Below are 45,019 nucleotides of genomic sequence, written 5' to 3' on the forward strand. Positions count from 1 at the left end.
GCTGCCGAGGTATCTGAGCCGACATTGAATAAAAGCACAAGTATAATGGAATTATTAGAAGATAATTCTGAAGAGTTAAATCATTTGGTGAATAAACACAGAACACATTCTGGGTGTATTTTGCCGGAGTCGTTAGATAAATTGAAGCAGTCATTGATAAATGCAGACCAAGCGTCAGCAGACGCATTGCATTATATGCAGTAGGGAGTTGTAGTGTGGGAAGAAAAAGTGATTTAAGAGCAGAAATAGGTAGATTAAGAGGAAGAATCAGCGAGTATCAAAGGAATATTTCTGATTTGTTATCTAGGAGTGAACGTATAAGGAGTAAGTATAAGGAAATAGATTTCACTAATAGAAGAGAAAGCATTCATGATTCGGCTTGTTCTGGTGCATGGGCAGGATTTCTTAATGATGAAATGCAACAGAGGCAGGCGGTAATGGTTCAAAATACTTCAGGCAGATTGAATGAAGTAGACAGCCTGCAGCAAGACATACAGAATGCTGTTAATAAATTGAGGCATATGATAGATGAGTGCAATGCACAAATTTCAAATCTTGAAGCGATTATAGCAAGTCTTGATTAAATCATATTAAAATTCGAAAAATCCAATATATTTTAAACTGTATTGTGATTCTATGTTATTATATGGTCTATGGAAGAAATAACAGGTTACGTAGAAGGAATAATATTTAGAAATTCAGATAATGGTTATACTGTCATGGACTTTGTAGTAGATGAATTTCTCATTACAGTAGTAGGAATTTTTCCAACTGTTGGAGAGGGCGAGAATCTACTTCTTAGAGGACAGTATATTGATCATCCTACATATGGACGACAGTTTAAAGCTACAAGCTATGAGGCGGTGGCTCCAGCTGATGAGCTATCCATGGAGCGATATTTGGGCTCAGGTGCAATAAGAGGAATCGGACCAAAGCTTGCTGCTAGAATCGTTAAGAAATTTGGCGCGGATACATTTAGGCTGATTGAGGAAGAACCGGAGCGTCTTGCAGAGGTAAAGGGTATTTCTCTTAACAAGGCCATGGAGATTTCAGACCAGATTGTAGGAGCTAAGGACATCCGCAATGCCATGATTTTCCTTGATAAGTATGGACTGCATGGCAATACAGCTATCAAAATTTACAATAGATTTGGCAATGAAGTTTACAATATTATCCAGAGCAATCCATACAAGCTGGCTGATGAAATATCCGGAATAGGATTTAAGACGGCTGATGAGATAGCCACACAAGTCGGCATAAAGGTTGACTCTGAGTTTAGAATCAAGGGTGGTATCCAGTACATTTTAGGACAGGGAGCTGGCCTTGGGCATACATATTTACCTATAGAGCTTTTGAAGGATATGTCAGTTGACCTGTTGAAGGTGGATGAGGCATCTGTTGAGGCACAGATTATGAATCTAGCCATGGAACGAAAGCTGATTATCAAAAAGGATGGGGACAATACACAGATTTATTCTAGATCATTTTTTAGAATGGAAGAATCTATTGCTGGGATGCTTCGAGAGCTTAATGTGACTTACAAGGCAGACGAGGCAGACTTGCAAAAGGTCATTCGCCGAATAGAAAAGGATGAGGAAATAGAGCTGGATGAGTTACAGAAAAATGCTGTCATTTCAGCTGCTAAAAAGGGATTTTTCATTCTTACAGGTGGCCCAGGTACAGGAAAGACCACAACAATCACCACTATGATTCGTATGTTTGAGGAAGAGGGGTTAAACATTTTCCTTGGTGCGCCTACTGGCCGTGCTGCAAAGCGTATGAGTGAGGCTACAGGCTACGAGGCTCGCACTATTCATAGAATGCTTGAGGTTTCAGGAAGACTGGGCGATGATGACGATGTAGCATCATTTGCCAGATTTGATAGAAACGAGGAGAATCCACTGGAGTGTGACGTTATCATTATCGATGAGATGTCCATGGTGGATGTATCCCTTATGTATTCTCTTCTAAAGGCAATATCACCAGGTACTAGACTGATATTGGTAGGCGATGTAAATCAGCTTCCATCAGTGGGTCCAGGTAATGTGCTAAAAGACATATTGGCATCTGATAAATTTGAGTCTGTTAAACTGGAAAAGATTTTCCGACAGGCTCAGGAGAGCGACATTGTCATGAATGCTCACAAAATACACCAGGGCCAGCATGTTTTACTTGATAATAAATCAAAGGATTTCTTTTTCTTGAAACGAGAAGATGCTGACACCATTATCAGTGTTATGCTTACCCTTGTGAAGGAGAAGATGCCTAAATATGTTGATGCAGGAATAAGCGAAATACAGGTGCTTACCCCAACTAGAAAGGGATTGCTTGGAGTAGAGAGACTAAACAGTATTTTGCAGAGATATCTTAATCCAGAATCTCCGGATAAAAAGGAATGGAAGGGCGATACCAGAGTATTCCGTGAGGGCGATAAGGTAATGCAGATTCGAAACAACTACCAGCTAGAGTGGGAAGTTACCGGCAATTACAATATTACCATCGAAAAGGGGCTTGGAGTCTTTAACGGAGACGTGGGAATTATTAAGGATATCAATGAATGGGGCAAGACTGTAACTGTCGAATTCGAAGAGGGGCGAAAGGTTGTCTACCCATTTGCCAGTCTTGATGAGCTGGAGCTGGCATACGCAATCACAGTTCATAAATCCCAAGGTTCTGAATATCCGGCGGTAGTTATGCCAATAGTAGATGGACCAAAGATGCTCATGAATAGAAATATTCTCTACACAGCCATTACCAGGGCAAAAAAATGCGTCACCATGGTAGGCGACGCAGATGTTTTTTACTCTATGGTTGATAATACATCTCAGGCTAAGAGATATTCTGGATTGAAGGACAGAATAGCCGAGGCCTTTAGAGAATAGATTTAATAAATAATTTGTTGTTAACGCTGTCGGCGAGATTGATGATTTCGCCATTATCAAGCTGAATAACAGGTCGTGATAGGTTGCTCTTGTTGATGTAAACTACGCGGCCTGTTTTTGCGTTGTTTAAAATGACACGACTGTTATTGTATGTGTTGGCGATTCTCTCCAAGAAGGTAAGAATGTACTGAGTACGGTACTTCTGTAAGCCCTCTTTTTCGAATTCGCTGATAACCTGGAATGAGCAAAGTGGATCGCGATGAGCACGGGCAGATGTCATGGCATCGTACACATCGGCGATGGCAACAATACATGAGAAATCGTCCATCTCGTCATCAAAGAGACCTCTAGGATAACCGCTTCCGTCTGCTCTTTCGTGGTGCTGTAAGGCTGCTGCTGAGATTCTAGAATCGAATCCCTTGCCGTTTAACATCTTTTTGCCCTCAAGAGGATGAGTCTTCATAACATCAAACTCTGCATCGGTATAGCGGTCTGGCTTGTTCAAAATATCCTCTGGAATCTTAAGCTTACCGATATCGTGAAGAAGACCGGCAAGAGTGAGTGTGTTTAAATCATCCTTTGGCAATTTAAGCCATTTGCCAATTGCTCGAGAAATAAGTGCAACATTTAAAGAATGAGAATAAATAGGATCCTCCAAATTTCGCATGTTGCTGAGCATATCAAAAAGCTCTAAGGCTGTCTTAGACTTAAATAAAGCTTCGCATTTATTAAGCAAATCATCTGTGCAAGATGAATCGCCACCATCTGCTATCTTTTTAAGCGTCTCTTGTAAATATGCGATATTAATAGCATAGTCAGATTGGAATTTCTTGAAGGCAGGAGATGCTTTTAATCTCTGTGTATATGTAATCTGATCACTGACTCTAGACTCAGACTTCTGAGGCTTGGCAGGTGACTTTGCTGGCTTCTCTTCAGCAGGAGCAGGCTCAGCTGCAACTTCCTCTTCCTCAATGTCTTCTACAGAGACAGATTCTATTTTGTAAAAGGTGAGCTTGGCAATGAGCTGATTAGTTAACTCCTCGCCAGCCTTTGAAATAGTCTGACCTCTCTTGGTAAGAACTGGCTCGGCTACAACCATGCCGGCCTTTAGTTTGTCTACAGTAAGTGTTTGCATAGAACAATCCTTTCATCGGATTTTGCATTTAATACCAAAACCCATACATTATATTCTCGTCTTTTGGTATAAAGAAATATACCTAGTTAGATTATATAATTAGCAAAATTTAATTACAATCGATTAAATGTGAATATTTTAGAAAAGAAAGCGATATATACTTGTTGTATACACGAAAAGGGATTATACTATCAAAGTTAAGAAATAGTTCTTAACGTAACTTAATAGAAAGAGAGTCATATAATGGAAAAGTTACTTTTTACTTCAGAGTCAGTAACAGAAGGCCATCCAGATAAGGTATGTGATGCCGTATCGGATGCCATCCTCGATGCTTGCTTAGCTGAAGACCCAATGAGTAGAGTAGCTTGTGAGACTGCTTCATGTACAGGATTCGTTCTTGTTACAGGTGAGATCACAACAAAGGCTCAGCTCGACGTTCCAGCTATTGTTCGCAAGACTCTTCTTGAAATCGGATATGACGATGGAAAGAAAGGCATTGATGGAAACTCTTGCGCTGTTATGGTCGCTCTTGATCAACAATCCGCAGACATTGCTATGGGTGTTGACAAGGCTCTTGAGGCAAAGGAAGGCTCGCTTGCAGATGATTTAGATACAGGTGCAGGTGACCAAGGTATGATGTTCGGTTTCGCAACTAACGAAACAGAAGAGCTCATGCCATACCCAATTTCTCTTGCTCATAGACTTGCTCTACAGCTTGCTAATGTCCGCAAAGATGGTACACTTAAGTACCTCCGTCCAGATGGAAAAACACAGGTATCTGTAGAGTACGACGAGGCTGGAAAGCCAGTTAGACTAGAAGCAGTAGTTCTATCTACTCAGCATGACGAAGACGTTACTCAAGAACAGATTCACGCAGACATCAAGAAATATGTCTTCGACCCAGTCCTTCCACAGGACATGATTGATGATAAGACAAAGTTCTACATCAATCCAACAGGCCGCTTTGTTATCGGCGGACCACATGGTGATGCAGGTCTCACAGGCCGCAAGATCATCGTTGATACTTACGGTGGATATGCTCGTCACGGCGGCGGTGCATTCTCAGGTAAGGATTGCACAAAGGTTGACCGCTCAGGTGCTTATGCAGCACGTTACGTTGCAAAGAATATCGTTGCAGCAGGACTTGCTGACAAGTGTGAGATTCAGCTTTCTTACGCAATCGGTGTAGCAGAGCCTACATCAGTTATGGTAGATACATTTGGAACAGGTAAGCTTTCAGACAACAAGCTTGTAGAAATCGTTCGTGAGAACTTCGATCTTCGTCCAGCTGGTATAATCAAGATGCTTGACCTTCGTCGTCCAATCTACCGTCCAACAGCAGCATATGGTCACTTCGGCCGTACTGATGTTAAGCTTCCATGGGAGCAGACAGATAAGGTAGATGCTTTAAAGAAATATCTTTAAGAAAATCAATATGCTATAATTAAGGCAGCCTCTAATATGAGGTTGCCTTTTTATTATTTATTTGATACTAGGATATTTACCAGAATAAGGTATACAATTATGAAATTAAAAAATCGACTTATTATTTCTTTTTTTATAATTACAATTGTTCCCGTTGTGCTGTTTAATGCCTTGATGCTTGGACTTAAAGAGGTCATTAGAAAGGCCAGCGAAGAGCAGTTAGGACGCAACATAGTGATGCAGGCTCTTAAGCATTACATGGATGATGGAGGCCTTTTTGATGAATTGGTTTTCAATTTTTGTGTAGCAGAGTTTGTGATTCTTCTTTTGACGGCTATTGTTATGGTTGTCTGGATATATAAGGGAATTGCGCCACAGATTAAGATACTTAAAATCGCTGCCAATAATGTAAAGGAAGGCAATCTGGATTTTAGTGTTGCTACAGGTGGCACAGATGAGATGTCAGAGGTGTGCAATGCTTTTGAGGATATGAGGGTTCGCCTTAAGAATAATGCCAAGGACCGTCTGGAGGACGAGGCGGAGCAGCGAGCATTGATTTCAAATATTGCCCATGATTTAAAGACCCCTATAACTGCTATCAAGGGATATGCAGAGGGTATGCTTGATGGGGTGGCCGACACTCCGGAAAAGCGAGAAAAATATATTAGAACTATTTACAACAAGGCTAACGAGATGAACACACTCATCAACGAGCTGACATTGTATTCAAATATTGATACCAATAAAATTCCGTACAATTTCCAAAAGCTCAACATACATTCTTATTTTGAGGACTGCATAGAAGAACTTGGAATGGACCTTGAAAATCAGCATATTCGACTTGACTATGCCAATTATGTCGATCCAGATGTGATTATTATTGCTGACCCTGAGCAGCTTGGCCGTATTATCCACAACATAGTCAGCAATTCTGTTAAATACATGAGGGCTGATGTGGCCTCAAGAATTGCAATCACAATAAAGGACGTAGGTGATTTTGTTCAGATTGAGGTGGCTGACAACGGCAAGGGCATCGCAACTAAGGATTTGCCTTACGTTTTTGATAGATTCTATAGAGCTGACGCATCGAGAAATTCTGCTGCGGGAGGCAGTGGAATTGGTCTTTCAATAGTTAAGAAAATCGTTGAAGACCACGGCGGTAAAATTTGGGTTACTAGCAAAGAAAACGAAGGAACTACAATGTACTTTGTAATTAGAAAATACCAGGAGGTAATGTATGAGTAGGATACTAATCATTGAAGACGAAGAGTCAATTGCAGAATTGGAAAAGGATTACCTTGAGCTTTCAAACTTTGAAGTAGATATTGAAGCAGACGGAGAAAAGGGATTGCAGAAGGCGTTAGCTGGAAATTATGACATGTTTATCCTTGATTTGATGCTTCCTGGTTTAGATGGATTTGAGCTTTGCAAGCGCATCCGTGAGGTTAAAAACGTACCAATTCTTATGGTTACTGCCAAAAAAGAAGAGATAGATAAAATCAGAGGCCTTGGCCTAGGGGCAGATGATTACATTACAAAGCCATTCTCACCTAGTGAGCTTGTTGCCAGAGTAAAGGCTCATCTTGCAAGATACGAGAGACTTGTTCAGTCACCTGCTATTCAGAAAAATGAAATCAGCATCAGAGGTCTTCGAATTGACAAGGCCAGCAGACGTGTGTGGATTAATGGTGAGGAAAAAGTATTTACTGCCAAGGAATTTGATTTGCTCACATTTTTAGCAGAGAATCCAAATGTTATCTTCTCTAAGGAGCAGCTTTTCGAGACCCTTTGGGGAGAGGAATCTATCGGTGATATTTCCACCGTTACAGTTCATGTTAATAAGATTCGTGAGAAAATTGAGTTAAATACATCAAAACCTCAGTATATCGAGACAATTTGGGGTGTAGGCTACAGATTTAAGGTATAAAAAAGTATGTGGCATACACTGAAATTGTGTTAGAATATTCATATAATTTAATTTCTGAGGGGGAATTTGTATGAACATTATTTACGAGGACGATAGCATACTTGTATGCTACAAGCCTGCAGGTGTGGCTACCCAGACCAAAAACATTGGACAACAGGATATGGTGAGTCTCTTGAATAATTATTTGGCTGAAAAGGGAGAAAAACCAACAATCCGCGTCGTCCATCGTTTGGACCAGCCTGTAGAGGGAATCATGGTTTTTGCAAAGAGTCAGGAGGCTGCGAACAAGCTGACAAAGCAGATTACAGACCATGTATTCACTAAGAAATACTATGCAATTATTAGTAGGGAATCATTCCCAGATGAGGGAGAGTTGGTTGATTATCTAGTAAAGGATAATCGAACTAATCTTTCCAAAATCGTTCGAGACAATGATCCACGAGCTAAAAAGGCAGTTCTTAAATACAAGGTTGTGGACCAGTGGGACGACAGAAAGCTTTTGGATATTGATTTATTCACAGGCAGACATCATCAGATTCGCATACAGCTTGCCAGCAGAACAGCTCCTATCATAGGTGATGTGAAATATGGTGGAGCATCAACTGGCCACAGTCTTGCTCTTTGCTCACACCACATTGGATTTAAGCATCCTGTAACAGGCGAAGAGATGGGATTTGATGTGACTCCTCAAGGAGAAGACTTTAAAGATAGCCGCATAGCTGGCTAAAGAATACGGGGGAACTTTCTTGGTTAAAATATATGTGTTGGTATTTTTGCTGACTGCATTTATTATGTTGGCCTGCATAATCTATATAGGCACTCGGCACAAAATCAAAAATAACAAGCTTAATATTTCCATAGTGCAGCTTTTGAGTATAGGTATTCTTACATGCCTTGCCTATACTGCGGCCATAGCAACTCATATCGAAATACATTCTGAGATTGCCTACATAGTATATTTTTCAAGTATTGACTGGCTGCTTTTGACATTTGTCTTTTATGCAAGGCAATACACAAAGGTCTGGGCTGAGAATTATTCGGCTCCACTTATGACAGCCACAATCGCATTTATTGACAATATTAGCTTACTGGCTAATCTACGTTGGCACCATGTATTTGCTCTGAAAAAAGTACATTTTGGTCCCGATGATTGGTTCTACGGATTCAAGACAACAGGCGATTACTATATGGTGCACCTTGTTTTTTGTTACATCATAGTTGCACTGGTAGTGATAATTTTTGCGAAAAAAGCCCTTGCCACTAGTGGATTCCATAGAAACAGATATCTTGCAATTCTTGCAATGCTAGGTGGAATTGTAGTACTCAATGTTTTCTATCTGTTTTTTGATTTTCCAGTTGATATTTCCATATTCTTCTATGCTATCGCATCGATTTATGTGGCTTACTATACTCTTTTGTATAATCCAAAGGCTTTTGTGGAGTACATGCTCTCCACAATCACAGAGCGTATGGAATGTGCCCTGATAGCATTTGATGAAAATGACAGTTGTATTTTTGCCAACCAATTTGCTAAGAGAATGTTCTCGCCTAGCGGAGACCGTCGATTGCTAGAGGAGCGTTTCAGAAAATGGAAGGATGGTCGAGAGGCAAATTCCATTTCAAACTCTAGCTGGAATGACATTTACACCTTAAATGGTGATGAGTACAGATTTGATATTCACTTCAATAAAATATACGACAGGAGAGGTTACTACTGCGGATGTTACTATTCATTTTATGATGTAACAGGTGATTACCTAGCCTACGAGGAGGAGAAATATCGAAGCAGTCACGATAGCCTTACTGGAGCTCTAAATCGTGAGAGTTTCTACGAGGAAGTTCGAAATATATTGGACGAGAATCCAGACACAGAATATCTAATGGTCTGTGCCAACGTAAAGGGCTTCAAGCTCATCAATGACATGTTTGGAGTAGACGAGGCAGACAGATTACTTATCAAGGCTGCTGACACAATAAGGGAAAGACTTAAACCTGGAGCAATATTTGCTCGATTAGAAGCAGACAGATTTGCGGTGCTTATGCCAAAGAGTAGATACACTGAAGAAGTATTTATGACAGGCATGAACAAGGTAAGTCATTTCCTTAACAATGCCCAGTACCGCATGGTTATTTTGGTGGGAGTCTATGAGATATACGACAGAGAAGCATCTGTTATATCAATGGTAGACGGTGCATTTTTGGCCATTGATTCCATTAAGAGCAGCTTCAAGAATTCTATTGCGTACTATGGAGATATGCTCAGACGAGAGTATATGAGTGAGCAGAAAATCATTGGAGAATTCGAGGATGCTCTGTCTATGGGACAGTTTGCAATGTTTCTTCAGCCAGTAGTTAATATGGATGGCAAGATAGCAATGGCAGAAGCACTTGTACGTTGGATTCATCCTGACAGAGGAATCATAGCACCAGGTTCATTTATTCCACTATTAGAGAAGACGGGATACATTTACAAGCTTGACATGTTTATCTGGGAACAGGCAGTAAAGCGTCTGGCATATTGGGCATCAATAGACCGGGATGATGTTTCTATTTCCGTCAATATTTCCGTGAAGGATTTCTACTATATTGACTTGTTTGAGACGTTTACATCACTAGTTGAAAAGTACAGAGTAGATCCAAAACGACTAAAGCTTGAGATAACCGAGTCAATATTCATGACAGAAAAAGAGCGTCAAATAGACATCATTAATTCCCTTAAGGAATATGGATTCCTGATTGAGATTGATGACTTTGGAAGCGGCTACTCATCTCTTAACATGCTAAAAGAAGTTCCAGCCGACATCCTTAAAATGGATATGGCATTCCTTTCAATGGATAAAAATGCCTCAAAGGGTCGCAAGATAATCAACACAATTATCACTCTTGCAAAAGCCCTTGGCATGTTTGTAATAATCGAAGGCGTGGAAAACAAAGAACAGCTAGACTACCTGTCGGGAACCGGGGCTGATTATCTCCAAGGCTATTATTTCGACAAACCACTTCCAGTAAAAAAATTCGAAGAATACTATTTATAACATAAGGGCCCAGCAGGGCCCTTTATTTATGCCACAGGAGCGTATATTATGGTCCGCAGTGAATAGTTACTTTTAAAGTGGCAGTGGGCTTGTTTTTGGCTAGTTTATGTTATAAAATAAAACGGCTAATGTAATGAATTTATAAATATAAAGGAGAAAAAAATGGCACAGGAAAAAAAGCTGGTAGAAGCGATTACCTCTATGTCAGAGGATTTCGCACAGTGGTATACCGACGTAGTCGTTAAGGCTGATTTGATTGCATATTCATCAGTAAAAGGATGCATGATTATCAAGCCCGATGGGTATGCTATTTGGGAAAATATCCAGCACGAGTTAGACAGAAGATTCAAGGCGACAGGAGTACAGAATGTGTACATGCCGATGTTTATTCCTGAGAGTCTTCTTCAGGTTGAGAAGGATCATGTTGAGGGATTTGCACCAGAGGTAGCTTGGGTTACACATGGTGGTCTTAACCCGCTTCAGGAGCGTCTTTGCGTTCGTCCTACATCTGAGACTCTTTTCTGTGATTTCTATAAGGATATTATTCACTCTCATAGAGATTTGCCAAAGGTTTACAACCAGTGGTGCTCAGTAGTTCGTTGGGAGAAGGAGACACGTCCATTCCTTCGTTCACGTGAGTTCTTATGGCAGGAAGGCCACACAGCTCACGCTACAGCAGAAGAGGCAGAGGCACGTACAGTACAGATGCTTAACCTTTACGCAGACTTCTGTGAGGAAGTTCTTGCTATGCCAGTAGTTCGTGGACAGAAGACAGAAAAAGAAAAATTCGCAGGTGCTGAGGCTACTTATACAATCGAGGCACTTATGCATGATGGTAAGGCTTTACAGTCTGGTACTTCACATAACTTTGGCCAGAACTTCTCTAAGCCATTTGGTATTCAGTACACAGATAAGAATAATCAGCTTCAGTATGTTCACCAGACATCATGGGGCATGACTACACGTCTTATTGGTGCTATTATTATGGTACATGGTGATGATTCAGGTCTTGTACTTCCACCACGTATTGCACTTACACAGGTTATTGTTATTCCTATTCAGCAGAAGAAAGAAGGCGTGCTTGAGAAGGCTGCAGAAGTTTGTGAGCGTCTTGGAAAGACAATGCGCGCTAAGCTTGATGATTCTGATAAGTCACCAGGTTGGAAGTTCTCAGAGGCTGAGATGCGTGGTATCCCAGTTCGTGTAGAGCTTGGACCAAAGGATATCGAGGCTGGCAAGTGCGTACTTGTTCGTCGTGATACTCGCGAGAAGATCGAGTGCTCACTTGATGAGGTAGAGACAAAGGTAGCTGAGCTTCTTGAGACTATCCAGAAGGAGATGTTCGAGAGAGCTAAGGCTCATAGAGATAGCCACATCTTTGATGCTCACAATTATGCTGAGTTTACAGAGATTGCAAATAATAAGCCAGGATTTATCCGTGCTATGTGGTGCGGCGATGAGGCTTGCGAGAACAAGATAAAAGAGGATTTAGCTGTAACAAGCCGTTGTATGCCATTTAATGATCAGGAGCAAATTTCTGACGTATGTGCATGCTGTGGCAAGCCAGCTAAGAAATTAGTATATTGGGGTAAAGCTTATTAATATGAATTTACCAGCAGACGTTTCGAAAATAATAAATATTTTAGAATCTAACGGACACGAAGCCTACGCAGTGGGCGGCTGTGTCCGTGACTGCATTCTAGGGAAAATTCCCCACGATTGGGATATAACCACATCGGCTTTGCCTGAGACGGTAAAGTCTCTTTTTGATAGGACTTTTGATACTGGAATTGAGCATGGCACTGTGACAGTTCTTTTGCATGGTGTAGGCTATGAGGTTACAACCTACCGTGTTGATGGCAAATACGAGGACGGTCGTCATCCTAAGGAGGTTACATTTACTGCCTCGCTAGAGGAGGACATAAAGCGTAGGGATTTTACTATCAATGCCATGGCTTACAATGAGACTAAGGGCCTAGTGGATTTGTTTGGTGGTGAGGCTGATCTTAAGGCTGGAATTATTAGGGCGGTAGGCAATCCTACAGAGCGTTTTACAGAGGATGCCCTTAGGATGCTTAGAGCCCTCAGATTTTCTGCCCAGTTGGGATTTGACATTGAGGCAAATACTTATCAGGCTATTAAGGATTTGGCGCCAACTTTAGAGCGTATTAGCGCAGAGCGTATTCAGGTTGAGATGGTAAAGCTTGTTACATCAGACCATCCTGAGCGTATGAGAGACGTTTATGAGACTGGACTTACAAAGGTATTTTTCCCTGAATTTGATGCTATGATGGAGTGCGACCAGGTAAATAAGCACCACATGTATACAGTGGGTGAGCACACTATTGTATCTATGGGATTGGCACCTGCTGATAGGGTTATCCGCCTAGCTATGCTTTTACATGACATTGCAAAGCCAGTTTGCAAGACCACAGATGAAAATGGACAGAATCATTTTAAGATGCACCCAGTAGAGGGGCAGAAGATGGCAAAGACGGTGCTTCGTAGACTTAAGTTTGATAACGACACCACTGATAAGGTCTGCAACTTGGTGAAAAATCATGATGATAGACCAGCTATCAATGAGCGAAATATCCGTCGCATGATTATAAGGGTGGGTCAGGAGAATTATAATGATTTGCTTGCAGTCAAAAGAGCAGATTGTCTGGCTCAGAGCATGTACCATAGGCAAGAGAAGCTTCAATATATAGACGAGCTTGAGAAGATGTTCAATCAGATAGTTGCGGCAGGGGATTGCCTTAAGATAAAGGACCTTGAAATCAATGGCAAGGACCTGATTCAGATGGGTGTGCCACAGGGACAGCGCATAGGAGAGGTTCTAAATACTATTTTTGATAGGGTGGTAGATGAGCCAGAGCTTAATAATAGAGAGATTCTTATTAAAATGGCTAAGGAGATTATCGGATAACTATTTCTGGGGAGATATGGTAAAATTATGGGTATGAAAGGGCTTTTTACTAATAAAATATCTAAATTAATATTGATGGGGCTTCTTATTATGGCAGTTGCTGTTGGGTGCGGCCAAAAGAAAGGCAGCAACAATGCAGTCACAAGCCATACAGGAAGTGCCCTTAAAACTGAACAGACAGAACAGGATGCGGATGTCCTTGTAGAAGGCGGAAGCAAGCCTCTGTATATAGTTGAGGACTTGAACATGACAGAGGAGACCATAGCTTTATACTCTATTGACGAGGCAAAGCAATATCGCTATGGCTATAATATGACTACCAAGTTTTTGGACAAGTATGGGGACAATAGCACCTGGGCAGAGTTTACCATAGGTTCTGTGGTGACTATTGGAGATTTTTTACCATCTTCTGGAGCATTAGGAGAGGTTAAGAAATCGACAGATGTCTGGATTCTTGATGATCTATCAAAGTATTCAATCGATGAAAGCAAGAATTTAATAGCCATAAATGGCAGCAATTATAAGCTGACAGGCAATACAAAAGTCTATTCCGACACAGAGAAAATACTTGTATCGGATATTGGCAAGGATGACATTATTACTGTTATCGGACGGGAAAAAGAAGTTATCTCTATTGCTGTAACAACAGGTCATGGATACCTTTATTTGTCAGATACATCCCTATTTGATGATAGTATGATTTTCATTGGCGATAAAATCGTATCAATGGTCAATGGAGATGAGATAATAGAAGTTCCTGAGGGAACATACAAGATTACTGTAGCTAACAACGGCTGGGGTGGAAGTGGAGAATACACTGTTGTAAGAAACGAGACCACACAAGTAAGTCTCGAGGATTTAAAGGGTGATGGACCGTCCTTCTGCTTGATTACCTTCCTGGTGACTGTGCCAGATACCCATGTATATATTGATGGCCAAGAGGTAGATGTTACAGAGCCTCAATATGTTCAATACGGAAGTCATAGTCTAAAGGTGCAGTGTCAGGGATACACTTCTTGGGATAAGACCCTTGTTGTCAATTCAGAATCTGCAACAATTACTCTTGAGTTAGAGTCAGAAACTGGCACCTCATCGGCGGATGAATATGACAATACTACAGAAAATAGTCAAGAAAATGACGATTCAGAATCATCTGAAAATGAGCCGGAAACAGAGACTGCTGGTAGCACAATTAAGGATGATTACGACTATGAAGTAGACTATTTGTCAACAGTTTCAGACCTCATAAGTAACCTTATGGAGTGAAAAAATGTGAAAAAAAAGTGAACGTCCCGAAAAATCAAGGGTTTGTAAATAGTAATAGTGTTTAAAAAACGAGTAAAAAATTTGTAATAATCCATAAAAACCTTATAAATTCGGGACTTTTTGGGCATAACGTGTTGACAGACAAAATTAAAAGAATTATAAAGGATATTGTAGTTACTAAGGGCGAAGTCCCTAACTATAAATTAAAATTCTCGAGGAGGAATAGTAATGAACAAGACAGAATTAGTAGCAGCTATCGCTAGCAAGGCTAACATCTCTAAGAAGGACGCAGAGGCTTCTGTAAAGGCTTTCACAGAGGTTGTTGCTGAAGAGCTTAAGAAGGGGGAAAAGATTCAGCTTGTAGGCTTCGGTACATTCGAGGTTTCTAAGAGAGCAGCTCGTACAGGTAGAAATCCACAGACAGGTGCTGAGATGAAGATTCCTGCATCTAAGGCTCCTAAGTTTAAGGCTGGTAAGGCACTTAAGGATTCTATCAACTAATTATTAGAATCGCCTGGGGTTCGGACAATCCGAGCCCCTTTATTTTATTCTGATGATTACGCCAGTTACGTTCACAAGTGTCTGAAGTAACTGCGCTGGTTACATTCACAAGCCTTATATCTCTACGCTCATCAAACACGATTCGCTTTAGAGATATAAGAGCTTGAGAATTACCAGCTAAATTATAGAAATAACGGGGACTATGGATGCCAGCTGTATATAGCTAGAGTAAGGGGCTCAGGCTGGACAACCGATTCTAAAATGTAGTTGATAGGCCGCTATTTTGAGGATGGATTATGAGACTAGACAAGTATTTAAAAGTAAGTAGACTTATAAAGAGACGTACTGTTGCCAATGAGGCATGTGATAGTGGCAGAGTACAAATTAATGGAAAAATTGCGAAAGCTTCCACTGATGTTAAAATTGGTGATATAATAGAGATAGCATTTGGTAACAAGAATGTGAAAGTTGAGGTCTTAGATATTCAAGACACAACAAAAAAAGATGCGGCAGCGGATCTTTTTAAATACCTATAGACTATAGAATATGGTACTATATTCTAAATGTATATAAGGGGAGTAATATGGCAAGAAACACTAGAGGACGAGCTGTAAGGCGCAGAGCTCGAAGACGAAAGAAAACCTCCACAGGTAGAATATACGTAGCAATAGTAATGCTCTTCATGATTGCTGTTATGGCAATCCAGGTTATTAGACTCTACGATAAGAATCAGGAGCTTAAGAAAGAAGAGGCTACATTGCAAGAACAGGTAGACGCTGCTAACGAAAAGAGTGAGCAGTTAAAAGAGGAGGCAGAGTTCGCAGAAACAGACGAATACACGGAGCGAGAAGCTGCAGATAAGCTTGGACTTACTTATGAAAATTGGATTATTTTTAGACAAGAAGATTAGAGATTTTATCGTTAAATATAAAATGTTAGAAAGAGGCGACGGAGTGGTAATAGGCCTTTCAGGCGGTCCCGACTCGGTGTGCCTTTTTTTTGTTCTTTTAGAATTAAAAGAAGAATATGATTTAACCCTTAAGGTGCTTCATGTAAATCACTGTATTAGAGGCATAGAGGCTGATAGAGATCAGGAGTTTGTTAGGAATCTTTGCCTTACCCATGGAGTTGATTTGGAGGAGCATGTGGTTGATATTCCAGCCTTAGTTGAAAAGACAGGACGTTCAACTGAGGAAGAGGCTAGAATAGCCAGATATGAGCTGTTTGAAAGGGCGGCAGAGAATCTTACAAATGAAACAGGAAGGCCTGCTAAAATTGCAATAGCCCATAATGCAGATGATAATGCAGAGACTGTGCTTTTCCATATGGCTAGAGGGACAGGTCTTGATGGAATGTGTGGCATTGCACCAGTCAGGGACAATATAATAAGACCTCTTTTGGAGGTGCCCAAATCAGAGATTCTTCAGGTTTTAAAAGACAATAATATAGACTACTGCATTGATGCCACCAACAATCAGGTGGACTATGATAGAAATAGAATCAGACATAATATTATGCCTGAATTTGCCCAGATTAATGATAGGGCCCTTGAGCATATTTCAGAGATGACACAGAGGCTTACAGAGGTTGCTGATTATATCAATCTGGAGGCGCGAGGACTTTTGCAGATTGCCAAGGAAGAAAATGGACATTTGCGAAAGAGGGCAATAGCTACGGCACCGTCAGTTATTTCAAGCCAGGCAATAAAGCTTTACCTTAGTTCGTTTATGCCGTACCAAAAGGATGTGTCAGCTGTTCATGTGGATAAGATTTTGGAGTTATTAAACGAAGATGGAGAGCGACAGGTTCAACTTCCATACAAGAAGACTCTCATTATTTCCTACGAGGAGATGTATGTGTTAGAAGAGGACGAGACTAAAGTTGAACCAGTTTTTAATTATCGGGAATTTGATTATGAACAAGGGATGAATTACCCTACAGACCGCTATACTAAATGGTTTGATTGTGATAAAATATCGGGTAATGTTGTAATAAGAAAAAGGGCTGAGGGAGATTATCTTACCATTGATTCTGAGGGTAATCACAAGCTTCTGCAGGATTACTTTATAGATGAGAAGATTCCACGACATTTACGTGATGAAGTGCCACTTGTATGTGATGACAGTCATGTGATGTGGGTGGTTGGATATCGCATCAGCGAGCATTACAAGATTTCTAAAAATACTACTCGAGTATTAGAGATAAGTTACACGGAGGAATAGGAAAATGAGTGAGAACATACGAGTTCTGTTGCCAGAGGAAGAGCTTGCAGCACGTATAGCTGAGCTTGGAGATCAGATTAGCAAAGATTATGAAGGCGAGAGCGTATTTTTGGTTTGTATTCTTAAGGGAGCTTCATTCTTTGCATGCGAGCTTGCTAAGAGAATTACAGTACCAGTTATTATCGACTTCATGGCTACATCAAGCTACGATGGAGGTACAGTATCTTCTGGAGTCGTTAAGATCAAAAAGGATTTGGATTTAGATCCAACAGGACAGAACGTTATTATAGTTGAGGACATTATCGACAGTGGAAATACATTGAATTTCTTAGGTCAGCTTTTCAAGGACAGAGGTGCAAAATCAGTCCGTATGGTTACTATGCTTGACAAGCCAGACCGTAGAGAGGTTGATGTGCACGTAGATTATACAGGATTTACTATTCCTGATCAGTTTGTTGTGGGTTATGGATTAGATTATGATCAGAAGTACCGCAATCTTCCATACATTGGAGTTGTGGAGCTAGACTAGGAGGAGATTTTGAGAAAACGTAGAGCGTCGGGGATGCTAATATACGCCCTTTTTGTTGCAGTAGTATTATTCATTTTATATACCAGCATGGGGAAGTCTACAACTGACTATAACATGGCTCAGTTCAAGAAGGCTGTTAAAAATGATAATGTATCTTCTGTTAGTATTTCTCAGAATCAGGAAGTGCCAACAGGTGTTGTTACAATAAATCTTTCAAATGGTGAGCAGGCCACACTTTATGTATCAGATGTCAATGATTTTCAGCGTGAGCTTCAGGAACTAGACGTTGCATATACCCTTAGCGATATTCCGCATGATAGCTGGATATCAGAGTTATTGCCTATGCTCATTGTCCTTGGAGCAGTATTCATCTTATTTATGATAATGATGAATGCTCAGGGGTCAGCTGGCGGCGGTGCCAATGCCAAGATGATGAACTTTGGCAAGAGCAGAGCCAAGATGACCAATAAAGAGGATATTCACACTAGATTTAATGATGTAGCTGGTCTTAAGGAAGAAAAAGAAGAAGTAGAAGAGCTTGTAGATTTCCTTAAGGACCCAAAGAAATATACTGATTTGGGAGCTCGTATTCCAAAGGGCGTTATTCTGGTAGGCCCTCCAGGTACTGGTAAGACACTTCTTGCCAAGGCTATTGCTGGGGAGGCTGGAGTACCATTTTTCTCAATTTCAGGTTCTGATTTTGTAGAGATGTTTGTTGGTGTAGGTGCTTCTAGAGTGAGAGACTTGTTTGAAGAGGCAAAACAAAATGCACCTTGTATTGTCTTTATAGACGAGATTGATGCTGTAGCCAGACGCCGTGGTACTGGTATGGGTGGCGGCCACGATGAGCGTGAGCAGACACTTAATCAGCTTCTTGTAGAGATGGATGGATTTGGTGTCAACGAAGGCATCATTGTAATGGCGGCTACCAACAGAGTTGATATTCTTGATCAGGCTATTATGAGACCTGGCCGTTTCGATAGAAAGGTCTATGTAGGTAGACCAGATGTTAAGGGACGAGAGGAAATCCTCAAAGTTCATGCAGCTAACAAAAAACTTGGCGATGATGTAGATTTGCATCAGATAGCTCAGACTACTGTTGGATTTACTGGAGCTGATTTGGAGAACCTCCTTAATGAGGCGGCTATTCTTGCAGCAGGTGACAACAGACCATTTATAAAGCATGATGACATTAAAAAGTCATTTGTTAAGGTAGGTATCGGTAAGGAGAAAAAGAGCCGAGTTGTTTCAGAAAAAGAAAAGAAGATTACCGCTTATCATGAGGCAGGACATGCTATTTTATTCCATGTGCTTCCAGATGTAGGACCTGTTTATTCTGTTTCTATTATTCCAACAGGTGCTAGTGCAGCTGGTTACACAATGCCTATCAACGAAAATGATGAGATGTTTAACACTAAGGGTAAGATGACTCAGGATATCATCGTATCCTTAGGTGGTAGAGTTGCTGAGGAGCTTATTTTTGATGATGTGACAACAGGTGCATCTAACGATATTAAGCAGGCTACTAACTTAGCTAGAAATATGGTTACAAAATATGGATTCTCTAAGAATATAGGTATGATTCATTATGGGGATGATGAAGAGGAAGTATTCATTGGTAGAGATTTAGCTCATGCTAAGAACTTCTCAGATTCTACAGCAAAGCTCATCGATGAAGAAGTTAAGAAGATCATTGATGAATGTTATGAAAAAGCTGTGAAAATTTTGAGAGATAACGAGCAGATACTTCATAAATGTGCTAATCTATTGTTAGAGAAAGAAAAGATCGGACGCGCAGAGTTCGAAGAATTATTTGGTGTTACAACTCAGTCAGACGATGAAAATGAGTTTGATGGAGTCGCTGTAGAGGGGATTGATTGGGGGAACTAGTGCAATATGCACAAAAAATATTCAGGATGTTTGTTATGTTTGTGCACACTTAGGTGTTGCTACCCCATATAATAAACATCGTAAAAACCCCCCAATACATTATATAATTTTTACTAACCCCATAGTAAAAATACCTTCTCCTAAAAAGACAGCGATCGTTGCTGTCTTTTTTACTATCTAAAAATATTCTTCTAGCTCACGTCTTGTTTAAGGGGAGACTTCATGAATATCCAGGCGATTTACTCCGACGGAACAGCTGAATATAGAACTCCAATGGAACCTGAAGAAAACGAATTAGTTACTATCAGGCTTAGAGCTTATCACCAGGAAGACATCCAGGTGTTTTTGGTGTCTGGAGCCAAGGAGAATATCCAGATGAAACTGGAGCGCACCAGAGGCGAGTTTGATTTTTATGCCTGTGATGTCCAGCTGGGCACAGAAGAGTTTAGATATCATTTTGAAATTGTAGGCGACTACGGTGGAATCTATTACTATGACAGGGTTGGATTGTGGAGAGATTATCGTGAGCATTATGAATTTTCAATAATGCCAGGTTTTTCCACACCAAGCTGGTCAAAGGGTGCAGTTATGTACCAGATTCTTGTAGATAGATTTTGCAATGGGGATACTTCTAATGATGTTAAGAGCAATGAGTATTTTTATGTAGGAGCCCCAGTGCAGCAGGTTAAGGATTGGAGTGCCATGCCTGCTAATTTGGATATAGGACGTTTTTATGGTGGTGACCTAGAGGGTGTACGACAGAAGTTCCATTATTTAAAGAGCCTTGGAGTAGAGGTTATTTATTTTAACCCATTATTTGTCTCACCATCTAATCATAAATATGATACTTCGGATTATGATTACATAGACCCTCATTTTACAGTAATAAAAAATGATGGTGGCGAATGTCTCAAGCAGGGCGATTTCAATAATGCCCATGCTACAAAATATAAGATGAGAGTTACCAACAAGGAGAATCTGGAGGCTAGCAATAAGTTTTTTGCTGATTTTGTAGAAGAGGCTCATTCCAAAGGAATTAGAGTAATCATAGATGGAGTTTTTAACCACTGTGGTTCATTTAACAAGTGGCTTAATAGAGAAAAGATTTATTCGAAAACAGAGGGATATCCGGCTGGTGCGTACGAGGTAAAAGATAGTCCCTATAATAGCTTTTTCAAGTTCAACGAGGATAAATGGCCAGATAATAAAAGCTATGATGGCTGGTGGAGTCATGACACCCTTCCAAAGCTTAATTACGAGGAATCGCCAAAGCTATATGAATACATTATGAATATAGGCAAAAAATGGGTAAGTCCTCCTTATAATGTAGACGGATGGCGTCTTGATGTAGCGGCGGATTTAGGTCATTCAGAAGAATTCAATCATAAGTTTTGGAGGGACTTCAGAGAGGCTGTTAAGGAGGCCAATCCAAATGCAGTGATTCTAGCAGAGCACTATGGCAATCCTAGCGCTTGGCTGGATGGTACTCAGTGGGATACCATCATGAACTATGATGCCTTTATGGAGCCGCTTACATATTTCCTCACCGGCATGGAAAAGCATTCAGATGAATTTCAACAGTCGGCTTTGGGGGATGGTGATAGATTTAAAAATACTATGCTTCACTTTATGGCTCGTCTAAAGACTCCGTCTTTATATTGTGCCATGAATCAGCTATCTAACCACGACCACTCGAGATTTTTAACTAGAACCAATCACAAGGTAGGTAGAATTGCCACCATGGGAACTCAGGCTGCAAATGAAGGCGTTAGCATCCCTGTATTAAAATTAGCTGAGATGGTTCAGTTTACATGGCCAGGAGCGCCAACCCTTTATTATGGCGACGAAGCAGGTGTTTGTGGATTTACAGACCCGGATTGTCGACGAACATTTCCATGGGGAAATTGCAATTATGACTTGATAGATTACACCAGAGATATTATTATGGTACACAAGCTTAGTCGTGCTATAAAAGAAGGATCATTTAGATTCTTAAATTGCGGGCAGGGATATATCAGTTACGCAAGATTTACAGCTGACGAGCAGATTATTGTGGTTATAAACGCGAACTCTAATAATATTGATGTTGATATTCCAGTTTGGATAGCAGGCACGCCGCTTAATTGCAATCTGGAGAGATTAATTATGAGCAACGAGGTTGGATATTCTATCATGCCGACCGATATAAAAGTTGAAGGTGGTAACCTTCATGTCAGTCTCACACCGCAGACTGGCATAGTGTACAAAAGGAAATAACAATTTTTGTTTCCAAAGCTTTATCAATATATTGTATAATATGTTTATGGTTTGGGTTGAATGCCACAATACCTAGTTATTTAAGTTCTACGGGAGAGTTATTATGGCAAAGGATCTCACATGTCAAAATGAAGTCGACATGCAGGCACTTGAGGACCGACATAAAGAGTTAGAGAAAGCATGGAACGATTTACTAAAAGAAAAAAGAGAATTTGAAGCAAGGATTCACACCTTGGAGCAGCAGGAAAAGCAGTTTGAGTTGAAATGGGATATGCTCATTCGTGAGACTCAAAAGCTTGCTGATGACAAGAAGCAGTTCGAGCGCAAGAAGAAATTCTTCGAGCATGTACAGGTGAATTCTGAGGATTCGTACAGCCAGACGGACAATATTGTTCACGGAGAGATGTTCTTCTCTGGCGTATCTACACAAAAGGCGCTGAAAAAGCGCTATAAGGAGCTCATCAAAATCTATCATCCAGATGGAGAGTCAGGCGATACAGCCACTGTTGCTGAGATTAATCGCGAGTATGAGGACCTTAAGACACAGATGAATTAAACGAGATTAAAAAAGTTGCACCTTTGGGTGCAACTTTTTGCTTATAAAATAAACTGCATATCAGTTGGTAAATCTGCCACAAATGACATAGGACTTCCAGTAATAGGGTGAGTAAATTCTATTTTGTGAGAGTGTAGGGCTTGCCTATTCATATATTCAAAATCTGGATTGTAGAGATGATCTCCAATTAGCGGATGTCCTATATATTTGAAGTGAACACGTATCTGATGGGTGCGGCCAGTTTCTAGATGAATTGAAACAAGGCTGTGCCCATTATTTTCTTTTATAACTTCGTAGTGAGTGACCGCTCGCTCTCCATTTTCAAAATCCACCTGCCTAGTGATTATAGAATCATCTACCCGGCCAATAGGCGCATCAATAGTGCCTGTTTTTTCTGCTAGAGTACCTCTTACTATTGCGTAGTACTCCCGATGAAATTGCCTATTTTTAACCATGGTAGATAAAATGTTGGCGCTCACCAGATGCTTTGCAATAACTGTCAGCCCGGAAGTGTTTTTATCAAGTCTATTGGCGCATCTGAAGATAAAAGGCTTCCCTTGGGACTCATAGTAATATGCCAATCCATTTGCAAGAGAATCCTCGTAATGATTGAGACTAGGATGTATAGGCAGCCCTGCAGGCTTATTTATTACGATTATATCTTCATCCTCATAGACGATATCTAAAGGCATCTTCACAGGAGGGATTTTCTCGGAAGAATTATCCTCGGATATATTTACAGTTAAAACCTCCCCGGCGGAAAGCTTTCTATTCATGTGAACCCACTGCCCATTAATTACCACATTATTTGGCATTTTCTTGATTGCTGTGATATTAGCGCTAGAGTAACCCTGAGATTTCAAATATTTATCTATTGGAAAACTATTGTATTCAGTTGAAATTTCGTATGTAAGAGTTCTGTTCATAAAATGAATGATAATAGGCATTTAAAGACAAGTCAATTGAAAAAGTAGAGAAGGCTGAAAATAGATATTTAAATAATTATGAAGATATGGTAGAATTTTAAAAGTTGGAGTAGTTTATATATTCCTAGTAGGTATTTAGATATTTCTATAATAACAAAAAGAGAAAATTATGCAGAGCTTGTTGATATTTAAGGATAAGATTGAGAAATTATTTGGACTAAAACTTGGCAAATACTCAAATAAACAATAAAAGGAGAAAAGTTATGGAAATTAAAAAAGAAGAGGGACTTGTTGTAGGAAAAGAGAATGAAAAAGGGCAGACGATTAATGAGACGGCTAACGCATCGACAACATCTGGTGCTGCGATATCTGCCAAAAAAGTAATAGCAGGTATTGCTGCTGTAGCTGTGGTGGGTGGAACAGCTACAGGTATCGCTATTCATAATCATAAAAATCAGAATAATAGAAATCAGAGAAGTAATAATACTGTTAATGAAGATAATAGCAAAGTCGAAGAACCAGAAGTAACAATAGAGGCCTGTTCTGTTGCTGTAGATGGAGATTATGTTTATTATCCAGAAAAAGATCATGTATACAAGCTTAATTTAGAGACACAGGAGAGGGAAGAAATTCTTTCTAATGATGAAGCACAGGGGTACCTGGAATTGGCATATGATGGAGAATACTTATATACTGTTGAAAGCTATATGTGGGATCCGGGTCTAGATGAAATGGATGTGATTGAACCAGAAGCGGATAAAAAGGCAATTGATAACTTTTCGCTTTCGTCTGCTCCGGACGCAGGTATAGAAGATTATTATGGTGAGCCGGAGGGTGATGACGGGTATATGTATGACGAGCCAGAAGGCGATGACGGGTATATGTATGACGAGCCAGAAGGCGATGATGGATATATGTCTGATGAGTCAGAAGGTGATGACGGGTATGATGCTGCATGGAGCGAAGAAGAATACCCTTGTAGAATCTACCGTTATGATCTTAAGACTATGGATAAGCAGTTGTTAGGTCGAGGAAGTGAATTAATCATAGAGGATGGAAAGCTTTATTATATTTCACTTGAGGAGGAAACTACTTCAGTTGTTTCTGTCGATTTAAAGACAGGTAAAAAAGAGATTCTCACTGAACTAAAAGATGAAAAAGACCTAGAGTTGCCAGATGAATACATGATAGTATATGAAGAATTATTCTATAAAGATGGTGAAGTATATATTCGCTATGATTATATGGAATCTATTACTATCAACAGTGATATGTCTATAAGTGGCGGCCATGATTGGGGTTATAAAGCTTTTGATATGGATGGAAACGAAGTAAATGTTGAAGATTTCGGCATTACAGTTCTTCCAGTTCAAGAGTACGAGCCAAATGAAATGGCAGCAGAATTTGGAGCACAGCATCTATTTAAGTATGAACAAACCTATGATGGTTGGACATATGTGGACACTGTAGACCATAAATTTATAATTAACAAAGAAGGCGAAAAGATACAGTTGTGTTAAATAATTGTATATATGAAAAAAAAGAGACTAGCGCAGCTGCTAGTCTCTTTTTAGAAGGAGAATTAAAAACTTTATGAAGAAAATGAATTACTTCATAGTTGCAATTACATTTACAACCTTTTTGCTTGGGTCAAATGGGATTACATTGCCCTGAACCTCTACACCGTCAACAGTGAGAGAAGAAACACCCTTTTGAACCTTGTTTGGATTCTTGATTTCAATGTTGTATGTTACACCGCGGTATACACGGGTTACATTGAAATCTCCAAATGCAGCTGGAGTGCATGGATTTACTGAAAGTCCCTCAAGTGTAGGATAAATACCTAAGATGTACTGAGAGATATTTGTAAATGTCCAAGCTGCTGTACCTGTAAGCCAGCTGTTTTTAGCCTCACCGTGGAACTTGGCATCTGCGCCAGCAACCATCTGTGAGTAAACATATGGCTCAGTTCTATGAATCTCAGAAATGTCCTCGATGTATGAAGGGCAAGTCTTCTTATATACTTCAAATGCTCTGTCACCACGACCGATGCATGTCTCAGCAATTGAAATCCATGGATTGTTGTGGCAGAAGATACCAGCATTTTCCTTGTATCCTGGTGGATATGAAGTAATCTCACCAAGCTCAAGGTGATATCTTGTATAAGCAGGCTGAAGAATCATAACACCATACTTTGTATCAAGCTTTGCCTTTACAGAGTTAAGAGCCTTCTCAGCGTTGCCATTATCAACACCTACACCAGCCATTACACACATACCCTGTGGCTCGATGTAAATCTGGCCTTCGTCGCATTCCTTAGAACCAACCTTGTGGCTGTAAGCATCGTATGCACGTACAAACCACTCGCCATCCCAGCCATCCTTTTCGATAGCTGCGATCATCTTATCTACTTCTGCAAGAACACGTGCTTCTTCAGCTGTATCTCCAAGGAGCTTTGCAAGAGCTGCATACTCGCGGCCATATTTTACAAACATACCAGCGATAAATACTGACTCAGCAACTGGACCCTCTGAAGGACCGAAGCACTGGAAGCTTTCGCCTGGATGCTCTGAGAAGCAGTTCAAGTTCAAGCAATCATTCCAATCAGCACGACCGATAAGTGGAAGGTCGTGTGGACCCTTGTGATTAACAATATAATCAAATGATCTCTTCAAATGCTCCATAAGAGTTGTTGCAACTGACATATCGTTGTCGTATGGAACCATTTCCTTAAGGATTGAAGTATCACCTGTTTCGCGAATGTAAGCACTTGTTCCAGCAATGAGCCAAAGTGGATCATCATTGAAACCAGAACCGATATCAGAGTTACCCTTCTTTGTAAGTGGCTGATACTGGTGGTATGCAGAACCATCCTGGAACTGAGTTGAAGCAATGTCAATGATTCTCTCGCGAGCTCTATCAGGAATAAGATGAACAAATCCAAGTAAATCCTGGCAAGAATCTCTGAATCCCATACCGCGTCCAATACCTGTCTCATAATAAGAAGCAGAACGTGACATGTTAAATGTAACCATACACTGATACTGATTCCAAATGTTGACCATGCGGTTTACATGCTCATCAGAAGACTTAATGTGGAATTTGCTGAGAAGGTTATCCCAATATTTGCATAACTCATCAAATGCTTTGTCGAAATCTTCTGTTGTCTGGTATTTAGCAAGAAGAGCATTAGCTTTCTTCTTATTAATAACACCAGGCTTTTCCCATTTATCATCTTCAGCATTCTCGATATAGCCAAGAGCGAATACGAATGTCTTGCTCTCGCCAGCTTCAAGAGAAACATTGAGCTGATGTGAAGCGATTGGGTACCAACCAGAAGCAATAGTGTTATGAAGCTTTCCTTCGATAACAGCTGCTGGCTTATCAGGACCGTTGTATGCACCTCTGAATTCATCACGGCTTGTTTCGAAACCATTAATTTTTGCATTTACAGAGTAAACAGCATAGTGATTACGACGCTCTCTGTATTCTGTTTTATGATAGATAGTAGAATCTACAACCTCTACCTCACCGATTGAAAGGTTACGCTGATAATTCTTCATATCATCATCAGCATTCCAAAGACACCATTCTACATAAGAGAAGAGCTGAATGTCTTTTTTTGCATTGCCCTTATTTGTAAGAGTTACTTTTGTAAGCTCTACTGGATTATCTGCTGGTACAAATGTAACTAAAGCAGCTTCTATATTATTTTTAACACCAGTGAACTTTGAATAACCTATACCGTGACGGCACTCATAAGAATCAAGCTCAGTTTTTGTTGGCTGCCAACCTGGATTCCAGATTGTATCACCATCTTTAATATAGAAGTACTTTCCGTTTGTATCAGGAGTTGTATCGTTGTAACGATATCTTGTCATACGAAGAAGCTTTGCATCCTTGTAGAATGTGTAACCTCCACATGTATTAGAAAGTAAAGTAAAGAAATCATTGCATCCAAGATAATTAATCCAAGGCAATGGAGTCTTTGGGGTAGTGATGACATATTCTTTATCATCGAAGTATCCGAATTTCATACGTTCCTCCCATTTGCTTAAATTAGAAATAAAACTACATTTTAGAAAACGATTAAGTGGCTAAAGTAGTGATATTTCAAGAAAATCGCCTCCAAGCAGCCGTAAACGTTTAAGTTAAAAGGCATACTTATCTGCATTAAGAATACCATATCGGGGCCAGAAAACAATCATAACTTTGTATTTTTGTGGATAATGTACTAAAATACTAGTTGAAAATAATACGAAAGCCACAAAGTTTCGAAAAGGGCTTGTACAATCACGAAAACAGGGCTATATTTAACTTAACGAAAACGATTAAGCAAAAAGCGTGGCAAAAGTAGGGAGAAAACAGACGATGGTTTCATTAAAAGACATTGCCGCACGATGTGGAGTTTCGATAGCTACAGTCAGCAAGGCGCTGAATGATCATAGCGATATCGGACAGGAGACAAAAGAAAGAATTCGCCAGACAGCAAAGGAAATGGGTTATGTTCCTAATGCTGCGGCTAAGTCCATGAAAACAAATAGGACACATAATATTGGGGTACTTTTTATGGATGATGCCAGAAGCGGTCTACAGCATGACTTCTTCGCAGGCTTATTGGAGAGCTTCAAAATATCAGTTGAAAAAGAGGGATACGACATTACTTTCATTTCAAATGATAGAAGCAGACCAGGCAGAACATCTTATCTTAATCATGCTAGATACAGAAGATTTGACGGCGTGATTATAGCAAATGTTCATTTTGATGACCCAGAGGTGATAGAGCTGGTCAATAGCGATATCCCAGTGGTCACAATCGATCATATTTATAATGATACGACAGCAATTCTTTCGGATAACGTCGACGGAGTTTCAGTACTAGTCGATTATGCAGTAAAAAATGGGCACAAGAAAATAGCTTTTATCCATGGAGTTGATTCCTCGGTAACCAAATCACGAATGGTTACTTTCAATAAGAAAATGGAGGAATACGGAATAACCATTCCAGATGAGTACATCATGGAATCTCCATATAGAGATATGCATGGTGCCTACGAGACGACATTGAAGCTTTTAGAGCTTCCTGATGTACCGACCTGCATCTTTTATCCTGACGACTACGCATCTTATGGCGGAATCAGAGCAATCAATGAAAAAGGGTACAAAGTACCTGATGACATTTCGGTGGTTGGATATGATGGAATAAGAGTTGCAAGACACATCAGACCAAGGCTTACAACCTACAGACAGAATACTGACGAGTTGGGCGCACTGGCAGCGAGAAATCTTATAGATTTAATCGAGCGACCAAACACAACATTAATTAAGCAAGTGGTTGTAAAGGGAAAGCTCCTTGAGGGAGATACACTTAAAAAACTGAATTAGGCATTTAGTTGAGAAATCAACTTATATAAATGCAGTAACAAAACAATGTGGTGCTAAAGAATAATTATAGGGAAGAGATTTAGCATCAAGCAGGCTAGAGGCCTACGATAAAATTTATTTGGGAGGAACACAAATGAAAAAACGTTTAGTAAGTTTGCTTGCAATGGCAACAATGACAGCATCTATGTTTGCTGCATGTGGAACAACTGACATGGGTGGCGAAGCTGCTACAGAGGAGAAAGAGCCAGCAACTGCAGAAGAGATTGATGCAGAGGCAGCAGCTGTTGACCTTGGTGAGGACACAGGTAAGGTTCTTAACATCTATGTATGGAACGAGGAGTTCAAGAGCCGTGTAACAGATCACTATCCAAACTATGAGGAAGTTGATGCTACACATGGTAAGATTGGTGATGTAGATGTTGTATGGCAGATTACAGAGAATGCTGGTAATGCATATCAGGATAACCTTGATGCAGCATTAAAGGGACAGGCAGATGCAGCTGATGATGATAAGGTTGATATCTTCCTTATTGAGGCTGACTACGCTTCTAAGTATTGCGATACAGATTACACAATGCCATTATCTGATCTTGGTATTACATCTTCAGATCTTGCTGATCAGTATGAGTATACACAGACAATCGTTAAGGATAGCTCAGGAAGAATCAAAGGTTCTTCATGGCAGGCAGCTTCAGCTGGTCTCATCTACAACAGAGATATTGCTAAGGAAGTTCTTGGAACAGAGGAGCCAGATGAGGTTCAGGCAGCAGTAGCAGATTGGGATAAGTACAACGAAGCAGCTAAGAAGATGGCAGACGCTGGTTACACAATGTGTTCAGTAATGGATACATATCGTACATATTCTAACAACGTTTCTGGCCAGTGGGTACAGGACGGCAAGGTAGTTGTTGATGACAACATCATGAACTGGGTTGATGATTCAATGGCACTTGTAGAGGACAAGGCTGAGACAACATATGCTCTTTGGGGCGATGACTGGGCAAAGGGTAAGTATCCAGAAGGAAAGCAGTTCTGCTACTTTGGACCAGCTTGGTTCTTCAACTTCTGCTTAGACGTTGATAAGGAAGGCACAGTTGCTAACGATGGTAGATGGGGATTCTGTGAAGGACCACAGTCTTACTATTGGGGTGGTACATGGATCTGTGCAGCAGCAGGAACAGATAACCCTAACCTTGTAAAGGATATCATCCTTACAATGACAACAGATCAGGCAGTACTTAAGGAAATCGCTACAGCAGATCTTGATTGCGTAAACAGCAAGACAGTTCTTGGCGAGCTTGCAAACTCAGATGAAGGTAACATGGATATCCTTGGTGGACAGAATCCATACGCTCAGCTTGCAGCAGGCGCAGAGGGAATCGATCTTTCAAACCTTTCACCATACGATCAGGGATGTAACGAAGAGTTCCAGAACGCTATGAAGAACTACTTCGAAGGAAATGCTACTAAGGAAGAAGCTCTTGATCTCTTCAAGAAGGCTATTTCTGAGAAGTATCCAACACTTACTGTAGAGTAATCAATCAGTAGAATAATTTAGAGGTATAATATGGGGGCGTATGGGTTTTCCTGTGCGCCCTCTATAATGAAAAGAAATATAAAGGGAGCACCTTATGAACAAGAAGAGCAAAGTTGTACGTTACAATAAATGGGGATACATTTTCTTACTACCTTTTATTGCGGTTTTTTTGGTATTCCAATTGATTCCACTAGTAACTACGATTTATAATTCATTTTTCTTGCACATGGAAGATGGATTAACTGTTGTTGGTCCTACATTCATTGGGCTAAAAAACTATTCAACAATTATATCTAATGGCGATTTACCAAAGTATTTCACTAACACAATGATTATGTGGTTCATGGGATTTGTGCCACAGATTCTTTTATCATTACTTTTGGGAGCATGGTTCACAGATCCATCTCTTAAGCTTAAATTTCAGAGATTTTTTAAGACGGTTATTTATTTACCAAACTTAATTATGGCATCTGCATTCGCGATGTTATTTTTTACTTTGTTTTCTGATATGGGGCCAATTAATGATATTTTGAAAAATTTGGGAGTAATTAAGGAATCATATCAGTTTATGAGTCATGTGTGGTCAGTCCGTGGACTTGTTGCTACAATGAACTGTTTGATGTGGTTTGGAAATACGACTATTCTTCTGATGGCAGGTATGTTAGGCATCGATCCAGCTTTATTTGAAGCTGCTCAGGTTGATGGAGCTACTGCTACTCAGATTTTCTATAAGATAACTTTACCTTTACTTAAACCTATTCTTATTTATGTAATGATTACATCTCTTATCGGTGGATTGCAGATGTTTGATGTTCCTCAGATTTTGACAAACAAAACTGGTGATCCAATGCGTACATCGATGACACTTATTATGTATCTGAATAAGAACCTTTCTGTCGGAAGTAGAAACTATGGTTTTGCTGGTGCATTATCAGTATTTATGTTTATTTTGACAGGCATTCTTAGTCTTATTGTATTTAAAGTGACAGGTAAGGATGATAAGGACGGAAGATAATCTTTATCTGAAGATAGTGTTTATAGAGAGGATAATAATATGACAACAAATACAACTGATATGGCTGGGAAAACTAAAGATGGTGCTTCAGTCTTTGTGAGAAGATTTGTGGCTTATCTAGTGCTTGTACTAGTAACAATAGTGTGCCTGTTTTGGTTCTATCTATTATTTATTAATTCCACAAGATCTCACTCTGAAATGAGTGCCGGATTTACACCAATTCCTAGTAGTCATTTAATAGAAAACTGGAAGAACTTGATACATGGAACGATACCTGTGGTATCTGGTATGATTAATTCACTTTTGATAGCCACAGCGTCTGCTGTACTTGCTACATACTTTAGTACAATGACAGCTTATGCAATCCATGCATATGATTTTAAGTTGAAAAACTTCCTTTATACATTCATTTTGATGATTATGATGATTCCTACACAGGTTACAGTACTTGGTTTCATCGGATTAATCAAAGATATGAATATTGATGATACAGCGATTGCACTTATTATTCCATCGGTTGCTTCACCAGCAGTATTCTTCTATATGAAGCAATACATGGATTCTACACTTCCTCTTTCGTTGATTGAGGCAGCAAGAATTGATGGTTCTGGCGAGTTTAGAACATTTAATAATATTGTACTTCCACTTATGAAGCCGGCTATTGCTGTACAGGCAATATTCAGTTTCGTAGCAAGCTGGAATAATTACTTCGTTCCTGCACTTGTACTTCACTCACAGGAAAAGAAAACACTTCCTATATTAATGCAGCAATTACGAAGCGCAGATTTCTTGAAGTTTGATATGGGACAGGTATATATGATGATTTCATTCTCAATATTCCCTGTTATCATTGTATATTTAATTCTTTCAAGATATATTGTAGGCGGAGTTACACTTGGTGGTGTAAAGGGCTAGTCAATTATTCTTTATTGTGGCGAAACTGTGCACAATAAATAAAAATTACACAAATATTCTGAATAAATTACATAAATATTGCGCTAAGCTGAGTATTATGTTATAAACATTTTGGTAGAGTAATTTATGGAGGATGTGTAAATGAAGAAAAAATTGATTAACACAATATTAATTCTTACATTTGCAGCTATGATGTGTGCATGCGGAGCCACAAAGGAAGTTTCAGTAGATCAGACTTCTATTAAATCAGCTGCAAAAGCAATTGGAGGTAAGAGTGCATCTGTTAATACTGTAACAGCGGATGGAACAGTGACGACAGATGGTACAGTAACAACAGATGGTTCGGTAAACACAACAACTGACGCTGTACCAGCTGCTGTGCCAACTGATGCTTCACAAGCTACAGGCGTGACACAGTCTGACGTGGTTGTTGAGGATTACCTCATTTATAATAATGTAAATATTATGCCAGGTGGAGATGTAGCTCCTGTATTAAAAGCACTTGGTGCTCCTGAATACCAGTATTCATACAAGTACTGCGGTACAAACAAGACTGCTACAGATTATTACTATGATGGACTTGAGATTTTTACAGCTCCAGATGACCAGGGCGTAAGCAGAATTTATATGATTAGAGGACTTGATTGTCAGTCAAGCACAGCAAAGGGTGCTTCTCTTTGCCAGGACCTTAGTGTATTGAAGAGCTGCTATGGTGCACCATCAGAGCAGACAGTTGATTACATTTCATATAAGTTCAATGGATTTACAACTACCATCACATTAAGTGAAGGATATCCAGCTGTAATTATGTTTAGCGCATTGGATCAGTAATTAATTAACGGTATAACTACATATAATGAAAAAGACTTGACACTTGGTCGCTGCTGTGATAAATTTAGCTAGCGACTAAGAAAAGCAGGTCTTTTTTTTATGCTCTTTTTTCGCCCCGTCAAATTGTTCGCTATGACGGGTGAGTATAACAGAACTGCAGAGTAGAAAATTTACGGAGGTGGAAGTTGTGCGCACAAAGATAACATTGGCATGTACAGAATGCCAGCAGCGTAATTACAACATGACAAAAGACAAGAAGACACACCCTGACAGAATGGAAACAAAGAAGTATTGCAGATTCTGCAAGAAGCACACAATGCACAAAGAGACTAAATAGTCATTTGGAGGTGCGATTATGGCAGAGGAAAAAAATACAAAGTCAGGACGTCTTTCAGGTCTTAAGACAGAGTTTGGCAAAATCGTTTGGGCAGACTCAAAAGACGTGTCAAAGCAGACAACAGCAGTTATTGCTGTGTCAGTAGTTGTAGCATTGATTATCATCGTATTAGATGCAGTAATCAACAAAGGTGTAAATATCCTAGTTAATTTATAATGGAGGCATCGCGTATGGCAGAGGCAAAGTGGTATGTAGTTCATACTTACTCAGGCTATGAGAACAAAGTCAAGACAAACATTGAAAAGGCTATCGAGACACAGAAGCTCGAGGAGCAGATTCTTGATGTACGAGTTCCTATGGTTGAGGTTACCGAGACTAAGGACGGCGTTAAAAAACAAGTTTCAAAGAAAATGTACCCTGGTTACGTTCTTATTGAGATGATTATGAATGATGAGACCTGGTATGTTGTCAGAAACACAAGAGGTGTTACAGGCTTCGTTGGACCAGGAAGCAAGCCAGTGCCATTGTCAGAGGCAGAGGTTCAGGCATACTTACTAGGTGGTAGCACCGAGAAAGTCAATGTTGAGGTCGACTTCGAGATCGGAGATACACTTAGCGTTGTTGATGGTACCTGGAAAGATACTGTTGGTGTTGTTAAGTCTATCAATACTAAGAAGCAGACTGTTACAATCAGCGTTGAGATGTTCGGCCGTGAGACACCGGTAGAAATTGATTTCACGGACGTACGTAAAATGGATTAAATCAGCATTATCTTTTGCTGATACAGATTTGCAGGAGGAATAGGATATCATGGCAAAGAAAATTGAAGGCTATATCAAGTTGCAGATTCCAGCAGGCAAGGCTACACCAGCCCCACCAGTTGGTCCAGCACTTGGTCAGCATGGTGTAAACATTGTGGAGTTTACAAAGCAGTTTAACGCAAAGACAGCAGATATGGGAGATACAATCGTTCCTACTATCATCACTGTTTATGCAGATAGAAGCTTTAGCTTCATCACAAAGACTCCACCAGCTCCAGTACTTATTAAGAAGGCTTGCAAGATTGCTAAGGCATCTGGCACACCTAATAAGACAAAGGTAGCAAAGATTACAAAGGCTCAGGTTAAGGAAATCGCAGAGACAAAGATGCCAGACCTTAACGCAGCAACAATCGAGGCTGCTATGAGCATGATCGAGGGAACATGTAGATCAATGGGCGTTGAGGTTGTAGACTAATTACAGCTTAGCGAAAACAACGTTCTTACTATTAACGAATGAGTGGGAGAGCATAAGCTCGATGAACCACAGGAGGTAAACATGAAAAGAGGAAAGAAATACGTAGCAGCTGCACAGTCATACGATAAGTCAGTTGCATACGATCCAGCAGAAGCAATCGCTCAGGTTAAGAAGAATGCTACTGCAAAATTTGATGAGACAATTGAAGCTCATATCAGAACTGGTTGTGACGGACGTCACGCTGAGCAGCAGATCCGTGGTGCTGTAGTACTTCCACACGGAACTGGTAAGTCAGTTAGAGTATTAGTATTCGCTAAGGGTGCTAAGCTTGACGAGGCACAGGCTGCAGGCGCTGATTTCGTTGGCGGCGAGGAGCTCATTCCAAAGATCCAGAACGAAGGTTGGGCTGAGTTCGATTCTGTAGTTGCTACTCCAGATATGATGGGTGTTGTTGGTCGTCTTGGTCGTGTACTTGGACCTAGAGGACTTATGCCAAACCCAAAGGCTGGTACAGTTACTATGGATGTTGCTAAGGCTGTTGAGGAAATCAAGGCTGGTAAGATTGAGTATAGACTTGATAAGACAAACATTATCCATGTACCTATCGGAAAGGCTTCTTTCACAGAGGAGCAGTTAGCGGACAACTTCCAGACTCTTATGGACGCTATCAACAAGGCTAAGCCATCAAGCTTAAAGGGTCAGTACATTAAGAGCATTTCACTTGCTCCTACAATGGGACCTGGCGTTAAGCTTAATGTTGCTAAGGTTTCAAACTAATAGTTGACAGTCCAATATACAAAATGATATAATGCACAAAGTTGTTGCCGAAGACAGCAGGTGGCGTTAGCCGTAAAGAGATTATCTCTACCAGCCGAGGACGATTAAGTATTTATCGATTAATCACCTCTATGTCTTTATGGCATAGAGGTTTTTTTACTTATCCTCATATAAGCAACACTAAAAATTATAAGGAGGAAAAATTCGTGGCAAAAGTTGAATTAAAGCAGCCTATCGTTGACGAGATTTCAGCTCAGGTTAAAGATGCAGCATCAGTTGTAGTAGTTGACGCTCGTGGACTTACAGTTGCAGAAGACACACAGTTACGTAAGCAGCTTCGTGAAGCAGGTGTTTCTTACAAGGTATACAAGAACACACTTATGAAGCGTGCTTTCGAGGGTACTGACTTTGCTCAGCTTGATGATGTTCTTGAAGGACCATCTGCAATCGCAGTTGCAAAGGAAGATGCTACAGCACCAGCTAGAATCCTTTCTAAGTTTGCTAAGACAGCATCTAACCTTGAAATCAAGGCTGGTGTCGTAGAAGGTACATTCTACGATGCAAAGGGTATGGCAGCAGTTGCTTCAGTACCAAGCAGAGAGGAGCTTCTTTCAAAGTTACTTGGAAGTTTACAGTCTCCAATCACAAATTTCGCTCGCGTTCTCAATCAGATCGCAGAGCAGGGTGGTGCAGCAGAGGCACCTGCAGCAGAAGCAGCTCCTGCAGAGGAAGCTCCAGCAGCAGAGGCAGAGGCACCAGCAGAAGAGCCAGCTGAGGCTCCAGCGGAGTAATATAGAATACTCAAACCAATATACATTGATTTATAATTTTTTAATGGAGGAAAATTATCATGGCAAAGATGACAACAGAAGAGTTTATCGCAGCTATCAAAGAGCTTAGCGTATTAGAGTTAAATGACCTTGTAAAGGCATGTGAGGAAGAGTTCGGCGTTTCTGCAGCAGCAGGCGTTGTAGTTGCAGCAGCAGCTGGCGACGGCGCAGCAGCAGGCGAGGAGAAGGACGAGTTTGATGTAGAGCTTACAGAAGTAGGTTCTGAGAAGGTTAAGGTTATCAAGGTTGTTCGTGAGGCAACTGGCCTTGGTCTTAAGGAAGCAAAAGAGCTCGTTGATGGCGCTCCAAAGGTAATCAAGGAAGCAGCTGACAAGGCTACAGCAGAGTCAATCAAGGCTCAGCTTGAGGAGATCGGCGCAAAGGTTACATTAAAGTAAGATTTTTGCACGAGCAGAGTAAATAATAAAAATAGTATCTCAGAGATTTATCTCGCTGAGATACTATTTTTTTATTATTGTGCGCAGCAGGCGTTTATGTTCTGCTAAAAAAACAATATAATTAGTACTTGACTTTACTATTGATTTTGGCATAGAATGTAGGTTGCACTATTGTGGTGCAGTGTGCATTGCTATGCCTTTTTTCATGGCAATGAAATTCGACAATAAAACATTGCAACAATTCGGTGAAGCCCTTTAGATTCGCTGTTTTGTTGACAAATAAAATGAGAGGTGGAACGTCAATGGAGAAAAACAGAATACGTCCAGTGAAAGCTGGAAAGAACTTGCGTATGAGTTACTCGAGACAAAAAGAGGTTCTTGAGATGCCTAATTTAATCGAGGTCCAGAAGAACAGCTATGACTGGTTCGTTAAGGATGGATTAAAAGAAGCATTTGCAGATATCTCACCTATTCAGGATCGAGGAAATCAGCTTGAGTTGCATTTTGTTGACTTTGCACTATGCAAGGATGAGGTGAAATATACTATCCCTCAGTGCAAGGAGAGAGATGCAACATACGCAGCACCTTTAAAGGTAAAAGTGCGCCTTGTTAACAAGGAATCCGGCGATATGCAGGAGCACGAAATTTTCATGGGTGACTTGCCACTTATGACTGAGACAGGCACATTTGTTATCAATGGAGCAGAGCGTGTTATCGTATCTCAGCTTGTCCGTTCACCAGGCATCTACTATGCAATCGGACATGATAAAATTGGTAAGGAGCTCTATTCATGCACAGTTATTCCAAATCGTGGTGCATGGCTTGAGTATGAAACAGATTCCAATGACGTTTTTTATGTACGTGTAGACCGTAACAGAAAGGTACCTGTTACAGTCCTTATTCGTGCGCTTGGTTTAGGAACAAATCAGGAAATTATAGATGTATTTGGTGAGGAGCCAAAGATCCTTGCTACATTTGCTAAGGATCCAGCTATCACAGAGAAGAACCCACAGGGTAGCTATGAGGGAGGTCTTTTAGAGCTCTATCGTAAGCTTCGTCCAGGTGAGCCTCTTGCTAAGGATAGTGCTGAGTCTCTTATCCATGGCATGTTCTTTGACCCACGTCGTTATGATCTTGCTAAGGTTGGACGTTATAAGTTTAACAAGAAGCTTATGCTCAAGAATCGTATAACTGGTCATATTCTCGCAGAGGATGTTGTTGATACAACAACAGGTGAGATTATTGCTAAGGCTGGAGAAAAGGTAACACTTGAGATGGCTGATGCTATCCAGAATGCAGCTGTTACTCACGTATTTATCCAGACTGAGTCACGTAATGTTAAGGTTCTTTCTAATATGATGGTTGACATCACAAAGTTTGTTGATTGTGATGCTAAGGCTCTTGGTATTACTGAGCTTGTTTACTATCCAGTTCTTGAGAGAATTCTTCAGGAGAACACTACAAAAGAAGATATCGAAGATGCAATTGAGAGATCAGTAGCTGATCTTATTCCAAAGCACATCACAGTAGAGGATGTATTTGCATCTATTAACTATAATATGCACCTTGAGTACGGCATTGGTAAGGATGACGATATCGATCACCTTGGTAACCGTCGTATCCGTGCAGTTGGTGAGTTATTACAGAACCAGTATAGAATTGGTCTTTCACGTCTTGAGAAGGTTGTACGTGAGCGTATGACTACTCGTGACCTTGAGGATATTTCTCCTCAGAACCTCATCAACATTAAGCCTGTTACAGCTGCAATCAAAGAGTTCTTTGGTTCATCACAGTTGTCACAGTTTATGGATCAGAACAACCCACTTTCAGAGTTGACACACAAGAGACGTCTTTCAGCACTTGGTCCTGGTGGTCTTTCAAGAGATCGTGCCGGATTCGAGGTTCGAGACGTACACTACTCTCACTATGGACGTATGTGCCCTATCGAGACACCTGAAGGACCTAACATCGGTCTTATCAACTCTCTTGCAAGCTATGCTCGTATCAATGAGTATGGTTTTATTGAGGCACCATACAGACGTATTGATAAGTCAGACCCAGAGAATCCTCGTGTAACAGATGAGGTTGTATATATGACAGCTGACGAAGAGGATAATTATCATGTAGCACAGGCTAACGTCAAGCTTGACGAGGAAGGCCACTTCATGAGAAAGAACGTATCTGGTCGTTTCCGCGAGGAGACACAGGAGTACGATAAGAAGATGTTTGATTACATGGACGTATCTCCTAAGATGGTATTCTCAGTTGCTACAGCCCTTATTCCATTCCTTCAGAATGACGATGCTAACCGTGCCCTCATGGGTTCTAACATGCAGCGTCAGGCAGTGCCACTTCTTACTACAGAGGCACCAGTTGTTGGTACAGGTATGGAGCCAAAGACAGCAGTGGATTCAGGCGTTTGCGTAGTTGCTAAGCGTGCTGGTATCGTTGAGATGTCTGAGACAAAGCGTATCATCATCAAGGCTGATGAGGACGGTACTAGAGATGAGTACAACTTATTCAAGTTTACACGTTCTAACCAGTCTAACTGCTACAACCAGAGACCAATCGTATTCAAGGGTGACCATGTAGAGGCAGGCGAGGTTATCGCTGATGGTCCTTCTACAAAGAATGGTGAGCTTGCTATTGGTAAGAATCCACTTATCGGATTCATGACATGGGAAGGTTACAACTACGAGGATGCGGTTCTTCTTTCAGAGCGACTTGTACAGGATGATGTTTATACATCTATTCATATTGAAGAGTACGAGATCGATGCTCGTGATACAAAGCTTGGACCAGAGGAAATTACACGTGATGTAGCTGGTGTAGGTGATGATGCTCTTAAGGATCTTGATGAGAGCGGTATTATCCGTATCGGTGCAGAGGTTCGTGCCGGTGATATCCTTGTTGGTAAGGTTACACCAAAGGGAGAGACAGAGCGTACTCCTGAAGAGAGACTTCTTCTTGCAATCTTCGGTGAGAAGGCTAGAGAAGTTCGTGATACTTCACTTCGTGTACCACACGGAGCTTATGGTATCGTAGTTGATGCTAAGGTATTTACACGTGAGAACGGTGATGAGCTTTCACCAGGTGTTAATAAGTCAGTTCGTATCTACATCGCTCAGAAGAGAAAAATCGGTGTAGGTGATAAGATGGCTGGTCGTCATGGTAACAAGGGTGTAGTTTCCCGCGTACTTCCAGTAGAGGATATGCCATATCTTCCAAACGGACGTCCACTTGATATCGTACTTAACCCACTTGGCGTTCCTTCACGTATGAACATTGGTCAGGTCCTTGAGATTCACCTTTCACTTGCTGCAAAGGCACTTGGATTTGATATTGAGACACCAGTATTTGATGGTGCAAAGGAAATTGATATTCAGGATACTCTTGAGCTTGCAAATGACTATGTAAATATGCCATTTGACAAGGAAGAGGCAACAAATGGTGAGGAGACATTCTTTGACAAGTACGTAGATGTACTTCGTGAGGATGTAATGGATTACTTATCTACTAACCGTGCTCACCGTGCTCTTTGGAAGGGTGTTCCTATTTCTAGAGATGGTAAGGTTCAGCTTCGTGACGGACGTACAGGCGAGCCATTTGATGGTCCTGTTACAATCGGACACATGCACTACCTGAAACTTCACCACCTTGTTGACGATAAGATCCATGCTCGTTCAACAGGTCCTTACTCTCTCGTTACACAGCAGCCACTTGGTGGTAAGGCACAGTTCGGTGGTCAGCGTTTCGGTGAGATGGAAGTTTGGGCTCTTGAGGCTTATGGTGCATCATATACACTTCAGGAAATCCTTACAATGAAGTCTGATGATGTTATCGGTCGTGTTAAGACATACGAAGCAATTATCAAGGGCGAAAACATCCCTGAGCCAGGTATTCCTGAGTCATTCAAGGTATTACTTAAGGAATTACAGTCACTTGGTCTTGATGTACGAGTTCTCGATGAGAACCGTGAAGAGGTTGAGCTCATGGAAACAAGTGAATATGGAAATACAGACCTCAATGCAATCATTGCAGGTAGCGATAGAAACTTCGCATTCGAAGATGACAGCTCATTTGCTCAGGCAGGCTTCTCAACAAAGAAGTTTGACAACGAGGGCGAGCTCGTAGACGATGATGAAATCGAAGAAGAGTCATACGACGAAGATGATTTTTCTGACGTTGCAGATGATTTTGATGAGGAATAAATAGGAAGGGAGCTAGAAAATGCCAGAGAATAGAGAAGCGACATATCAACCAATAGCATTTGACGCAATACAGATTGGATTGGCATCACCTGAAAAGATTAGACAGTGGTCTCGCGGTGAAGTTAAAAAGCCTGAGACAATTAACTATCGTACACTGAAGCCTGAAAAGGACGGTCTTTTCTGCGAAAAGATTTTTGGACCTAGCAAGGACTGGGAATGTCACTGCGGAAAGTACAAGAAGATTCGTTATAAGGGTGTAGTTTGTGACCGTTGTGGTGTTGAGATTACAAAGGCATCTGTACGTCGTGAGCGTATGGGACACATTGAGTTGGCAGCACCAGTTTCACATATTTGGTATTTCAAGGGTATTCCTTCACGTATGGGACTTATTCTTGATCTTTCACCAAAGACATTAGAGAAGGTTCTTTACTTTGCATCATACATCGTACTTGATGCAGGTGATACAGCTCTTATGTATAAGCAGGTTCTTACAGAGGCTGAGTACCAGGAGGCTAGAGAGACTTATGGTAGCCAGTTCAGAGTAGGAATGGGTGCTGAAGCTATCCAGGAGCTTCTCAAGGAAATTGACCTTGATGAAGAGGCTACAAAGCTTCAGATTGAACTTGATAACGCTACTGGTCAGAAGCGTTCACGTATCATTAAGAGACTTGAGGTTGTTGAAGCATTCCGCGAGTCAGGAAATAGACCTGAATGGATGATTATGACAGTTATCCCTGTTATTCCACCAGATCTTCGTCCTATGGTACAGCTTGATGGTGGCCGTTTTGCCACATCTGACCTTAACGACTTATACCGTCGTATTATTAATAGAAATAACCGTCTCCGTAGACTTCTTGAGCTTGGCGCTCCTGATATCATCGTACGTAACGAAAAGCGTATGCTTCAGGAAGCTGTTGATGCTCTTATCGACAACGGTAGACGTGGTCGTCCAGTAACTGGTCCTGGTAACAGACCTCTTAAGTCACTTTCAGACATGCTTAAGGGTAAGTCAGGACGATTCAGACAGAACCTTCTTGGTAAGCGTGTTGACTACTCAGGACGTTCAGTTATCGTAGTAGGTCCAGAGCTTAAGATTTACCAGTGTGGTCTTCCAAAGGAGATGGCACTTGAGCTCTTCAAGCCATTCGTTATGAAGGAGCTTGTTGGCAATGGTATGGCTCACAACATCAAATACGCTAAGAAGATGGTTGAGAAGTTCGAGCCACAGGTTTGGGACATCCTTGAAGATGTCATTAAAGAGCATCCAGTTATGCTTAACCGTGCTCCTACACTTCATAGACTTGGAATTCAGGCTTTCGAGCCAATTCTTGTAGAGGGTAGAGCTATTAAGCTTCATCCACTTGTATGTACAGCTTTCAACGCCGATTTCGACGGTGACCAGATGGCTGTTCACCTTCCACTTACACAGGAGGCACAGGCTGAGTGTAGATTTATGCTTCTCTCACCTAACAACTTACTTAAGCCTTCAGATGGTGGTCCTGTTGCCGTTCCTTCACAGGATATGGTCCTTGGTATTTACTACCTTACACAGGAGCGTGGTACTACAGTAGGTGATGGAAGAGAAGAGCCAGGCGAGGGTAAGGCATTCAAGAACCTCAACGAGGCTATTCTTGCATACGAGAACAAAGCACTTACAATGCATGCACGTATCACAGTACGTATGTCTAAGAAGTTAGCAGATGGTACTGTTGTTACAGGTAATGTTTCATCAACACTTGGAAGACTTATCTTCAACGAGATTATTCCTCAGGATCTTGGCTATGTAGATCGTACAAAGCCTGAGAATGAGCTTGCTCCAGAAATTGACTTCCACGTTGGTAAGAAGCAGTTAAAGCAGATCCTTGAAAAAGTTATTAATACACATGGAGCTACAAAGACAGCAGAGGTTCTTGATGATATCAAGGCTATGGGTTACCACTACTCAACAATTGCTGCCATGACAGTTTCAATTTCAGATATGACAGTTCCACCTCAGAAGCCAGAGCTTATTGCTGCAGCTGAAGAGACTGTAGATAAGATTACACGTCAGTATAAGCGTGGTCTTATTACAGAGGAGGAGCGTTACCGTGAAGTAGTTGATACATGGAAGAATACTGATGATGAGCTTACTAAGGACCTTCTTGATGGTCTTGATAAGTACAACAACATCTTCATGATGGCTGATTCAGGTGCCCGTGGTTCTGATAAGCAGATCAAGCAGCTTGCTGGTATGCGTGGTTTGATGGCTGATACAACAGGTCGTACAATCGAGCTTCCTATCAAGTCAAACTTCCGTGAGGGTCTTGACGTACTTGAGTACTTCATGTCAGCTCATGGTGCTCGTAAGGGTCTTTCTGATACAGCTCTTCGTACAGCCGATTCAGGTTATTTGACACGTCGAATGGTTGACGTTGCTCAGGAGCTTATTATCCGTGAGTCAGACTGTGTAGCTGGTACAGATCGTGAGATTCCAGGTATGTGGGTATACGCATTCATGGATGGTCGTGAGGAGATTGAGTCTCTTAAGGACCGTATTACAGGTAGATTCTCTTGCTATTCAATCTATGATGCAAATGGCGAGATGATTGTTAAGGCTAACCATATGATTACACCAAAGCGTGCAGCAGCTATTATTGAGCGCGGTGTTGATGATAAGGGTCAGCCAATTAAGAAGGTTAAGATCAGAAACGTTCTTAACTGCCGTTCACACGTTGGTGTTTGTGCTAAGTGCTACGGTGCTAACATGGCATCAGGACGTGCTGTTCAGGTTGGTGAAGCAATTGGTATTATCGCAGCTCAGTCAATCGGTGAGCCAGGTACTCAGCTTACAATGAGAACCTTCCATACTGGTGGTGTTGCTGGTAACGATATTACTCAGGGTCTTCCTCGTGTCGAGGAGCTTTTCGAGGCTAGAAAGCCTAAGGGACTTGCAATCATCACTGAGATTGCTGGTACAGTTACAATCGAAGAGGATTCTAAGACAAAGAAGAGAGAGGTTGTAGTAACTAACTCTGAGACAGGTGATGTTGAGAAATACCTCATCCCTTACGGTTCACGTATCAAGGTTCTTGCAGGTCAGGAGCTTGAGGCTGGTGATGAACTTACAGAAGGTTCTGTAAATCCACACGATATCCTTACTATCAAGGGTAAGGCAGCTGTTCAGGATTACCTTATCCGCGAGGTACAGCGTGTATATCGTTTACAGGGTGTTGATATCAACGATAAGCATATTGAGGTACTTTGCCGTCAGATGCTTAAGAGAATCAGAATCGACGATGCTGGTGATACAGGATTCATGCCTGGTTCACTTGTAGATTGGCTTGATTTTGAGGAAGCTAACGAGCAGATGGAAGCAGAGGGTAAGGCAGTTGCAACTGGTACACAGGAACTCCTTGGTATCACAAAGGCAGCCCTTGCTACAAACTCATTCCTTTCAGCAGCTTCATTCCAGGAGACAACAAAGGTTCTTACTGATGCAGCTATCAAGGGTAAGGTTGATCCACTTAACGGCCTCAAGGAGAATGTTATCATCGGTCGCTTAATCCCAGCTGGTACTGGTATGAAGAGATACTCTAACATTCCACTTTCTACAGATGCTGATATTGCAAACGCAGCATTAGCTCAGGAATTTGAGGGAGAAGCTGAGACAGAAGAGCTTACAACTTCAGATGAATTAGTAGATGTTGAATAATCATCAAGATTATTCAACATCGTAATAGGATGCTTTCTTGAACAATGTTCAAGAAAGTAGTCTGGCTGAAAGCCAGATTCAAATGCAGTTATCATCTACTGCATTTGAACCAGGATGTTGAATAATAGAATCTACTATATATAGTATGTATAGAACTAGGGCCTATATTGGCCCTAGTTTTTTCATTACTATTCACAGTTCCTCCACCCTCATTCATAATGGAAGTCTTACAGACTTCTTTCCCAGTGCTAAAGCACTTAACATTATTCATGTGGGTGGAGTCACTGATTCCAGTTTATAAATATTTAAAGATCATTCTCTTACATGCAAGCATGACGAGAATTAATCTTTAAATATTTATAACTGTGAATAGTAAC

At 40.8% G+C, this 45,019-nt stretch carries 37 protein-coding genes and 1 other annotated feature; of the genes, 34 read left to right on the top strand and 3 right to left on the bottom strand.

What is annotated here, in order from left to right:
- The 3 genes from BLP50_RS14460 to recD2 all read left to right on the top strand — a co-directional run.
- Positions 1–204, top strand: a 204-nt coding sequence (locus tag BLP50_RS14460) for a hypothetical protein (protein ID WP_207645732.1), incomplete at its 5' end; no start/stop codon positions are given.
- An 11-nt stretch (positions 205–215) separates the two neighbouring features.
- Positions 216–584 (top strand): DUF5082 family protein, encoded by a 369-nt coding sequence (locus BLP50_RS12715; RefSeq protein WP_090155359.1) that lies wholly within the window; start codon positions 216–218, stop codon positions 582–584.
- Positions 585–653: 69 nt separating this feature from the next.
- The gene (recD2, locus tag BLP50_RS12720; RefSeq protein ID WP_176753781.1) at positions 654–2,882 is read left to right on the top strand and encodes an SF1B family DNA helicase RecD2; all 2,229 of its coding nucleotides are present in this window, start codon (positions 654–656) and stop codon (positions 2,880–2,882) included.
- Here recD2 and BLP50_RS12725 read toward each other — a convergent pair.
- Positions 2,872–4,017 (bottom strand): HD-GYP domain-containing protein, encoded by a 1,146-nt coding sequence (locus tag BLP50_RS12725; RefSeq protein WP_090155364.1) that lies wholly within the window; start codon positions 4,015–4,017, stop codon positions 2,872–2,874. The two genes, recD2 and BLP50_RS12725, sit on opposite strands and share 11 nt — an antisense overlap.
- A gap of 243 nt (positions 4,018–4,260) precedes the next feature.
- On the opposite strand from BLP50_RS12725, the gene metK reads away from it, so the two are divergent.
- The 16 genes from metK (at position 4,261) to BLP50_RS12805 (ending at position 22,553) form a co-directional block, all read left to right on the top strand.
- Positions 4,261–5,442 (top strand): methionine adenosyltransferase, encoded by a 1,182-nt coding sequence (gene metK, locus BLP50_RS12730; RefSeq protein ID WP_090155366.1) that lies wholly within the window; start codon positions 4,261–4,263, stop codon positions 5,440–5,442.
- Between the two features lie 99 nt (positions 5,443–5,541).
- Positions 5,542–6,687 carry a sensor histidine kinase gene (locus BLP50_RS12735; protein ID WP_176753782.1) on the top strand — a complete coding sequence of 382 codons (1,146 nt, stop codon included), beginning with the start codon at positions 5,542–5,544 and terminating at the stop codon, positions 6,685–6,687.
- The gene (locus BLP50_RS12740; RefSeq protein WP_090155368.1) at positions 6,680–7,369 is read left to right on the top strand and encodes a response regulator transcription factor; all 690 of its coding nucleotides are present in this window, start codon (positions 6,680–6,682) and stop codon (positions 7,367–7,369) included. The genes BLP50_RS12735 and BLP50_RS12740 overlap by 8 nt, the downstream gene beginning before the upstream one ends.
- 70 nt (positions 7,370–7,439) lie before the next feature.
- Positions 7,440–8,096 (top strand): RluA family pseudouridine synthase, encoded by a 657-nt coding sequence (locus BLP50_RS12745; RefSeq protein ID WP_090155370.1) that lies wholly within the window; start codon positions 7,440–7,442, stop codon positions 8,094–8,096.
- A gap of 34 nt (positions 8,097–8,130) precedes the next feature.
- Positions 8,131–10,404, top strand: coding sequence for a GGDEF domain-containing protein (locus tag BLP50_RS12750; protein ID WP_278335214.1), 2,274 nt, complete (start codon positions 8,131–8,133; stop codon positions 10,402–10,404).
- A 162-nt stretch (positions 10,405–10,566) separates the two neighbouring features.
- Positions 10,567–12,006 carry a proline--tRNA ligase gene (proS, locus tag BLP50_RS12755; RefSeq protein ID WP_090155375.1) on the top strand — a complete coding sequence of 480 codons (1,440 nt, stop codon included), beginning with the start codon at positions 10,567–10,569 and terminating at the stop codon, positions 12,004–12,006.
- Positions 12,002–13,333, top strand: coding sequence for a CCA tRNA nucleotidyltransferase (locus BLP50_RS12760; protein ID WP_090155377.1), 1,332 nt, complete (start codon positions 12,002–12,004; stop codon positions 13,331–13,333). Before proS ends, BLP50_RS12760 begins: the two co-directional genes overlap by 5 nt.
- A gap of 27 nt (positions 13,334–13,360) precedes the next feature.
- Positions 13,361–14,599: a hypothetical protein gene (locus tag BLP50_RS12765; protein ID WP_090155379.1), complete on the top strand. Its 1,239-nt coding sequence runs from the start codon at positions 13,361–13,363 to the stop codon at positions 14,597–14,599.
- A 228-nt stretch (positions 14,600–14,827) separates the two neighbouring features.
- Complete coding sequence (locus tag BLP50_RS12770) at positions 14,828–15,100, top strand: HU family DNA-binding protein (RefSeq protein ID WP_015548570.1); 273 nt, start codon at positions 14,828–14,830, stop codon at positions 15,098–15,100.
- Positions 15,101–15,396: 296 nt separating this feature from the next.
- Positions 15,397–15,636 carry an RNA-binding S4 domain-containing protein gene (locus tag BLP50_RS12775; protein WP_090155384.1) on the top strand — a complete coding sequence of 80 codons (240 nt, stop codon included), beginning with the start codon at positions 15,397–15,399 and terminating at the stop codon, positions 15,634–15,636.
- Positions 15,637–15,683: 47 nt separating this feature from the next.
- Entirely contained in the window at positions 15,684–16,010 is a 327-nt protein-coding gene (locus BLP50_RS12780) for a septum formation initiator family protein (RefSeq protein ID WP_090155386.1), read from the top strand.
- Positions 15,976–17,322, top strand: a complete 1,347-nt coding sequence (gene tilS / locus BLP50_RS12785) for a tRNA lysidine(34) synthetase TilS (protein ID WP_090155388.1) — start codon at positions 15,976–15,978, stop codon at positions 17,320–17,322. Before BLP50_RS12780 ends, tilS begins: the two co-directional genes overlap by 35 nt.
- A 4-nt stretch (positions 17,323–17,326) precedes the next feature.
- On the top strand, positions 17,327–17,851 hold the full coding sequence (gene hpt, locus BLP50_RS12790; protein WP_090155389.1) for a hypoxanthine phosphoribosyltransferase: 525 nt from the start codon (positions 17,327–17,329) through the stop codon (positions 17,849–17,851).
- A gap of 33 nt (positions 17,852–17,884) precedes the next feature.
- Positions 17,885–19,741 carry an ATP-dependent zinc metalloprotease FtsH gene (ftsH, locus tag BLP50_RS12795; RefSeq protein WP_090155391.1) on the top strand — a complete coding sequence of 619 codons (1,857 nt, stop codon included), beginning with the start codon at positions 17,885–17,887 and terminating at the stop codon, positions 19,739–19,741.
- 222 nt (positions 19,742–19,963) lie between these two features.
- Positions 19,964–21,997, top strand: a complete 2,034-nt coding sequence (locus tag BLP50_RS12800; RefSeq protein WP_090155393.1) for a glycoside hydrolase family 13 protein — start codon at positions 19,964–19,966, stop codon at positions 21,995–21,997.
- 103 nt (positions 21,998–22,100) lie between these two features.
- Entirely contained in the window at positions 22,101–22,553 is a 453-nt protein-coding gene (locus BLP50_RS12805) for a J domain-containing protein (RefSeq protein WP_090155396.1), read from the top strand.
- Between the two features lie 41 nt (positions 22,554–22,594).
- Here BLP50_RS12805 and BLP50_RS12810 read toward each other — a convergent pair whose 3' ends face one another.
- Positions 22,595–23,479, bottom strand: a complete 885-nt coding sequence (locus BLP50_RS12810) for an RluA family pseudouridine synthase (protein WP_090155430.1) — start codon at positions 23,477–23,479, stop codon at positions 22,595–22,597.
- A gap of 263 nt (positions 23,480–23,742) precedes the next feature.
- Here BLP50_RS12810 and BLP50_RS12815 point away from each other — a divergent pair, with 263 nt between their 5' ends.
- A complete protein-coding gene (locus tag BLP50_RS12815; RefSeq protein WP_090155398.1) occupies positions 23,743–24,999 on the top strand; it encodes a hypothetical protein in 1,257 nt (418 codons plus the stop codon).
- An 87-nt stretch (positions 25,000–25,086) separates the two neighbouring features.
- Here the strand turns inward: BLP50_RS12815 and BLP50_RS12820 are convergent, their stop codons facing one another.
- Positions 25,087–27,516 (bottom strand): glycoside hydrolase family 94 protein, encoded by a 2,430-nt coding sequence (locus BLP50_RS12820; protein ID WP_090155400.1) that lies wholly within the window; start codon positions 27,514–27,516, stop codon positions 25,087–25,089.
- A gap of 334 nt (positions 27,517–27,850) precedes the next feature.
- Between BLP50_RS12820 and BLP50_RS12825 the strand changes: the two genes are divergently transcribed.
- The 14 genes from BLP50_RS12825 to rpoC all read left to right on the top strand — a co-directional run bounded on the left by BLP50_RS12825 (position 27,851) and on the right by rpoC (position 44,642).
- Positions 27,851–28,864 (top strand): LacI family DNA-binding transcriptional regulator, encoded by a 1,014-nt coding sequence (locus BLP50_RS12825; protein ID WP_090155403.1) that lies wholly within the window; start codon positions 27,851–27,853, stop codon positions 28,862–28,864.
- A gap of 133 nt (positions 28,865–28,997) precedes the next feature.
- Entirely contained in the window at positions 28,998–30,401 is a 1,404-nt protein-coding gene (locus tag BLP50_RS12830; protein ID WP_090155405.1) for a type 2 periplasmic-binding domain-containing protein, read from the top strand.
- Positions 30,402–30,495: 94 nt separating this feature from the next.
- Positions 30,496–31,416 (top strand): carbohydrate ABC transporter permease, encoded by a 921-nt coding sequence (locus BLP50_RS12835; protein ID WP_090155406.1) that lies wholly within the window; start codon positions 30,496–30,498, stop codon positions 31,414–31,416.
- Positions 31,417–31,455: 39 nt separating this feature from the next.
- Complete coding sequence (locus BLP50_RS12840) at positions 31,456–32,331, top strand: carbohydrate ABC transporter permease (protein ID WP_242869277.1); 876 nt, start codon at positions 31,456–31,458, stop codon at positions 32,329–32,331.
- Positions 32,332–32,472: 141 nt separating this feature from the next.
- Positions 32,473–33,162 (top strand): hypothetical protein, encoded by a 690-nt coding sequence (locus BLP50_RS12845; protein WP_090155408.1) that lies wholly within the window; start codon positions 32,473–32,475, stop codon positions 33,160–33,162.
- A gap of 187 nt (positions 33,163–33,349) precedes the next feature.
- Entirely contained in the window at positions 33,350–33,499 is a 150-nt protein-coding gene (rpmG, locus tag BLP50_RS12850) for a 50S ribosomal protein L33 (RefSeq protein WP_028234592.1), read from the top strand.
- 18 nt (positions 33,500–33,517) lie between these two features.
- The gene (gene secE / locus BLP50_RS12855; protein ID WP_090155410.1) at positions 33,518–33,715 is read left to right on the top strand and encodes a preprotein translocase subunit SecE; all 198 of its coding nucleotides are present in this window, start codon (positions 33,518–33,520) and stop codon (positions 33,713–33,715) included.
- 14 nt (positions 33,716–33,729) lie between these two features.
- Positions 33,730–34,260, top strand: a complete 531-nt coding sequence (nusG, locus tag BLP50_RS12860) for a transcription termination/antitermination protein NusG (protein ID WP_090155412.1) — start codon at positions 33,730–33,732, stop codon at positions 34,258–34,260.
- A 49-nt stretch (positions 34,261–34,309) separates the two neighbouring features.
- Positions 34,310–34,735, top strand: a complete 426-nt coding sequence (gene rplK / locus BLP50_RS12865) for a 50S ribosomal protein L11 (protein ID WP_090155414.1) — start codon at positions 34,310–34,312, stop codon at positions 34,733–34,735.
- A gap of 81 nt (positions 34,736–34,816) precedes the next feature.
- The gene (gene rplA, locus BLP50_RS12870; RefSeq protein ID WP_090155417.1) at positions 34,817–35,512 is read left to right on the top strand and encodes a 50S ribosomal protein L1; all 696 of its coding nucleotides are present in this window, start codon (positions 34,817–34,819) and stop codon (positions 35,510–35,512) included.
- Positions 35,513–35,541: 29 nt separating this feature from the next.
- Positions 35,542–35,678, top strand: a sequence feature (ribosomal protein L10 leader region).
- 40 nt (positions 35,679–35,718) lie between these two features.
- Positions 35,719–36,303 (top strand): 50S ribosomal protein L10, encoded by a 585-nt coding sequence (gene rplJ, locus BLP50_RS12875; protein ID WP_090155419.1) that lies wholly within the window; start codon positions 35,719–35,721, stop codon positions 36,301–36,303.
- Positions 36,304–36,362: 59 nt separating this feature from the next.
- On the top strand, positions 36,363–36,740 hold the full coding sequence (gene rplL / locus BLP50_RS12880) for a 50S ribosomal protein L7/L12 (protein ID WP_090155421.1): 378 nt from the start codon (positions 36,363–36,365) through the stop codon (positions 36,738–36,740).
- Positions 36,741–37,042: 302 nt separating this feature from the next.
- Complete coding sequence (gene rpoB, locus BLP50_RS12885) at positions 37,043–40,951, top strand: DNA-directed RNA polymerase subunit beta (protein ID WP_090155423.1); 3,909 nt, start codon at positions 37,043–37,045, stop codon at positions 40,949–40,951.
- Between the two features lie 19 nt (positions 40,952–40,970).
- Complete coding sequence (rpoC, locus tag BLP50_RS12890) at positions 40,971–44,642, top strand: DNA-directed RNA polymerase subunit beta' (protein ID WP_090155426.1); 3,672 nt, start codon at positions 40,971–40,973, stop codon at positions 44,640–44,642.
- Positions 44,643–45,019: the final 377 nt, after the last annotated feature.

Origin of the sequence: Pseudobutyrivibrio sp. AR14 (assembly GCF_900101325.1) — a bacterium.
Classification (GTDB): Bacteria; Bacillota; Clostridia; order Lachnospirales; family Lachnospiraceae; genus Pseudobutyrivibrio.

What these genes read in the sequence shown, in the direction of transcription:
- recD2 (WP_176753781.1), top strand. Translation starts at nt 654, where the DNA reads ATGGAAGAAATAACAGGTTACGTAGAAGGAATAATATTTAGAAATTCA.
- BLP50_RS12725 (WP_090155364.1), bottom strand. Translation starts at nt 4,017, where the DNA reads ATGCAAACACTTACTGTAGACAAACTAAAGGCCGGCATGGTTGTAGCC.
- metK (WP_090155366.1), top strand. Translation starts at nt 4,261, where the DNA reads ATGGAAAAGTTACTTTTTACTTCAGAGTCAGTAACAGAAGGCCATCCA.
- BLP50_RS12735 (WP_176753782.1), top strand. Translation starts at nt 5,542, where the DNA reads ATGAAATTAAAAAATCGACTTATTATTTCTTTTTTTATAATTACAATT.
- BLP50_RS12740 (WP_090155368.1), top strand. Translation starts at nt 6,680, where the DNA reads ATGAGTAGGATACTAATCATTGAAGACGAAGAGTCAATTGCAGAATTG.
- BLP50_RS12745 (WP_090155370.1), top strand. Translation starts at nt 7,440, where the DNA reads ATGAACATTATTTACGAGGACGATAGCATACTTGTATGCTACAAGCCT.
- proS (WP_090155375.1), top strand. Translation starts at nt 10,567, where the DNA reads ATGGCACAGGAAAAAAAGCTGGTAGAAGCGATTACCTCTATGTCAGAG.
- BLP50_RS12765 (WP_090155379.1), top strand. Translation starts at nt 13,361, where the DNA reads ATGGGTATGAAAGGGCTTTTTACTAATAAAATATCTAAATTAATATTG.
- BLP50_RS12770 (WP_015548570.1), top strand. Translation starts at nt 14,828, where the DNA reads ATGAACAAGACAGAATTAGTAGCAGCTATCGCTAGCAAGGCTAACATC.
- BLP50_RS12775 (WP_090155384.1), top strand. Translation starts at nt 15,397, where the DNA reads ATGAGACTAGACAAGTATTTAAAAGTAAGTAGACTTATAAAGAGACGT.
- BLP50_RS12780 (WP_090155386.1), top strand. Translation starts at nt 15,684, where the DNA reads ATGGCAAGAAACACTAGAGGACGAGCTGTAAGGCGCAGAGCTCGAAGA.
- tilS (WP_090155388.1), top strand. Translation starts at nt 15,976, where the DNA reads ATGAAAATTGGATTATTTTTAGACAAGAAGATTAGAGATTTTATCGTT.
- hpt (WP_090155389.1), top strand. Translation starts at nt 17,327, where the DNA reads ATGAGTGAGAACATACGAGTTCTGTTGCCAGAGGAAGAGCTTGCAGCA.
- ftsH (WP_090155391.1), top strand. Translation starts at nt 17,885, where the DNA reads ATGCTAATATACGCCCTTTTTGTTGCAGTAGTATTATTCATTTTATAT.
- BLP50_RS12800 (WP_090155393.1), top strand. Translation starts at nt 19,964, where the DNA reads ATGAATATCCAGGCGATTTACTCCGACGGAACAGCTGAATATAGAACT.
- BLP50_RS12805 (WP_090155396.1), top strand. Translation starts at nt 22,101, where the DNA reads ATGGCAAAGGATCTCACATGTCAAAATGAAGTCGACATGCAGGCACTT.
- BLP50_RS12810 (WP_090155430.1), bottom strand. Translation starts at nt 23,479, where the DNA reads ATGAACAGAACTCTTACATACGAAATTTCAACTGAATACAATAGTTTT.
- BLP50_RS12815 (WP_090155398.1), top strand. Translation starts at nt 23,743, where the DNA reads ATGGAAATTAAAAAAGAAGAGGGACTTGTTGTAGGAAAAGAGAATGAA.
- BLP50_RS12820 (WP_090155400.1), bottom strand. Translation starts at nt 27,516, where the DNA reads ATGAAATTCGGATACTTCGATGATAAAGAATATGTCATCACTACCCCA.
- BLP50_RS12825 (WP_090155403.1), top strand. Translation starts at nt 27,851, where the DNA reads ATGGTTTCATTAAAAGACATTGCCGCACGATGTGGAGTTTCGATAGCT.
- BLP50_RS12830 (WP_090155405.1), top strand. Translation starts at nt 28,998, where the DNA reads ATGAAAAAACGTTTAGTAAGTTTGCTTGCAATGGCAACAATGACAGCA.
- BLP50_RS12835 (WP_090155406.1), top strand. Translation starts at nt 30,496, where the DNA reads ATGAACAAGAAGAGCAAAGTTGTACGTTACAATAAATGGGGATACATT.
- BLP50_RS12840 (WP_242869277.1), top strand. Translation starts at nt 31,456, where the DNA reads ATGACAACAAATACAACTGATATGGCTGGGAAAACTAAAGATGGTGCT.
- BLP50_RS12845 (WP_090155408.1), top strand. Translation starts at nt 32,473, where the DNA reads ATGAAGAAAAAATTGATTAACACAATATTAATTCTTACATTTGCAGCT.
- secE (WP_090155410.1), top strand. Translation starts at nt 33,518, where the DNA reads ATGGCAGAGGAAAAAAATACAAAGTCAGGACGTCTTTCAGGTCTTAAG.
- nusG (WP_090155412.1), top strand. Translation starts at nt 33,730, where the DNA reads ATGGCAGAGGCAAAGTGGTATGTAGTTCATACTTACTCAGGCTATGAG.
- rplK (WP_090155414.1), top strand. Translation starts at nt 34,310, where the DNA reads ATGGCAAAGAAAATTGAAGGCTATATCAAGTTGCAGATTCCAGCAGGC.
- rplA (WP_090155417.1), top strand. Translation starts at nt 34,817, where the DNA reads ATGAAAAGAGGAAAGAAATACGTAGCAGCTGCACAGTCATACGATAAG.
- rplL (WP_090155421.1), top strand. Translation starts at nt 36,363, where the DNA reads ATGGCAAAGATGACAACAGAAGAGTTTATCGCAGCTATCAAAGAGCTT.
- rpoB (WP_090155423.1), top strand. Translation starts at nt 37,043, where the DNA reads ATGGAGAAAAACAGAATACGTCCAGTGAAAGCTGGAAAGAACTTGCGT.
- rpoC (WP_090155426.1), top strand. Translation starts at nt 40,971, where the DNA reads ATGCCAGAGAATAGAGAAGCGACATATCAACCAATAGCATTTGACGCA.